The organism is Hymenobacter sp. BT18 (assembly GCF_012273015.1).
GTDB classification, from domain to species: domain Bacteria; phylum Bacteroidota; class Bacteroidia; order Cytophagales; family Hymenobacteraceae; genus Hymenobacter; species Hymenobacter lutimineralis.
Map to the genome: position 1 here is coordinate 3,062,066 of NZ_CP050954.1, position 57,671 is coordinate 3,119,736.

General features: G+C 58.3%; 46 protein-coding genes, 3 tRNA genes, 3 rRNA genes and 1 pseudogene (2 of these 53 running past the window's edge). 34 read left to right on the forward strand and 19 right to left on the reverse strand.

Features of this window, described 5'->3' with window-relative positions:
- Together HER32_RS13150 and HER32_RS13155 are read right to left on the reverse strand one after the other, a co-directional pair.
- Window positions 1-147: pseudogene (locus tag HER32_RS13150) on the reverse strand (DUF4256 domain-containing protein); it reaches 416 nt to the left of the window's first position.
- Between the two features lie 640 nt (window positions 148-787).
- Window positions 788-1,603, reverse strand: coding sequence for an RDD family protein (locus HER32_RS13155; protein WP_317169638.1), 816 nt, complete (start codon window positions 1,601-1,603; stop codon window positions 788-790).
- Between HER32_RS13155 and uvrA the strand changes: the two genes are divergently transcribed.
- From uvrA to HER32_RS13175, 4 genes are all read left to right on the forward strand, one after another.
- Entirely contained in the window at window positions 1,502-4,336 is a 2,835-nt protein-coding gene (gene uvrA / locus HER32_RS13160) for an excinuclease ABC subunit UvrA (protein WP_168682194.1), read from the forward strand. The genes HER32_RS13155 and uvrA overlap by 102 nt on opposite strands.
- A gap of 134 nt (window positions 4,337-4,470) precedes the next feature.
- On the forward strand, window positions 4,471-5,259 hold the full coding sequence (locus HER32_RS13165; RefSeq protein ID WP_168682195.1) for a tryptophan-rich sensory protein: 789 nt from the start codon (window positions 4,471-4,473) through the stop codon (window positions 5,257-5,259).
- Between the two features lie 82 nt (window positions 5,260-5,341).
- Window positions 5,342-6,106 carry a triose-phosphate isomerase gene (gene tpiA / locus HER32_RS13170; RefSeq protein ID WP_168682196.1) on the forward strand — a complete coding sequence of 255 codons (765 nt, stop codon included), beginning with the start codon at window positions 5,342-5,344 and terminating at the stop codon, window positions 6,104-6,106.
- 109 nt (window positions 6,107-6,215) lie between these two features.
- Complete coding sequence (locus tag HER32_RS13175; protein ID WP_168682197.1) at window positions 6,216-6,596, forward strand: DUF6150 family protein; 381 nt, start codon at window positions 6,216-6,218, stop codon at window positions 6,594-6,596.
- Between the two features lie 81 nt (window positions 6,597-6,677).
- Here the strand turns inward: HER32_RS13175 and HER32_RS13180 are convergent, their stop codons facing one another.
- Window positions 6,678-7,004 carry an OmpA family protein gene (locus tag HER32_RS13180; RefSeq protein WP_168683279.1) on the reverse strand — a complete coding sequence of 109 codons (327 nt, stop codon included), beginning with the start codon at window positions 7,002-7,004 and terminating at the stop codon, window positions 6,678-6,680.
- A 14-nt stretch (window positions 7,005-7,018) separates the two neighbouring features.
- Window positions 7,019-7,723 (reverse strand): hypothetical protein, encoded by a 705-nt coding sequence (locus HER32_RS13185; RefSeq protein WP_168682198.1) that lies wholly within the window; start codon window positions 7,721-7,723, stop codon window positions 7,019-7,021.
- Between the two features lie 172 nt (window positions 7,724-7,895).
- Here HER32_RS13185 and prmA point away from each other — a divergent pair, with 172 nt between their 5' ends.
- The 4 genes from prmA (at window position 7,896) to HER32_RS13205 (ending at window position 16,579) form a co-directional block, all read left to right on the forward strand.
- Window positions 7,896-8,726, forward strand: a complete 831-nt coding sequence (gene prmA, locus HER32_RS13190) for a 50S ribosomal protein L11 methyltransferase (RefSeq protein ID WP_168682199.1) — start codon at window positions 7,896-7,898, stop codon at window positions 8,724-8,726.
- A gap of 212 nt (window positions 8,727-8,938) precedes the next feature.
- Window positions 8,939-14,227: a hypothetical protein gene (locus HER32_RS13195; RefSeq protein ID WP_168682200.1), complete on the forward strand. Its 5,289-nt coding sequence runs from the start codon at window positions 8,939-8,941 to the stop codon at window positions 14,225-14,227.
- Between the two features lie 135 nt (window positions 14,228-14,362).
- A complete protein-coding gene (gene plsY / locus HER32_RS13200) occupies window positions 14,363-15,004 on the forward strand; it encodes a glycerol-3-phosphate 1-O-acyltransferase PlsY (protein ID WP_168682201.1) in 642 nt (213 codons plus the stop codon).
- Window positions 15,005-15,211: 207 nt separating this feature from the next.
- Window positions 15,212-16,579: a dipeptidase gene (locus HER32_RS13205; protein WP_168682202.1), complete on the forward strand. Its 1,368-nt coding sequence runs from the start codon at window positions 15,212-15,214 to the stop codon at window positions 16,577-16,579.
- A gap of 134 nt (window positions 16,580-16,713) precedes the next feature.
- Here the strand turns inward: HER32_RS13205 and HER32_RS13210 are convergent, their stop codons facing one another.
- The 4 genes from HER32_RS13210 to HER32_RS13225 form a co-directional block, all read right to left on the reverse strand.
- Entirely contained in the window at window positions 16,714-17,310 is a 597-nt protein-coding gene (locus tag HER32_RS13210) for a porin family protein (protein ID WP_168682203.1), read from the reverse strand.
- 135 nt (window positions 17,311-17,445) lie between these two features.
- Window positions 17,446-18,114 (reverse strand): porin family protein, encoded by a 669-nt coding sequence (locus HER32_RS13215; RefSeq protein WP_168682204.1) that lies wholly within the window; start codon window positions 18,112-18,114, stop codon window positions 17,446-17,448.
- 198 nt (window positions 18,115-18,312) lie between these two features.
- Window positions 18,313-18,993, reverse strand: coding sequence for a porin family protein (locus HER32_RS13220; protein WP_168682205.1), 681 nt, complete (start codon window positions 18,991-18,993; stop codon window positions 18,313-18,315).
- Between the two features lie 157 nt (window positions 18,994-19,150).
- Window positions 19,151-19,897 (reverse strand): porin family protein, encoded by a 747-nt coding sequence (locus HER32_RS13225; RefSeq protein ID WP_168682206.1) that lies wholly within the window; start codon window positions 19,895-19,897, stop codon window positions 19,151-19,153.
- 180 nt (window positions 19,898-20,077) lie between these two features.
- Here HER32_RS13225 and HER32_RS13230 point away from each other — a divergent pair, with 180 nt between their 5' ends.
- Together HER32_RS13230 and HER32_RS13235 are read left to right on the forward strand one after the other, a co-directional pair.
- The gene (locus HER32_RS13230) at window positions 20,078-21,187 is read left to right on the forward strand and encodes an acyloxyacyl hydrolase (protein ID WP_168682207.1); all 1,110 of its coding nucleotides are present in this window, start codon (window positions 20,078-20,080) and stop codon (window positions 21,185-21,187) included.
- 149 nt (window positions 21,188-21,336) lie between these two features.
- Window positions 21,337-21,987, forward strand: coding sequence for a hypothetical protein (locus HER32_RS13235; protein ID WP_149072087.1), 651 nt, complete (start codon window positions 21,337-21,339; stop codon window positions 21,985-21,987).
- Between the two features lie 72 nt (window positions 21,988-22,059).
- Here the strand turns inward: HER32_RS13235 and HER32_RS13240 are convergent, their stop codons facing one another.
- Window positions 22,060-23,094 (reverse strand): quinone-dependent dihydroorotate dehydrogenase, encoded by a 1,035-nt coding sequence (locus tag HER32_RS13240; RefSeq protein WP_168682208.1) that lies wholly within the window; start codon window positions 23,092-23,094, stop codon window positions 22,060-22,062.
- 271 nt (window positions 23,095-23,365) lie between these two features.
- Between HER32_RS13240 and HER32_RS13245 the strand changes: the two genes are divergently transcribed.
- On the forward strand, window positions 23,366-25,327 hold the full coding sequence (locus HER32_RS13245; protein WP_168682209.1) for a right-handed parallel beta-helix repeat-containing protein: 1,962 nt from the start codon (window positions 23,366-23,368) through the stop codon (window positions 25,325-25,327).
- A 76-nt stretch (window positions 25,328-25,403) separates the two neighbouring features.
- Here the strand turns inward: HER32_RS13245 and HER32_RS13250 are convergent, their stop codons facing one another.
- The 4 genes from HER32_RS13250 to HER32_RS13265 form a co-directional block, all read right to left on the reverse strand.
- On the reverse strand, window positions 25,404-26,942 hold the full coding sequence (locus HER32_RS13250; RefSeq protein WP_168682210.1) for a YifB family Mg chelatase-like AAA ATPase: 1,539 nt from the start codon (window positions 26,940-26,942) through the stop codon (window positions 25,404-25,406).
- A gap of 162 nt (window positions 26,943-27,104) precedes the next feature.
- Window positions 27,105-27,692, reverse strand: a complete 588-nt coding sequence (lpcA, locus tag HER32_RS13255) for a D-sedoheptulose 7-phosphate isomerase (RefSeq protein ID WP_168682211.1) — start codon at window positions 27,690-27,692, stop codon at window positions 27,105-27,107.
- A gap of 9 nt (window positions 27,693-27,701) precedes the next feature.
- A complete protein-coding gene (locus tag HER32_RS13260; protein WP_149072092.1) occupies window positions 27,702-28,169 on the reverse strand; it encodes a hypothetical protein in 468 nt (155 codons plus the stop codon).
- Between the two features lie 161 nt (window positions 28,170-28,330).
- The gene (locus HER32_RS13265; protein ID WP_168682212.1) at window positions 28,331-30,175 is read right to left on the reverse strand and encodes an ABC transporter ATP-binding protein; all 1,845 of its coding nucleotides are present in this window, start codon (window positions 30,173-30,175) and stop codon (window positions 28,331-28,333) included.
- A 119-nt stretch (window positions 30,176-30,294) separates the two neighbouring features.
- On the opposite strand from HER32_RS13265, the gene HER32_RS13270 reads away from it, so the two are divergent.
- Window positions 30,295-30,741 (forward strand): ubiquinol-cytochrome c reductase iron-sulfur subunit, encoded by a 447-nt coding sequence (locus tag HER32_RS13270; RefSeq protein WP_168682213.1) that lies wholly within the window; start codon window positions 30,295-30,297, stop codon window positions 30,739-30,741.
- 75 nt (window positions 30,742-30,816) lie between these two features.
- Here HER32_RS13270 and HER32_RS13275 read toward each other — a convergent pair whose 3' ends face one another.
- Together HER32_RS13275 and HER32_RS13280 are read right to left on the reverse strand one after the other, a co-directional pair.
- Window positions 30,817-31,176: an ADP-ribosylation/crystallin J1 gene (locus HER32_RS13275; protein WP_168682214.1), complete on the reverse strand. Its 360-nt coding sequence runs from the start codon at window positions 31,174-31,176 to the stop codon at window positions 30,817-30,819.
- 12 nt (window positions 31,177-31,188) lie between these two features.
- Window positions 31,189-33,084, reverse strand: coding sequence for a capsule assembly Wzi family protein (locus HER32_RS13280; protein WP_168682215.1), 1,896 nt, complete (start codon window positions 33,082-33,084; stop codon window positions 31,189-31,191).
- 107 nt (window positions 33,085-33,191) lie between these two features.
- Between HER32_RS13280 and HER32_RS13285 the strand changes: the two genes are divergently transcribed.
- The 3 genes from HER32_RS13285 (at window position 33,192) to HER32_RS13295 (ending at window position 35,387) form a co-directional block, all read left to right on the forward strand.
- Window positions 33,192-34,163: a GNAT family N-acetyltransferase gene (locus HER32_RS13285; protein ID WP_168682216.1), complete on the forward strand. Its 972-nt coding sequence runs from the start codon at window positions 33,192-33,194 to the stop codon at window positions 34,161-34,163.
- On the forward strand, window positions 34,151-34,825 hold the full coding sequence (upp, locus tag HER32_RS13290; RefSeq protein ID WP_149072098.1) for a uracil phosphoribosyltransferase: 675 nt from the start codon (window positions 34,151-34,153) through the stop codon (window positions 34,823-34,825). Before HER32_RS13285 ends, upp begins: the two co-directional genes overlap by 13 nt.
- Window positions 34,826-34,934: 109 nt before the next feature.
- The gene (locus HER32_RS13295; RefSeq protein ID WP_232066254.1) at window positions 34,935-35,387 is read left to right on the forward strand and encodes a hypothetical protein; all 453 of its coding nucleotides are present in this window, start codon (window positions 34,935-34,937) and stop codon (window positions 35,385-35,387) included.
- 259 nt (window positions 35,388-35,646) lie between these two features.
- On the opposite strand, the gene HER32_RS13300 is transcribed toward HER32_RS13295, so the two are convergent.
- Window positions 35,647-37,077, reverse strand: a complete 1,431-nt coding sequence (locus tag HER32_RS13300; RefSeq protein WP_168682217.1) for a DEAD/DEAH box helicase — start codon at window positions 37,075-37,077, stop codon at window positions 35,647-35,649.
- A 179-nt stretch (window positions 37,078-37,256) separates the two neighbouring features.
- Between HER32_RS13300 and HER32_RS13305 the strand changes: the two genes are divergently transcribed.
- The 3 genes from HER32_RS13305 (at window position 37,257) to HER32_RS13315 (ending at window position 38,774) form a co-directional block, all read left to right on the forward strand.
- Window positions 37,257-37,332, forward strand: a tRNA-His gene (locus HER32_RS13305).
- Window positions 37,333-37,487: 155 nt separating this feature from the next.
- Complete coding sequence (locus tag HER32_RS13310) at window positions 37,488-38,411, forward strand: PfkB family carbohydrate kinase (RefSeq protein WP_168682218.1); 924 nt, start codon at window positions 37,488-37,490, stop codon at window positions 38,409-38,411.
- A 63-nt stretch (window positions 38,412-38,474) separates the two neighbouring features.
- Entirely contained in the window at window positions 38,475-38,774 is a 300-nt protein-coding gene (locus HER32_RS13315) for a hypothetical protein (RefSeq protein ID WP_168682219.1), read from the forward strand.
- A gap of 52 nt (window positions 38,775-38,826) precedes the next feature.
- Here HER32_RS13315 and HER32_RS13320 read toward each other — a convergent pair whose 3' ends face one another.
- Window positions 38,827-39,636: a hypothetical protein gene (locus HER32_RS13320; RefSeq protein ID WP_168682220.1), complete on the reverse strand. Its 810-nt coding sequence runs from the start codon at window positions 39,634-39,636 to the stop codon at window positions 38,827-38,829.
- Between the two features lie 25 nt (window positions 39,637-39,661).
- Window positions 39,662-41,398, reverse strand: a complete 1,737-nt coding sequence (locus HER32_RS13325; protein ID WP_168682221.1) for a M61 family metallopeptidase — start codon at window positions 41,396-41,398, stop codon at window positions 39,662-39,664.
- Window positions 41,399-41,638: 240 nt separating this feature from the next.
- Between HER32_RS13325 and rpmH the strand changes: the two genes are divergently transcribed.
- From rpmH to rrf, 16 genes are all read left to right on the forward strand, one after another.
- Complete coding sequence (rpmH, locus tag HER32_RS13330) at window positions 41,639-41,797, forward strand: 50S ribosomal protein L34 (protein ID WP_084444044.1); 159 nt, start codon at window positions 41,639-41,641, stop codon at window positions 41,795-41,797.
- Window positions 41,798-41,831: 34 nt separating this feature from the next.
- The gene (locus tag HER32_RS13335) at window positions 41,832-42,269 is read left to right on the forward strand and encodes a ribonuclease P protein component (protein WP_149072104.1); all 438 of its coding nucleotides are present in this window, start codon (window positions 41,832-41,834) and stop codon (window positions 42,267-42,269) included.
- 81 nt (window positions 42,270-42,350) lie between these two features.
- On the forward strand, window positions 42,351-44,045 hold the full coding sequence (locus HER32_RS13340; protein ID WP_168682222.1) for a S41 family peptidase: 1,695 nt from the start codon (window positions 42,351-42,353) through the stop codon (window positions 44,043-44,045).
- A gap of 58 nt (window positions 44,046-44,103) precedes the next feature.
- Window positions 44,104-44,448 carry a hypothetical protein gene (locus tag HER32_RS13345; protein ID WP_168682223.1) on the forward strand — a complete coding sequence of 115 codons (345 nt, stop codon included), beginning with the start codon at window positions 44,104-44,106 and terminating at the stop codon, window positions 44,446-44,448.
- 32 nt (window positions 44,449-44,480) lie between these two features.
- A complete protein-coding gene (locus HER32_RS13350; RefSeq protein ID WP_168682224.1) occupies window positions 44,481-44,657 on the forward strand; it encodes a DUF433 domain-containing protein in 177 nt (58 codons plus the stop codon).
- A gap of 12 nt (window positions 44,658-44,669) precedes the next feature.
- Complete coding sequence (gene tsaB / locus HER32_RS13355; protein WP_168682225.1) at window positions 44,670-45,377, forward strand: tRNA (adenosine(37)-N6)-threonylcarbamoyltransferase complex dimerization subunit type 1 TsaB; 708 nt, start codon at window positions 44,670-44,672, stop codon at window positions 45,375-45,377.
- A gap of 86 nt (window positions 45,378-45,463) precedes the next feature.
- Window positions 45,464-45,976 (forward strand): DUF2480 family protein, encoded by a 513-nt coding sequence (locus HER32_RS13360; RefSeq protein ID WP_168682226.1) that lies wholly within the window; start codon window positions 45,464-45,466, stop codon window positions 45,974-45,976.
- A 287-nt stretch (window positions 45,977-46,263) separates the two neighbouring features.
- The gene (locus HER32_RS13365; protein ID WP_168682227.1) at window positions 46,264-47,592 is read left to right on the forward strand and encodes an APC family permease; all 1,329 of its coding nucleotides are present in this window, start codon (window positions 46,264-46,266) and stop codon (window positions 47,590-47,592) included.
- A gap of 3 nt (window positions 47,593-47,595) precedes the next feature.
- The gene (locus HER32_RS13370; RefSeq protein WP_149072110.1) at window positions 47,596-48,432 is read left to right on the forward strand and encodes an ion transporter; all 837 of its coding nucleotides are present in this window, start codon (window positions 47,596-47,598) and stop codon (window positions 48,430-48,432) included.
- Window positions 48,433-48,479: 47 nt separating this feature from the next.
- On the forward strand, window positions 48,480-49,700 hold the full coding sequence (locus HER32_RS13375) for a hypothetical protein (RefSeq protein WP_168682228.1): 1,221 nt from the start codon (window positions 48,480-48,482) through the stop codon (window positions 49,698-49,700).
- 130 nt (window positions 49,701-49,830) lie between these two features.
- The gene (locus HER32_RS13380; RefSeq protein WP_149072112.1) at window positions 49,831-51,156 is read left to right on the forward strand and encodes a serine hydrolase; all 1,326 of its coding nucleotides are present in this window, start codon (window positions 49,831-49,833) and stop codon (window positions 51,154-51,156) included.
- Between the two features lie 746 nt (window positions 51,157-51,902).
- Window positions 51,903-53,417: ribosomal RNA gene (locus tag HER32_RS13385) — 16S ribosomal RNA — on the forward strand.
- Between the two features lie 140 nt (window positions 53,418-53,557).
- Window positions 53,558-53,631 (forward strand) — tRNA-Ile (locus HER32_RS13390).
- 39 nt (window positions 53,632-53,670) lie between these two features.
- A tRNA-Ala gene (locus HER32_RS13395) sits at window positions 53,671-53,747 on the forward strand.
- Between the two features lie 194 nt (window positions 53,748-53,941).
- Window positions 53,942-56,849 (forward strand): 23S ribosomal RNA (locus tag HER32_RS13400).
- An 82-nt stretch (window positions 56,850-56,931) separates the two neighbouring features.
- Window positions 56,932-57,043, forward strand: a 5S ribosomal RNA gene (rrf, locus tag HER32_RS13405).
- Together the 16S, 23S and 5S rRNA genes with 2 tRNA genes alongside form the textbook arrangement of a ribosomal RNA operon.
- Before the next feature lie 463 nt (window positions 57,044-57,506).
- Here rrf and HER32_RS13410 read toward each other — a convergent pair.
- Window positions 57,507-57,671 carry the 3' end of a M16 family metallopeptidase gene (locus HER32_RS13410; protein ID WP_168682229.1) on the reverse strand. 1,119 nt of this gene lie beyond the right edge of the window, so only the last 165 of its 1,284 coding nucleotides appear in the window; its start codon lies off the right edge, out of view — the gene reads right to left on this strand; the stop codon is at window positions 57,507-57,509.

The window sequence follows — 57,671 nt, forward strand, 5'->3', positions numbered from 1 at the left end:
GAGCTTTTCACCCGCTGCTTCCAGCTTTTCCTGAACGTTGCTCCAAGCTAGGGCCGGATGGCGCGCCATGTTCTTTTCGAAACGCGCCTGTAGCAGGCTAAGCAACTCCTGGCGTTGCTCTGACGGCAACTCCTGTCTGTTTTTCATGACGTGGGGATTCTATAGACCGGGCTAGCAGACTCAATCGTAAACATGCGGGCGGTAGAACGGCTGGGGTGTTTTCGTGTAAGCCGCGAGCCGGGCCTAGCAGCACGAGTCTTGGAGCCTTGTTGTAAAGGACCTTCTCTGGAGCTTCATGCTGAGCTTGTCGAAGCATCGCTGCCGTTCCGCCTGAATACCATGTCAACGAAGCGGGAGAAATGCTTCGACAAGCTCAGTATGACTTAAAAACAAAATCCTAAACACAGTCTTCCTGCGTCAGGCCCTCACCAATTAAAAGTTATCTACCGCCAATTTGATGACTTGTTATGTGAGTGCTGGTGCTTGTTTTGTAAACATATTTGGCCTGGCCGTTAAATGTTTCTCTGGGATATTTTGAATACAATATTTCATTTGCTCTACTTTTAATTAGCTCATATCTCTCATCATCACTCAAGTAATCATTTTTAAGTGTGTGAATTATTGAAATGTATTTACCGTTATTATTTACCGTTTTATCAAATATTTTCACGCTTGCTGATACATTATCGCCGAGGCTATCGGTAAGAATGTTTTCCAGGAGCTTGCTTTCAGACTCATTATAGCTGCTCTCGATATACTTATTAGCTGAGAAATCTGGCTTCAGAAGTTAAATAGGGAGGGAAATTAGCAGCATCAACCCATAGGCTACGACAATAGGCGGTAGCGCTTTGGTCAAATCAAAATTTGGCCCGCTGGTCTTGCTAGAAGTAAAAGGTACAATTCGGGTGCCTGCCAGCAGGTCGCCGAGCCGCCTGCCTGGGTTGATAAGCGTCATTAGTACTTCTAGCGGCCATATCACGCAAAATACATTTCGCAGTAAGCACTTCATGGGTGAGGCAACCAGCCCCGTATTATTGTCAACTACTTGTACCTTGGTAATCCTTTTGCCAATACTTTGCCCGTTAATAATGTCTTTGCAGAAATATAAGGCAAAACCCAAAAGCGCAACATACAAAAAGGGGCCACCGAAATCCATTTCGTTCTGCTCATGCGAAATGGTAAATGCTTCCGAAAAAATGCTGATCATCATGGGTATAGCAAAAAGCATAGCTACCATGGTCATGATGAAGTGGTCAAGTATCATGGAGGTAAGCCTCGCTCCGACTTCTACCGTATCTACCGTATTCTGCCTGGTCATATGGGGGCGTTGAGGATATATATTTTGCAGAAAGGTAGCTACATCAGCCGGCTGGTCGCTACGGGCAATAGATTTTTCAGGCGCACCGCTGCGCAACCAACCCAGCTGCCCCCGCCGTACCTTCGCCTGACTTAAGCCGTGCTTGGGGAAACCAAACCCCCGGGCGCAGTTGTTTACCGACCTATGGCCTCCACTACCGATCTGCAAGTAGCCGCCCCCGCGGCCGACCCCATCGACCAGCTCGACCCGCGCGAGTTTATCCTGATCAAAAACGCCCGGGTGCATAACCTGAAGAATCTGAGCGTGGCCCTGCCGCGCAACAAGTTCATCGTCGTCACGGGCCTCTCGGGCTCGGGCAAGTCGTCGTTGGCGTTTGATACGCTTTACGCCGAGGGCCAGCGCATGTACGTGGAAAGCCTGAGCTCCTACGCCCGTCAGTTCCTGGGCCGCATGGACAAGCCCGACGTGGACTACATCCGGGGCATTTCGCCGGCCATTGCCATCGAGCAGAAGGTCAGCATCAAGAACAACCGCTCCACCGTGGGCACCAGCACCGAAATCTACGACTACCTCAAGCTGCTGTTTGCACGCGTAGGCCGCACCTACTCGCCCGTGAGCGGGGAGCAGGTGAAAAAGGATAACGTGGCCGACGTGGTGGACTACCTCATGCAGCTGCCGGAGGGCACCCGCGTGACGCTGCTCTCCCCATTGCTGCCCTCCGAAGATGGCCGCCCAATGAGCAAGGAGCTGGATTTGCTGCTTCAGAAAGGCTACAGCCGCGTGGTGGTGAACGGCGAAACGGCCTTTATTGAAGAGCTGATTGCCGAAGGCCAGCCCGAAGTGCAGGGCGACGTGTTCATCATGATTGACCGCACCGCCATCCAGCCGGGCGATGAAGACCTGATGTTCCGCCTCGCCGACTCGGTGCAGACCGCCTTCTTCGAGGGCCACGGCACCTGCATCGTGAAGATGGACGAGGAAACCCGCACTTTCTCCGACCGGTTTGAGCTGGACGGGCTGGTGTTTGAGGAGCCGAGCGTCAACTTCTTCTCCTTCAACAACCCTTACGGCGCCTGCCAGACCTGTGAAGGGTTCGGCTCGGTGCTGGGTATTGACGAGGACCTCGTTATTCCCGATAAGAGCCTGACAGTGTATGAGGGCGCCATTGCCCCTTGGCGTACCGACAAGCAGAGCGAGTGGCTGAAGCCCCTGCTCAAAAATGGCATCCGCTTCGATTTCCCCATTCACCGGCCCTACAACGAGTTGAGTGAGGCTGAGCGGAACTTGCTGTGGAAAGGCAACAAGTACTTCGACGGGCTGGATAAATACTTCAAGTGGGTATCGGAGCAGACGCACAAAATTCAGTACCGCGTGCTGCAAAGCCGCTACCGGGGCCGCACCACCTGCCCCGACTGCCGCGGTACCCGTCTGCGCAAAGACGCCCAGTACGTGAAAATTCAGGGTCAGAGCATTACCGACCTGGTATTGCTGCCGGTAAGCCGGGCCCTGGAGTTTTTCCAGAACCTCGACTTGCCCACGCACGAAGCCAAAGTGGCCGAGCGCCTCGTGACGGAAGTCACGAACCGCTTGGAGTACCTGAACCGCGTGGGCCTGGGCTACCTCACGCTCAACCGCCTCAGCAGCACGCTCTCGGGCGGGGAAAGCCAGCGGATTTCCTTGGCTACGTCTCTGGGTTCGGCGCTGGTGGGCTCCATGTACATCCTCGATGAGCCTTCCATTGGCCTGCACCCGAAGGATGCCGAGCAGCTGATTGGGGTGCTGCGCTCCTTGCAGCAGCTCGGCAACACCGTGATTGTAGTAGAGCACGAGGATAAGATGATGGAGCAGGCCGACCAGATCATCGACATCGGGCCCGAGGCCGGCAGCGGGGGCGGTATCCTGCAATTCCAGGGCACCTACGCTGAAGTGCTGGCCTCCGATACCTATACAGGGCAGTACCTGAGTGGCCGCATGCAGGTGGCCGTGCCCAAAACGCGCCGCCCCTGGCGCAACGCCCTGGAGCTAACCGGCGCCCGCGAAAACAACCTCAAAAACGTGTCGGTGAAGTTTCCGCTGAATGTGATGACGGTGGTAACGGGCGTATCCGGCTCCGGTAAATCCACGCTCATTCGGCGGATTCTGGCTCCGGCCCTGCTCAAGCAGCTCGGCGGAGGCGCGGGCGAAGCCACCGGCAAGTTCGACCGGCTGCTCGGGGTAAACGGGCAGGTAACCCACGTGGAGTTCGTGGACCAGAACCCCATCGGCAAGAGCAGCCGCTCCAACCCCGTGACGTACGTGAAGGCCTACGACGCCATCCGCAGCCTGTTTGCCGATCAGCAGCTAGCCAAGGCCCGGGGCTTCAAACCTTCGCACTTCTCCTTCAACATCGACGGGGGCCGCTGCGAGGTGTGCCAGGGAGAAGGCCAGGTGAAGATTGAAATGCAGTTCATGGCCGATATCTACCTGACCTGCGAGGCCTGCGAGGGCCGCAAGTTCAAGCAGGATGTGCTGGACGTGCAGTACAAGGAGAAAAGCATCAACGAGGTGCTCGAAATGACCATTGAGGACAGCATCGAGTTCTTCAAGGATCAGCCCAAGATTGTGGAGCGCCTCAAGCCGCTGGACGATGTAGGCTTGGGGTATATCCGCCTGGGGCAGTCGGCCAATACGCTGTCGGGCGGGGAGGCCCAGCGCGTGAAGCTGGCGTCGTTCCTGACCAAGGGCAACACCCTGCAGAACGATAAAATCCTGTTCATCTTCGATGAGCCCAGCACCGGCCTGCACTTCCACGACATCAACAAGCTGATGACGGCCCTGAACGCGCTGGTGGAGCAGGGTAACTCCGTGCTCATCATCGAGCACAACATGGACATCATCAAGTGTGCCGACTGGGTGATTGACCTGGGCCCCGAGGGCGGCATCAACGGCGGCCACCTGCTGTTTGAAGGCACGCCCGAGGAGATGGTGAAGCTCAAAGACACCAACCACACGGCCCGCTTCCTGGCTGATAAGCTGTAGTTATTAGGGTACACAGCACAAGCAAAACCGTCATTCCGAGTAAAGCAAGGAGTCTGAGGTATCCGTAAGCGGCTGGCCCAGATTCCTCGCTTTACTCGGAATGACGGTTTTAGCGGCATATTCGCCTCATGAACATGACCTCTTCTACTGCCCCTGGTGCCGCTGCCAATGCTACCCAGCCCGAAAGCCGTTTGTGGCGCTGGCTGGTGCTGGGCTCCGTGCTCGGCAACCTGTTGTGCAACTACGTGGCGCAGCGCTACCCGTTTAATGGGCAAACCAACGCGGTGGTTTCCGGCAAGTACTACACCTTGCTCACGCCGGCGGGCTACGCGTTTAGCATCTGGGGGCTGATTTTTCTGGGCATTCTGGTCTACGCCATCTGGCAGCTGCTGCCCGCTCAGCGGCGCAACCCCTTGCCTGATGCTGTGGCCGAGCCTTTTATTCTGGCCAATGTAGCTACAGCCGCCTGGCTGGTGGCTTTTGCCTACGAGCAGCTGGCCCTGAGCGTGCTCATCATGTTCGTGATTCTGGCGTCCCTGGCGGTGGCGTATGGCCGTGCCCGGCGTCTGATCCGTAGCGGGCAAGCCGGGTGGGCGAGCAGCGTGCCCCTGGGGTTATACTTCGGCTGGATTACGGTGGCCACGGTGCTCAACGTGTCGTTGTGGCTGAGCACGGTTTGGCAGCCTTCGGCCAGCACCGCTACCACGGTGGCCATGTTGCTGCTCAATGTGGTGCTGGTGCTGGGCGTGGTCGTCACGCATCAATTCCGGGAGCTGGCCTACCCGCTCACGCTGGCCTGGGGCCTGGTTGGCATCGGGCTGGCCCGGAGCGGCAACGCGCCGGGGCTAGCGGGCGTGGCCATCAGTGCCGCCCTCACGCTGGTGGTAGCCGCGGCCTGGCTGGTGTGGCAGAAACGCCGGTAAGGCAGGCTAGGGCATTCAACGGCGTAGCGCTTACCTTGCGGCCGCAATTAAGTCTCCTTCAGTATCAAACTCTCCCTTCGCTATGCGTAAGAACATTGTGGCCGGCAACTGGAAAATGAACACCACGTTGCAGGACGGCCAGGCCCTGATTTCCGAAATTGTCAACATGGTGCAGGACGAGGCGACCGGCTCGGCTGTGGAAGTGGTGGTGTGCCCGCCGTTTCCGTTTCTGTCGGCCATCGGCCGTCAGCTGCCCCAGGGTGGCCGCTTCCACTTAGGCGCGCAGAACTGCCATCAGAAGGAAACCGGCGCGTTTACTGGCGAAGTATCGGCTAAAATGCTGCAGTCGGTAGGAGCGGAGTACGTGATTCTGGGCCACTCGGAGCGGCGTCAGTATTTTGGGGAGGACGACGAGTTGCTCAGCCAGAAGCTGAAAGCCGCCCTGGCCGCCGGTCTGAAGCCGATTTTCTGCGTGGGCGAGTCGCTGGAAACCCGCGAGGCCGACGAAACCTTCAACTTCATCAGCAAGCAGCTGAAGGACGGCCTGTTTCACCTCAGCAACGAGGAGTTCGACCAGGTAGTTATTGCCTATGAGCCCATTTGGGCCATTGGGACCGGCAAAACGGCTACCAGCCAGCAGGCTCAGGAAGTACACGCCTTCATTCGGGAGCAGATTGCCCGCGCCTACGACGCCGAGGCGGCCTTAAACACGAGCATCCTGTACGGCGGCTCGGCCAACGCCCAGAACGCCCGGGAGCTGTTTTCGCAGCCCGACGTAGACGGTGGCCTTATCGGCGGCGCTTCCCTCAAGTCCCGCGACTTCACCGAGATTATCAAGTCGTTCTAGGGGTAGATCTGAGAACTAAGAATCTAGAACTGAGAGATAGTCGGCTACATTTTTGCTCCTCACCTCTCAGTTCTAAATTCTTAGTTCTTCATTCTATCATCCAGTTGCCATGCTTGCTACGCTGCTTCTGTCCGGGTTACTCACGCTGAATCCGTTTCAGCCAATACCAGCCGTGCCGTTTGCGGCTTTGGCCGTGTCGTCGGTGGAGCCTTGCCAGATTTACGGCTCCATTTTCCTGGAAAAAGACCCGCGCCGCCGCAGCCAGTGCTTCGCTACGGTGTACGTAGAGCCCGAAGAAGCCTTTGCCGATGTACTGGTGTACCAAGAAAACAACAAGCTCTTCGCCGATAAAGCCGGCTTCTGGTACTTCACCGGGGCCCGCGACTTCGCCGATTACGCGCTGTTCGTAACCGACAACCGTTCCCTGGCCGATTTCAGTATTCAGTACACCAAGATTCGCTCCTACGCCGGCTGCCGCAACGGGAAGTAGTAGTGCTGATTTCCATTACACAAGAAGGGCCGCATCCGGGTATGGATGCGGCCCTTCTCCTTTGATGGAAAGTTCACTCAATTACAGCTTCACCAGTTCTACCCGGCGGTTTTGGGCCTTGCCGGCTTCCGTGGTGTTGTCAGCCAGCGGCTTGCTTTGTCCAAAGCCCGCCGACTGCAGCCGCGAGGACGAGATGCCGGCCTGCGTGAGGGTGGTCACGACAGCGGCCGCGCGGGCTTCGGAAAGCTGCTGGTTGTGCGGGGCCGTGCCGCTGTTGTCGGTGTGGCCTTGCACGGCCAGGCGCAATGCGGGGTTCTGCTGCAGCAGCCGAAGCACTTCCGCTACGGTTGCCGCCGACTCGGGCCGGATAGTGGCTTTATCCGTGTCGAAGTTGATGTACAGGGCAATACGCCCGTCCGTATCTAGTTTTTTTTTAACTCCTGGGCGGGTATCACCGCGGCTTGCTGGGGCATAGCAGCCCGCTCAGTTACAGTGAGGTTATAGTTGGCATCGGTAGCGCCCAGGGCCGTTACTTGCACCCACACCTCCTTGTCTTTCTGCCGAATAACGTAGGTGTCGGTTTCGTGGTCGTTGCCAATGCTCCATTTGCCGTGCTTGTACGCTTCGTCCGAGCCTAGTTTGTCGATGACTTCCTGGGGGACTTTGCCCGCAAAGACTTTCACGCCGCCCAGGCCGGTAACCAGCGTTTCGTAATTGCGGCGAATCATCAGTTCCGAGGCTTTCTTTTCCCCGTTCTTGGGGTTGAAGAGGCGTTGCGACACTTTACCTTCTACAGGTACCAGGTTTTTGCCGTCATACACGTAGGCCCGCTCAAAGTCGTATTCTTCGCTGTTGCTGGTATTCTCTTCGTAGGTAGTCAGGCCGGCAAAGTAGGGGAACTGGCCCAGGTTTTCCGCGGAAACAGGCACCGTACTGAGGTCGAAAGTAGCCGCTGGGGCTGCCGGGGTAGTAGTCGCCTCGGGCGCTTCGGCGGGGGCCGTTGCGGCGGCGGGGGCTTCGGTCGTTGTACTCGTCGTGGCTGTCTCAGCCTGGTCCTTGCTGCCGCAGGCAGAAAGTGTGGTGGCCAGCAGGCCAGTCAGGGAAAGATAGCGCAGCGTGTTTTTCATGCGAAGGGGAATAAGTTGAGAATCGAAAGGTCAAATAAAGGTATATTTATATTGAAATATTATTATCAAAATAGAACATCAGGATGTAAGTGGTAAGCAAGCAGGTTTTTTGCCCGAACTTTGTCTGGCCCGGTGCAGCCGGCTTCCCGATCTTACCTTTCCCCATTTGCTCATGGATTTCATTGAACTGCGCGTAAAAGCTCCCGGCGAGTTGTCGGATATTTTGGTGGCCGAGCTGGCCGAAGTTGGCTTCGACACCTTTGAAGACAACGATGAAGGCTTCTGCGCCTATACTACCGAAGACGTATTCAACCCCGATGATGTGGCCGAAATCATGAGCCGCTACGAGGGCCTGGGCGAGCTGGAGCACAGCCACCGCACCATCACGCGCCAGAACTGGAACGCCGAGTGGGAAAAGAACTTCCAGCCCCTGGTTATTGCCGATCAGGTTTCGGTGCGGGCCCCTTTCCACCCGGCCCGGCCCGATCTGCAGCACGAAATCGTGATTATGCCGCGCATGTCCTTCGGCACGGGCCACCACGATACCACGGCACTGATGATTGAAAACCAGCTCACTATCGACCACCAGGGCAAGCGGGTGCTGGACATGGGCTGTGGCACGGGTATTCTGGCCGTTATGGCTGTGCAGCTCGGCGCTACTTCAGTGCTGGCCGTGGATGTAGAGCCCTGGACGGCCGAAAACGCAGCCGATAATGCCGCCGAAAACAACGTGCAGGACCGCGTAGAAGCCCGCCTCGGCGACATTTCGGCCCTGGAAGGGGAGGCCCCGTTCGATATTATTCTGGCCAACATCAACCGCAACGTGCTGCTGGAAGATATGGCCGCCTACGGGCAGTATCTGAAGCCGGGCGGCCCTATCCTGTTTTCCGGCTTTTATGAGGAGGACCTGCCACTGATTCGCACGGCGGCTGAGCAGGCAGGCTTCACCTACGAATCGATGCGCACCCGCAACCACTGGGTATCGGCCATTTTCCGGAAATAGGCCCACACGCCGCCGCCGACGGCCCCCAGCCCGATAGTACAAAACCGGGGGCAACAACGGGCACTATTGCGCGTCTGGTTAGCGTTAGGCAGCGCAAGAACCTGTTTGCCACGGTGCTAGTGCCCTTAAGCAACTCTCAATCAGGTTACGCGTGAATGCGGTGAATTTTAGCGAAATTGGAGACGAATAAGTCTGTTCTGACGGTATTGAGTATGAAGCAAGTAGTAATTGGTTGGCTATGGGCAGCGCTGCTGCTCGTTTCGGTGGAAGCTTGGGCACAGCAGCCGGCCGCTCCGGCCGCAGCTCCGGCAGCCCCACGCACCCAGCCCGGCAAGCTGTCCACCGACCCGGCCCAGTACATCATTGATGTGCAGGCCATGATGGCCTCAACCAAAAACCCGGCCGCCATTGCCAGCGGCGTTTCCCTGCAAACCCTCTGGGCCAGCAACAAGCTCACGGCCTCCCAGCAGCGGCTTATCGTGGATATTTCGCAGCGGCTGCTGGCCAAACGCTTCAAGCCCCGGCCGCACTTTGAAACGTTTTTCAACGCCATTCTGGCCGGCGCCACCAAGCAGAACCTAAGCGACCAGCAAATGGATGGCCTGCTGACGACCATCAGCACCACGCTCGACCGGGAGCAGGTACGCGACACGGAAAAGTTTCTGAATGCCGTGACGCTGTTTCTGCAAACCAACCGCCTCTACTACTCGCGCTACAACCGCGTGCAGCTGGTGCGCGGCGGGTTTTCCTTCGCCTATAACCAAACCGACCAGTCGTTGGAGCCGGCCGTAGCGCCGGAGCCCACGCCCACGGTTTCGGAGCCCGTGCGCACCGGCGCTGCCATCAAAACCACCAAACCCGCCGCCAAGCCCGCCAAAAAGAAAAGCACCGATGGCTGGGACACCGTAGCCGACTGGGGCAGTAACGACGGCTGGGGCTCCTCCAGCAACGATGGGTGGGGGGCACCCGCCAAGAAGGCCCCGGCCAAACCAGCCCCCAAAACCGCTGGGGCTAAGCCGGCCGCCGCCCCTGTGAAAGAACCCGAGCCCGAGCCTACCCCGGCCGCGCCCATGTATTTCGACGACTACATGGCCCCACCAACCCGCGGCCCAGTGATTGTGCTGAAGGACGTGGACCTGCTGGTAGGCAGCTTCGGCGCCGACTCGGCCCTGATTACCAAAACCACGGGCTTTGCCGTGCCGCTCACCAACCGCTTCGTGGGCTACGGCGGGCAGTATGCTTGGCAGGTAAAGGAAAACCCCGTAACGGCCGACCTCACCCACTTCGACATGGACATGGGCAAGCCCGAGTTTAAGGCCGAACCCGTGACGATGACGTACGCTGCTGTGCTGGAAAGCCCGGTGAAAGGGGCGCTGTCGTTTAAGAGCCTCAAGAAAAAGCCCGGCAGCACCGATTCGTCGTACCCGCGCTTTATCTCGCTCACCAACGATGCCCGCGTCAAGAACATCGGCGACAACATCAAGTACGTGGGAGGCTTTGCCCTCAACGGGCAGCGGGCCTTCAGCGCCAGCCTCGACGGCTCGTTGTCGACCATCAGCGTGCAGGCTAATGGCGTAACCAAGTTCCGGGCCTCGGCCCGTGCCTACGAGCTGGGCGACACGCTGCTCTCCTCGAGCCGGGCGGCCGTGTCTATCTACGAAGACAAGGTGGACTCTGTGTATCACCCCGGCGTGAAGCTCAAGTTCTCCAAAGCCCGGCAGGTGCTGCAGCTGGCCCGCGAAGAAGGCCTCTACAAAACCACGCCGTACTACGACTCCTACCATCAGATGGAGATTACGACGGAGCTGCTGACGTGGCCCATCAACTCGCCCCTGATGAACTTCTCCATGCTGACGGCCAAAAACCAGGTGGCCGCCACGTTTGAGTCGCGCGAGTTCTACACCAACACCCGCTACCAGCAGATCAAGGGCATCAACCGGATGCACCCGCTGCAAATGGTAGTGGGCTACAGCACGGCCCACGAAAACGTGAAGACGTTTTCCATCGGCGACCTGGTGCAGGAGTTCAAGCTCAGTGAGCCCAACGTGCGCTCGGCTATGGCCGGGCTGGCGCGGGATGGGTACGTGCGCCTGAACCCTGACGGCAACACCGTGTCGCTGCTGCCCAAGGCTTCGCACTACGTCAGCTCGGCCCGGGGCAAAAAAGACTACGACCACATTGCCATCAAGTCGGTGGCGCCGGGCGGGCGCAATGCCGTGCTCAACCTCGACAACAAGGTGCTGACGGTGCGTGGGGTAGACCGTTTCAACTTCTCCGACGACTCCGTAGCGGTGTTTGTGCAGCCCGACAGCAGCGTGGTACGCATCCTCAAAAACCGCAACATCGAGTTCAACGGTACCCTGGTGGCCTCGGCTTTCGTGTTCAAAGGCAAAGAATTCCGCTTCGATTACGACGGGTTCTACGTGGATCTGGTGAAGATTGACTCCATCATTGTGAAGGGGAAAAACTCGAAGGGCTCAGTGATGAAGGCGCGCAAAGACGTGGACTGGACCCTGACCAACAAGAGCAAGAACTCGGCGGGTAAGCTCTACATCAACCACCCCAAGAACAAGTCGGGCCGCAAGAAAATCGGCTCCTACCCATCGTTTGACGCTACCACCGGAGCTTACGTGTTCTTCGACAAGCCCGAGGTACTGGGCGGCGCCTACGACACCACCATCTACTTCGACATACCGCCGTTCCGCATCGACTCGCTGAACAACAAAAACCGCTCGGCGGTGGGCTTCAAGGGCAAGTTCGTAACCGGCGGCATCATGCCGGCCTTCGAAACCAAGCTCTCGATGCAGGACGATGGTTCCCTGGGCTTCGTGTACCAGCTGCCCAAGGAAGGCTTCCCGCTCTACGGGGGCAAGGGCAAGCTGTTCAATACCGTGAAGATGAGCAACCGCGGTATTCAGGGTATTGGCGAAATCAAGTACCTGGCTGCCACGCTCCAAAGCAAGCAGTTCATCTTCTACAAAGACTCCGTGGTGACGGTGGGTACCACAGCCTCGCTGGCCGAGGGGCCCTACCAGGGAGCCGAGTATCCGAAAGTGGACCTGCTGCCCGGCTACCAGATGAAGTGGGCCGTGCGCAAGGACTCTATGTACTGGAGCACCGCCAAATCGGGGCAGGACATGCGCTTCTACGGTGGGGCCTTTAGCTACCGGGGCGAAGCCGTGCTGACGCCGACTGGCCTCTACGGCAATGGCCGCATCGAAGGGCCGCAGTCCTTGGTTCGCTCGCGCAACTTCACCTTCCTGCAGCACCACTACAAAGGCACGGGCGCCACGCTCAGCATCAAGTCGAGTGAGGAAAACAAGCCGGCCGTGAAAGCCACCGACGTGGCCATCGACTACGACATCAAGCAGGGCTTTGCCGACTTCTCTCCGGAAAAAGCCGGGGTAGCCAACGTGGAGCTGCCTTATACGCAGTACCGCACTTCGCTGAGTGGGGGTAAGTGGGACTTCAAGAAGAAAACCATTGTCTTCCGGGTGACCCCAGGCGCCGACTCCACCCGCTCGTACTTCTACTCCACCAAGCCCGACCAACACGGCCTGAAGTTCCAGGCCTCGAGCGGGGTGTATGACCTGCGGAAGTACCAGCTGATGGCCGGTGGGGTGCCCCGCATTTCCTCGGCCGATGCCTGGATTGAGCCCGACTCCAACAAGGTGTACGTGGCCGCCAACGCCGATATGCGCGCTTTCCGCAACGCCCGCGTAACGATGGATACCCTCCAGAAGTACCACCAACTCTACCAGGGCGAAGTAGACATTCAGTCGCGACTGGCTTTCACCGGCAATGCCCTTTACAGCTACAAAAACGCCGCTGCCGACTCTTTCGCCCTGAAGTTTGCCAACTTCCGCATCGACTCCTCACAGGCGCTGTCGGGGCTGACAGCCAGCACGGGCAAAGGCATTGGTGCCCGCCTCCTGGGGCGCGGCGGCGACGGGCCTAAGATTGGACCGTCTACGCTGGCTACGGTTTCCATTAAAGCTGAAGACAAATTTCATCTGGCACCGCGCATTGCGTACCGGGGCAGTGCCATCATGAACTCGAAGAAGAAGCGGTTTGCTTTTGATGGTCAGTCGAAGCTGGAGTTTGTGAAGAATGCCACGGCCTCCACTTGGTTTGCTGTGCAGGATTCTATCGACCCCAAGCGGATCCAGCTGCGCGTGCAGGACCCCAAGGCCGAAGATGGTACTCCCTTGTTTACGGGGCTGTTCCTGTCGGAAACGAACCGTGTGTACCCGCTTTTTGTGGGCCAGAAAGCCAGCGTAACCGACCAGAACATCTTCCAGGTGGATGGTACACTGAGCTTTGACGCGGCCAAGCGCACCTTCCGGATGGGCCGTCAGGAAGAAAACCCCGACGTGTACGAAGGCAGCGTGCTAACCTTCAACGACTCGACTACTGCCATGGGCTTCCGGGGCAAAGTAGAGCTGATTACCTCCAACAAGGACTATACGCTGGAGGCTGCGGCCATTGGCAAAGGCAAGCCCGACAGCAGCCGCTACGAGTTGGACACGTTTATGGCGCTGGACATCAACCTGCCGGAAAAAGCCATTATTGCCATGGCCGAAGACATGGGCCGCTACGCCAAGGGCTTGCCCGAGGCTATGACTGGCACCCGGGAAGAATACCTGAAGCTGGGGGAATTTGTGGGCAGCAAATCCGTGCAGCAGTACCAGAACCGTAAAGGCGGCTATTCGCCCCTGCAGAAACTCTCGCCCAAGCTGCTGCGCACCATCGTGCTCAACCGCGTAAAGCTGGTGTGGTCTGACAAGCAGCGGGCCTGGTACTCGACCGGCAAGATTGGCCTGATTAGTATCTACAAAAAGGACATCAACGCCGAAATTGACGGCTTCATTGAAATCAAGAAGGAGTCGACGGGCGACGTGGTGGAAATGTACCTGGAAGCCGAGCCGCAGACCTGGTACTACATCAAGTACGCCAACAACACGGTGCTCACCAAAGCCCAGCACGGCTCCTACGACGAGATTGTGGGCTTTAAGGCCAAGGGCGACTACAACACGGCCACGGAGTACGGCTTCTTCCTCGGCGACGACCAGGAAGTGCAGTCCTTCCTGACGCGCTTCCGCAAAACCTACCTGGGCCTCACGGGCAAGGACGCGGCCAAGAAGATTGTGACCACCCAGCCCGAGCCGGACCCCGAAGCCACCGAGGAAACCGACAAGAAGAAAAAGAAGAAGAAAGGCACGGAGTTCGACGTTTCTACGGAACCCGCCGCCGATGCCCCCATCGACGATGCCCCGGTAGACCGCAAAAAGAAAAAGAAGAAAGACGAAGCCACCGAGGAGCCGGCCGCTACACCTACTGAGGCCGCACCAGCGGAGGACACCGGCAAAAAGAAAAAGAAGAAGGACGAGCCCGTGGTGACCGAGCCCACCGTGGACACGCCCACGGCCCCGGCCGAGGATACCAGCAAGAAGAAAAAGAAGAAGAAAGAATCTGCCGACGACCCCTTCGGCGAGCAATAGTCTTCTAGTTCACAAAAGCCCCCGTTGGATGTTCCGGCGGGGGCTTTTTTTAAGTAGTAAGGCAAGCTAGTGCCTGGCTCCGCCATTCCACCGGCCAACCTCTATCTTTGGCCTCTCCCACCTCACTCCCTGCGTATGCACCTGATTCTACTCCTGGGCGCCCTGCTGGCGGCTTACCTTATCGGCTCCATTCCCACGGCCCTTTGGGTGGGGCGGCGCTTTTTCGGGCTGGATATCCGGGAGCATGGCTCGGGCAACGCCGGTGCTACCAACACCTTTCGGGTGCTGGGCAAGCGGCCTGGCTCGGTGGTCATGGCCATTGACGTGCTGAAAGGCTGGCTAGCCACCTCCCTGGCCGGGCTGCTGGTGACCCAGGGCGCTTTAGCCCCCGAGAACCTGCTGTACGCCCAGCTGGGTTGCGGAGCCTTGGCCGTGGTCGGGCACATTTACCCCATCTGGGCGGGCTTCCGGGGCGGCAAAGGCGTAGCAACCGTGCTGGGCATGATGCTGGCCATAGCTCCGGCTACGGTGGGCGTGTGCATCCTGGTGTTCATCACCGTGCTGCTGGTGTCGCGCTACGTATCCCTGAGCAGCATGACGGCGGGCGTGGCGTTTGCGCTGCTGCAGCTGCTGCCCGCATTCCAGCCCCAACACCCGCTGCTGCTGTGGTTTGGCTTTGTGCTGGCGGCGCTGCTGATCTACACTCACCGGGCCAACATCGGCCGCCTGCGCGCCGGCACCGAAAGCCGGGTGCCCATGCCCTGGGATAAAAAGTAAGGTTAGGATAGAAGCCCTGCCAGAAAATCTCCTCGGACCGACGGGCAGAAGAGAATTATCCTTCAATCAGGCGGTAGGCAGGTGGAAAGGAGAACTTCAACGGATGGGCTTCGTTCTGGGAGGCAACCAACGCCGGATACCTGTATCCCGGAGTGCTGGCATCCGTAGGCAATCTGCTACTTTTGCGCCCGTCCAAACCCTCCCACTATGTCCACCTACCTCGAAGAAAATAAAGACCGTTTCCTGAGTGAGCTGCTCGACTGGCTGCGCATTCCCAGCGTATCTGCCGACCCCAAATTCCACGGCGACGTGCTGCGAGCCGCCGAATACCTGAAACAGCGCTTCGAAGAGCTGGGCGTAGAGAACGTGGAGCTGTGCCAGACGGCCGGCAACCCCATCGTGTACGGCGAGAAGCTCATCGACCCCAGCCTGCCCACCGTGCTCGTGTACGGCCACTACGACGTGCAGCCCGCCGACCCCTACGAACTCTGGGATTCGCCCCCGTTCGAGCCCGTTATCAAAGACGAAAAAATCTACGCCCGCGGGGCCTGCGACGACAAAGGCCAGGTGTACATGCACGTGAAGGCGTTTGAGCTCATGCAGCGCAGCCAGGGCGGCGTGCCCTGCAACGTGAAGTTCATGATTGAGGGCGAGGAGGAAATCGGCTCCAACAACCTCGCGCTGTTCGTGCGGGCCAACAAGGAAAAGCTTAAAGCCGATGTTATCCTGATTTCCGACACCGGCATCCTCAGTAACGACCAGCCCAGCATTGAAGTAGGCCTGCGTGGCCTGAGCTACCATGAGGTGGAAGTAACCGGCCCCAACCGCGACCTGCACTCCGGCCTTTACGGTGGCGCCGTGCCCAACCCCATCAACATTCTGTGCAAGATGATTGCCTCTTTGCACGATGAGAACAACGACATTACCATTCCCGGCTTCTACGATAACGTAGCCGTGCTTTCGGCCGAAGAACGCGCCGAGCTGAACCGGGTGCCACATTCCGATGAGGAGTTCAAGCAAAGCATTGGCCTGAAAGATATTTACGGCGAGAAAGGCTACACGACCGTGGAGCGCATCGGCATCCGGCCCACGCTGGACGTAAACGGCATCTGGGGCGGCTACACGGGCGAGGGTGCCAAGACGGTTATTCCGTCCAAGGCCTTTGCCAAGATTTCCATGCGCCTGGTGCCGCACCAGACCTCCGAGGAAATCACCCAGCTTTTCCAGTCACACTTCGAGCGGATTGCTCCCGCTGGCGTGCACGTGCAGGTGCGCCCCCACCACGGCGGGGAGCCGGTGGTTACGCCCACTGATTCGGTGGCTTACCAAGCTGCTGCCAAAGCCCTGGAAACCACGTTCGGCAAGAAGCCCATCCCAACGCGCGGCGGCGGCTCCATTCCCATTGTAGCCATGTTTAAAACGGAGTTGGGCCTCGACTCGGTGCTGCTCGGCTTCGGCCTCGATTCGGATGCTATTCACTCCCCCAACGAGCACTACGGGGTCTTCAACTTCCTGAAGGGCATCGAAACCATCCCGCACTTCTTCCAGAACTACGTGGCGGCTAGCCGGAGTTAAGAAACCAGTAATCCTGCGCAAGAACGCCCCGTTAGCCAAATGGCCGGCGGGGCGTTCCTGTTTTAGGTGGTTACAAGCTAAGGATGCAAGGAGCCTGAGGAGGTGAAATGGTACAGAGAGAGTGTCGCAGCCTGTTACCGAACCTGCAGCAAATACCCCAGATAAAACTCTACCGCATTATGATGAATACGCACTTGCTCTGTGGAAACCGAAAAATCCACAGCTTTATATGTCGGGGTAATGGATGCGCTGTATCGCCATCCAATTGTAATGCCTGTGGCATCTTGGTAGCCAAAGCCTAAGGCGTAACCATAATCGTATGGTCTGAATATTCGTTTGCCCAGCGGCGTTATTTCTTCCGTATTGGAGTGAGCGAAAAGGAGCCGGCTGGCGGTGGGTCCTGCCTCAAAAAAGAGGTCATCCCAATGATATTGAGCCAGCAATGGGACTTGTATATAGTCGAGTCGATATCCTATGCTGGGGCCATACGTCAGGGTTCGGTCGCCTCGTTGTGTATAAAGTAGCTCAGTTTGCAGTTTCCAGTGCTTTCCTATTCCGGCCCGCGTCAGCAAACCGCCGTGGCCTCCCAAGCGAAACGCGCCATTACTCGCATCGGTGCCGGAGGCAAAAGCCAATACTCCACCTCCTTTGGCGCCTACTTGCAGGCGTTGCGCCATAACTGGCTGGTATACCCATAATACAATGCTTATGATAACAGCTAAAATGCGCATAGAATAAATAGTAGATGACTAAAGTATAGACAAAGATAGATGGCTATGTAGCATTGAGTAGCTTTACTTACTGGCAGAGCCACAAAAGCCCGATTTCCTGACCGGAAATCGGGCTTTTGTGGCTCTGCGCTCTGCTTATTTGCTGGGAATAAGGTAGCCTACTGAGGCCTGAAACACGGAGTTGCGGGCGTTGCGCACATCGGCGTCGCCGGTGTAGCCATCTTTGGCGAAATCGGTAAGGGAGCCATTATAGCGGACACCTATCAGGAAGCCCGCCGTGGACTGGTAGCCAAGCCCGGCCGCGTAGCCTATTTCGTTGCGGTTTACCTTATCGAGGTCTTCGGTGCCGGAATACTCCGCGTAGGTAGTGCCACCGTTGAAGCTACGCTTGGTGTCGTCTTTCACCTTCAGTAGGTAGCTATACTGGGGGCCAGCCTCGAAGAAGAAGCCATCGGCGTTGATTTTCAGCAGCACCGGCACATCAATGTAATTGTAGGTGCGAGTACCCTGGTACTTTACTAGACCGAACAGCTCACTTTCATCGAACTTGAAGCCTTTCTGCGAGTACAGCACCTCGGGCTGCACTGAGAAGAACCCGTCGTCAGTGAAGCTTATGTTAGCCATGACGCCACCGTGGCCGCCCCACTTGTTCTGAAAGCGGTTTTCATCGACTAAATCGCCAGAGAGGTTGGAGTAGTTGGCGCCGCCTTTAAATCCCAGGCGGATACTCTGAGCTTGCGCGGAAGAAGAAGCCAGGGCGCCGGCCACAAGAGCAGCGGCTACAAGCAAAGAAGTGTTTTTCATGGGTGCAACGGAGTTAGGTTAGAGAATTGATTGCACGATGCCGCCGCTAAAACGAAAAGCGTGCCAGCCTATTGCCGGGCTATCAGGAAGCGGCTGCTGAGGGGCGAAAGCGCCTGAGTGCCGGTTAGCAGGGACAGCAGAACGCAAGAGGCCGGCTCCTCTGCAAGAAAAGCCGGCCCTTACCAATGCTGTTGACGCTTATTTGCCGCCGAACAGGTAGCCCACTGAGGCCTGGAATACGGAGTTGCGAGCGTCCCGGAGCTCGCCGTTGGAGTACTTCTCATCGCCAAACTTGGTGAAAGCCCCGTTGTAGCGGATGCCGGCCATCCAACCGGCCTCCGACTGGTAGCCCAGCCCGGCGGCATAGCCAACCTCGAAACGCTTAGCGTTGTCGATGTTCAGGTCTCTGTTGATGTCGGTGACTGGCTGGCCGGTTGTTTTATTCTTGACTTCGATGTTATTCTTGGCGCTCAGCAGGTAGCCTACCTGTGGGCCGCCCTCGAAGTAGAACCCATCGGCGTTTATTTTCAGCAGCACCGGCACATCGAGGTAATTATAGTTGATATTACCTTCAGTCTTGTAGGTGTTGCCGTTCTGGTCGGTCGATTCCTTATCGGCGTACTGGAAGCCTTTCTGCGAGAAGAGCAGCTCGGGCTGCACCGACAGGAAGCCGTCGTCGGTCAGGGGGGCATTCAGCATCACCCCGCCATGGAAGCCCAGCTTGTATTCGTAGTTGTCTTTGCCGGTTAGGTCGCCGGCCAGGTTCGAGTAGTTAGCGCCGGCTTTTACACCCAGGCGTACGCCCTGAGCGTGGGCAGAAGTAGCAGAGAAAGCGGCAGCCGACAGCAGGGCAACGGCGAGGAGGGGAGTCTTTTTCATGGTGCAACAAAGGGGTTAGTGAAACATTGCACGAACTGCTCCAACAGGAGCGGTTTTTGGGCCTTAAACGGGCTATTCAGGAAAAGTGACGTACTCCGGCCAAAAAAAAGAGCAGGCCGCCGGACCTGCTCCATATGCAACCAAGATAACTGGCTGGCTACTTGCCTAGTTGCAGCAGATAGCCCACTTGCACCACAATGGCGTCGTTGTTGGTGATGGGCTTCCCTGGCAGGGCGTCCCGCTCAATCACGGTTTTAAAGCCCCGACTGTAGCGCAACCCCATCGTCAGCCCGCTGCGGTGCTGAAAACCCATGCCCCCAATGGCGCCAAAATCGAAGGCCTGCACGTCGCTCGTCGACGAAGCCGTAGAGTTTGTGGTGGTAGCCTCCCGGCCGTCGGCGAAGGTGCGGGTTGTTTCGGTTTCGGTTTGGCTGCCGATCAGGTAGCTCACTTGGGGCCCCAGCTCAAAATATAGCCCGCCGTTGGTGTTCACGCGGAAGGCCAAAGGCAGCTCCAGGTAATTCAGACGCCGCTTCATCAGCAACACGCGCTGCGACTCGCCTGCTTCCAGGCCCGTGGTGGTTAGAGACGTGTTGGTCATGCGGTAGCCTTTCCGGCTGAAGCTTAGCTCGGGCGCCACGGTAAACACGCCCGTGCTGCTTAAGGGAATGGTGCTGGCCAGGCTCACAAAGAAGTCGGGGCGCCGTCCATCGGTGCGGGTGCGGTAGTTTTCGCCGCCCAGCTGGTCCACATCGTTGCCGGTAAGACGGCTGAGCATCAGTCCGGTTTTCAGCCCCAGGCGGGGGCGGCCAGCATTCTGGGCCGAAGCCGTAAAGGAAAGCAGGAGCAGGGCGGCCGCCGCCGAGCCTTTGGCTGCTAAACGAAACAAGTCGGAAATCAACATACTATAGAAAAACAGGCGCTCCGGTAACCAGCCCGGTCGGGGTGGCCGCGCCATTCGGCTACAATGTTACGCCAAAGGTGGGAGTTGCGCGGCGGCATGATCTGCTTGAGGGAGCAATTTTGGCTTGGAGAGGTTGCACTAAGCGCGGTAACTAACGAAACCCGCAGTATTTTGGCGGCTATGATGCGTGTGACGTTGCGCCGGTACGCGGGGGTAGGATTGATGATGGGGGCCCTGGCGCCACAAGTGGCGGCGGGGCAACAGCCCGCGCGGGCAGTGGTGGTGGGGGCCTATGCCCAGGGCGCTTTCATCATCGCGCACAGTCCCCGAGTAAAGCACCTGGTGCGGGCACACCCCACCGGCTTCGAGCTGAACCTGCAGCATCAGACGCGGGGTGAGCAGCCCTGGCATGCCTGGCACCGCTACCCGCGCGTGGGCCTAGCCCTGCTGTACTATGATTACCACACCACCACGCTGGGCCGCAGCTACGGGGCGGGCGTGTACCTGAGCAAATCCCTGTGGCGCACGGCCCGTCAGGAAGTAAACTTTCGGCTGGGCGGGGGCCTAGGGTGGTTCAGTCAGGCCTTCGACCAAAGCGCCAACCACAAAAATACCTTCGTTAGCTCCCGGCTGAACGCCTTGATCCTGACCCGCGTGGAGTATGACGTGGCCCTGACCAACCGGCTGGGGCTGCTGGCCGGGCTGGGGCTAAACCACTATTCCAACGGCGCCACCACCAAGCCCAACCTGGGCATCAACATGCCTACGCTGGTGCTGGGCCTGAATTTGCACTCCCAGCGCCCTTTCCGGCCCCTGGACCAGCCGCCCGCGCCCGCGCCCGCCGAGCTAGGTAAGCTCTTCCTGAACCTGAGCACCAGCGTTGGGTACAAGCAGCGCAACGAAACCGACACCCGCAAATACCTGGTGAACTCCGTGACGGTGGCCGGAGGCAAGCGGCTGAACCGGAAAAGCAACCTCCTGGTAGGGGTAGAAGGCTTTTACGACCGGTCGTTGCGGGCGGAGCTGCGCGACACGGCCCGCTTGGACCGGCCGCTGCCCGATGTGAAAAAAGCTGGTGTATTTCTTGGGCACGAGCTGCTGTTCGGGCAACTGGCCTTCAGCACCCACCTGGGGTTTTACCTGTATAATCCGTACAAATCCAACAAGTTCTACTACGAGCGAATCGGTCTGAAATATGCCTTTACGAACCATCTGTTCGGGGCCCTCGACTTGAAAGTGCACCGCGGTGCCGCCGACGTGCTGGAGTTCCGACTTGGGGCAAAGCTGTAAGACATCGGCGGGCAGGTTTCGCCTGAATAAGCTGCTAAGAGAGTTGAGGCGGCAGAACTGACGCTTCGGTAAGAAACGCCGGGTAGCCTGGGTAACACGGGCTTTCTTCGGGCCCTACTTCTTCAAACGCTTAGCCGACGGCTCCCTTCATGGAAACACTGCTACTGCTCAACCGCTGGCTACACATTGCCGCGGGTTTTACCGGTTTTTTTGTGGCCCCCGTTGCCTTGCTGGTGCGCAAGGGTGGGGCCGCCCACCGGCTTTGGGGCCGGGTGTTTTTCTGGGCTATGGTGGTGGCCGGGAGTACGGCTATCCTATCGGCCAGCCTCCAGGGGCTAACCTTTTTGCTGCTCACGGGCGTGTTTAGCTTGTATTTGGCGCAGTTTGGCTACCGCTCCCTCTACCACAAGCGCATGGGGGCCGGGCAGCTCCCCACGCGCTACGACTGGCTGAGCGTGCTCGTGGGGCTGCTGATCTTCCTGGGCACCATCGGCTACGGTTTGCTGAGCCGCCCGTTCAACCCGGTGGCGCTGGTGTTCGGGGGCATCGGGCTGTTCACGACGGTGCGCCAGCTCCGAGGCTTCCGGCGAGAGGGAGCGTGGCCGGCGGGTCAGTGGCTGCGCAACCACATTTCGGGGTTTGTGGGCTCCTACATTGCCGCTGTTTCGGCATTTTCCGTCACCAGCCTTTCCTTCATCCCGTTTCCGCTCAACTTCCTCTGGCCTACGCTGGTGCTGGTGCCCCTCATGATCTGGCTGCAGCGCCGCTACGCGCCGGAAGGTAAAGCGGTGAAGTTGTGAGATGGTGAGTTCCTCGTAGATCAGTTCGAGTAGTTCACTAAGAACGTCCTGCTTCGCTACACTCTGCCTGGTTTACTGCTGCACTAGCGCCTGGTTGATGCGCTTGATCAGGCTGGGGCCTTCGTAAATAAAGCCCGTGTACAGCTGCACGAGCGAAGCGCCCGCCGTCAGCTTTTCCAGCGCATCCTGGGGGGAGTGAATGCCGCCTACGCCGATAATAGGCAGCTTGCCCCTGCTGTGGTGGCTGAGGTAACGAATAACGTTGGTAGCGCGCTGCTGCAACGGCCTGCCACTCAAGCCGCCCGCACCCAGCCGCTCGACGTGCGAACGAGCAGTGCGCAGGCCTTCCCGGCTGATGGTCGTATTGGTGGCTACCAAGCCGGCCAGCTGCGTTTCGCGGGCAATGAGCAGGATGTCGTCGAGCTGTCCGTCGGTCAGATCGGGGGCAATTTTGAGCAGCAGGGGACGGGGCTGGGGCAGGGCTTGGTTGCGGGTCTGCACCTGCTGGAGCAAATCGATAAGGGGCTCCCGCTCCTGCAGCTGGCGCAGGTTCGGCGTGTTCGGCGACGAAACGTTCACCACAAAATAGTCAACTTCGGCGTGCAGGGCCTCCACGCAGGCAATGTAGTCCTGGGCTGCCTGTTCGTTGGGCGTGTCCTTGTTCTTGCCGATGTTGCCCCCGATGATGAGTCCCCGGTCGCGCCGCAGGTGGAGGCGGGCGGCGGCGGCGGCGGCACCTTCGTTATTGAACCCCATCCGGTTGATGAGGCCTTCGTCCTCGGGCAGCCGAAACAGGCGCGGGGTAGGGTTGCCGGGCTGGGGCCGCGGCGTAACGGTGCCAATTTCCACGAATCCGAAGCCCAGGGCGCCCAGCTCATCGGTCAGCACCGCGTTCTTGTCGAAGCCGGCAGCCAGGCCCACAGGGTTGCGGAACGGCAGGCCGAATACCTCACGCGCCAGCGCAGGGTGCTCAAAGTCGTAGAGCCGGCGCAGCAGGGCAGGGGTGCCCGGCAGGCGGTAGCCCCGCTTCAGGTTGTCGAACACCAGGTGGTGCGCCTTCTCGGCGTCGAAGCGGAACAGCAGGGGCTTAAGCAGAGTGTGGTACATGGCATGGCGCAACGGGCCGGGCAAAAGTCTGAATAAAAATCCTGATGCAGGTAGCCGAGGTGCCGGGGCCTCAATTCAGGTAGCTACATATAATATTATTATTTTAAGATATTAAAAGGATTTTCCTAGATTTCAGCCCTTCGAATTCCTTACGCGGCTGCGCTGCCTATGGAAGCTGCGGTGCATTACCGCTCCACCTTAGCTAACCAGTCGGGGCCGCCGAAGGAGCTTGCCACTTCCATACTTTTCTTCACTCCAACCTCTTTCCGCTATGAAAAGAAACCTTTTCCTTCTCCTGATCTTCCTCACAAGCCTGACAACGGCCTCGGCCCGGGGGCTGTACTTTGCGCCCTGGGGCAACAACGCCAATGCCGGCACGAAAGCCGCTCCGTGGGCCAATTTCACCACCACCAACGACTGGAAAATTCGCCAGGGCGGCTACGATACCCTCTACTTCCTGGGCGGCACCTACGCCGCGCGGTTTGCGGGCTCTATTTCCCGCGCCGATGGGCAGCCCATGCGCCTGTGTGCCTATCCCGGTCAGGTACCCGTGCTGGATGGCACCACCTTGGGTCTGGGCCTGCAAACAGGCTTGCTCGATCTGTACGGGCCCACCAATATCAGCATCAGTGGGCTGCGGCTGCAAAACAGTGGCGGGCGGGGCATTGCCCTGCTAGATGCCCGCAACATCACCATCGATAACTGCACGGTGCGGGAAGTGCGCGAGCGGGCCATTGGCGGCAGCGGCGACGACGTACGCATCCTTAACTGCCAGGTAGACCGTGCCTGCCTGATGAACGAAAACCAGCTTAACCCCGATGGCTCCATTCGTACGGGGGGCTGGCCCGTGGCGGTGGCGCCCTGGCGCTGGTCTGATGGTCGCCCCTCGGCCCGGTGGACAGTGCGTGGCACTACCATTGCCAACAGCTGGGGCGAGGGCCTGAGCGTGCAGGATACGGACGGCTCCGTAGTGGAAGGCAACGTGATTCGGAACGTGTTCAGCGTGGGCCTCTATGCAAACAACTGCCAGAACGCCCGCTTCGTGGGCAACCAGATCATCCTTACCGATACCCTGTACCGCCGCCGCGACACCCACCGCCTGCCCAACGGCATTGCCGTGGCTGTGGAGGGCCGTGTCACTAACCAGCCCGCTCGCGACCTGGTGTTTGCCAATAACTTAGTTGTAGGCGGCAGCACCAGCTTCAAGTACTGGCACAGCTACGCCCCCGGCGAAGCCCACAACAACGACCTGCCCTCCAACACCTACCAGAACCTCACCTTGGCCTACAATGTGTTTGTGCGGGCCGAAAACACGGCCGTGGTCATAGATGCCGTGCCAACGGGATTCACCACCCCTGGTGGTAGCCAGTTTCGTAACAATGTGGTGGATGGCCTGGGCACCCAGCCAGGATTGCAGGTGGGCAACGCCGGCGCCTGGGTGTTCAGCCACAACGACTGGGTTGATGGTATTCCCACTACCGGTACCCACGCAGCCAGCCTAGCCGTGGGCCCACAATTTGTAAACCCCACGGGCAGCACGGCCGCCGACTTCCGACTAACAACTACGTCGCCATTGGGGCGGGCCGGCACGCCGCTCGGGGTCATCAATACTGATTTCTGGGGGACACTCCGCTCGGGCACGGCCCCCAGCATTGGCCTGCATGAAGCCTCGGCTGCGGCCGCCCCGGCTTTTGTGCTGGCTCGCTACAGCGCTACCGCCGCTAAGCGCAGCGTGCAGCTCAGCTGGGCCACCAGCTCCGAAACGGGCTCCGCCTACTTTGTGGTGCAGCGCAGCTTCGACGGTGGCGCTACGTTTAGTAAACTGGGGCAGGTAACGGCCGCCGGCACCAGTACCACACTCACCAGCTACGCCTTTACCGACAAAACAACCCGCCAGGATGGCTACTACCGCCTGCAAATGGTGGATGCTGGTGGCAAAAGCACGTTTTCTCCCGTCTGGACGCTGAACGGCTGCCTTTGCCCACCCGACCCTACCCGGCAATTGGCGCAACCATCGGGCGTGTACCCGGTGCCGGTAACGGCGGCCGGCTACCTACACCTGGCAGTGTCCGCCACCGAAGCCTACCTCTACAACGCGCAGGGGCGGGTAATACGGCTGCTCGCTACCCCCGCGGGCTGGCAGTTGCCGACTAGCGTAGCCGAAGGACCCTACTGGCTGCGCGCCCGCACGGCCAGCGGCTGGCAGCGCCATCAAATAGTAGTGGCCCGGTAATTTGACCTGACATACTACCACGCAAAAAGTCCCCTTCTCAGCCTGAGAAAGGGACTTTTTGGTACAGCTAAGTGGCTTAGCCAGCCCAGCCTTCCCGGTCAAGGCTGCGGTACTGAATAGCTTCTGCCAAGTGCTGAATCCCGATTTCGGGAGTGCCCGCCAGGTCGGCGATGGTGCGGGCCACTTTCAGGATCCGGTCGTAGGCCCGGGCCGATAGGCCGAGGCGCTCCATGGCCGTTTTCAGCAGCGTGAGCCCCGCTTGGTCGATGCGGCATACGTCCTTTACCATCTGTGAAGGCATCATGGCGTTGGAGTGGATATCCGGAAACGCCTGAAACCGCTCAGCTTGCCGCTGCCGGGCTTCCGTCACGCGCTGCTGAATGGTGCGACTATCTTCGGAGCGGCGCGTTTCCGTCATCTGGTCAAACGTCACGGGCGTCACTTCCACGTGCAGGTCAATGCGGTCCAGCAGCGGGCCGCTCACCTTGTTGAGGTAGCGCTGCACCACGCCCGGGCCGCACACGCACTCCTTCTCTGGGTGGTTGTAGTAGCCGCAGGGGCATGGGTTCATGCTGGCAATGAGCATGAAGTTAGCCGGGAAATCAATGCTGACCTTGGCCCGGGAAATGGTTACGCGGCGCTCTTCCAGGGGCTGGCGCATTACCTCCAGCACCGTACGCTTGAACTCGGGCAGCTCATCCAGAAACAGCACCCCGTTGTGCGCCAGGGAGATTTCGCCGGGCTGGGGGTTGCCGCCCCCGCCTACCAGGGCCACGTCGGAAATGGTGTGGTGGGGGCTGCGGAAAGGGCGCGTGTTCAGCAGGGAAGCGTTGGCGCCCAGCTTGCCGGCTACGGAATGTATCTTGGTAGTTTCCAGAGCCTCCTGCATGTTCAGCGGGGGCAGGATGCTGGGCAGGCGCTTGGCCAGCATGGTCTTGCCCGCGCCGGGTGGCCCAATCATAATCACGTTGTGTCCGCCCGCCGCCGCTATTTCCAGGGCCCGCTTGATGTTTTCCTGGCCCTGCACATCGGCAAAGTCGGCGGCGTACTGATTGGCCGTGTGCTGAAACACGTCCCGCGTATCAACCACCACCGGCTCAATAGCCTGGCGGCCTTCCAGGAAATCAACGGCTTCCTGCATGGAGCTTACCGGAATAATATCCAGGTTGTTGACGATGGCCGCCTCCTGGGCATTTTCCCGCGGCAGAATAAAGCCCTTAAAGCCTTCCTTGCGCGCCTGAATGGCAATGGGCAGCACGCCTTTAATGGGCCGTAGCTCCCCATCCAGGGCCAGCTCCCCCATGATGATGTACTCCGAAAGCCGCTCGGTGGTAAGCTGCTGGGAAGCATGCAGAATACCCAGTGCAATGGGCAGATCATACGAAGACCCTTCCTTGCGAATGTCGGCGGGGGCCATGTTTACGACCACCTTCGTGCGGGGCATGCGGTAGCCCCGAAACTTGAGGGCGGCCTCTACCCGCTGCTGACTTTCTTTAATAGCATTATCGGGCAGGCCCACCACGAAAAAGCTGGTGCCCTGCGAAACGACTACTTCAATGGTAATGGTATAGGCGTTAACTCCTTGCACGGCCGAGCCGAAGGTTTTGGTAAGCATAGGAAAGAGTATAAATGAGGCGCAGGGAAGATACGTAACGGCCTAAATAAAATGGTAACCCAGAGCAGTGCGAAGGCCCTGCACCCGAAAGATATTGGACGCGCTAACGGCGTTTTCTTTCGGGTGCAGGGCCTTCGCGCTACGTGGTATACCAGGGAGAAGCTACGCCTCTACCAGTTGCTCAATGAGCATAATCAGGATGTGGATAGCCTTGATATGGATTTCCTGGATCCGGTCGGCGTAGCCCGCGTGTGGGGCGCGAATTTCCACGTCGCTGATACCGGCCAGCTGGCCGCCGTCCTTGCCCGTGAGGCTCACTACGCGCATACCGGCTTCGCGGGCGGCCTGGGCGGCCAGCAAAACATTGGGGGAGTTGCCGCTGGTGCTGATGGCCAGCAGTACGTCGCCGGGGCGGCCCAGGGCTTCTACAAAGCGGCTGAACACGTGGTCGTAGCCAAAGTCGTTGGCCACGCAGCTCATGTGGGAAGCCTCGGTGAGGGCAATGGCGGCCAGGGCGCGGCGGTTCTGGCGGTAGCGGCCGGTGAGCTCTTCGGCAAAGTGCTGGGCGTCGCAGAGGGAGCCGCCATTGCCGCAGGTCAGAATTTTGCCGCCCGCGGAGAGGGCCGCCGCCATCAGGCGGGCAGCCTGCTCAATGGCCGCCAGGCTGGCGGGATCTTGCACAAAACGGTCGAGGACGGCTTGCGCCTCCGTCAGCTCGGCGCGGATAAGGGTAGTTAGCGAGGTAGTCACGCCGCAAAGTTACCGCAACGGCGGTTGTGGTGAGCCAGGCTTGTTGGGCGGAATAATGGAGTTAGGCTGGTCGATGGGAGCATTCGACAAACTGGGGTCCGACTGCGGGAAAACGGGCCGGCTGGGCTCAGGGGTCGGGTCGGGGTAGGTAGTCGTGCCGGGCACGGTGCCGGGGCGCTGCTGAAACTCCCGCTCCCGCAGCTCCATTTGCTGGTCGTAGAGGCGGGCCTTCAGCTCGTTGATCTTGCCCTCGTGCAGGCTGATGTTGCGGCGCAGCAGGGTGCTGTCCAGGTTTTCGGTAATAAGCTGCAGGGCCAGCAATACCACGGCCGTAACCAGCAGCCCGAAGTACAGAGATTCGTAGGAGCCGGCCATGCTGGCGAAGCTGCTGCGCACCGAGGGTACGAGCAAGACCAGCAGCGCCAGCAGCACAAATACCATTACCAGAATGGTCACCAAACGTTTCAGAGCAAGCATGGGAGAGGTCAGGCTGAGATGAAAAAATTAGCCGTAGTACGTGCCAGGCTACGGTAGAGGCTAAATATAGAGAAGATTAGATGAGCAGGAGGCTATACGGCAAATTGCCACCGACGATTGTACTATGCCGCAACCAACCAGGCGCGCTGCCTTCCGTCGCCTTACTGTAGAGGGTTGGGGCTGGTTTGCAGCAAACTCAGACGTTTGTACAGGCCGTTTTCGTTGCGCAGCAGCTCCTCGTGCGTGCCCCGCTCCACAATGCGGCCGTGCTGCAGCACCACAATCTCGTCGGCGTGCTGCACGGTGCTCAGGCGGTGAGCAATAACCAACGAGGTCCGGCTTTGCATCAAGCGCATCAGGGCTTCCTGCACCAGCTTTTCGCTTTCCGTGTCGAGGGCCGAGGTGGCTTCGTCGAGAATAAGAATGGGCGGGTTGCGCAGCACAGCCCGGGCAATGCTCAGGCGCTGGCGCTGCCCGCCGGAAAGGCGGGCCCCCCGGTCGCCAATCAGGGTTTGGTAGCCCTCGGGCGTGGCCGTGATGAAGTCGTGGGCATTGGCAATCTGGGCCGCCCGCACCACTTCTTCCTCCGTGGCATCGGTCTGGTTAAAGCGGATGTTGTTGAATATCGTGTCGTTGAACAGAATGCTTTCCTGGGTTACAATGCCCATCTGGTCGCGCACGGAGTGGATAGTGGCCCCACGCAGGTCGTGGCCATCGATGAGAATCTGGCCGGCGGTAGGGTCGTAGAAGCGCGGCACCAGGTCGGCCAAGGTGCTTTTGCCGCCCCCGCTGGGGCCCACCAGCGCCACCGTTTTGCCTTTTTCGATGGTCAGGTTGATATCGTGCAGCACCACGTTGTCGCCGTAGCTGAACTGCAGGTTGCGCAGCTCAATCTGGTGCTGAAAGGGTGGCAATACCTGCGCGTCGGGCGTGTCGCGCACGGTGGGCTCTACGTCGATAATGCTCAGCACCCGCTCGCCGGCTACCAGTCCGCGCTGGATATTGCCGAAGGATGCCGACAGGGACTTGGCAGGCGTGAGCACCTGCGAGAACATGATGATATAGGCAATGAAGGAGGCCGCCTGCAGGTCGGAGTTTCCCCCCAGGATAAGGGTGCCCCCGAAGTACAGCAGCCCGGCCACTACCAGTACCCCGGCAAACTCAGAAAAAGGGGAGGCCAGGTCCCGGATGTTATCAATACGCCGGGAGGCCTGGGCATACTGGTCGTTTTGCTGCTCAAACTTCCCCTTGATGTATTCCTGGGCATTGAAGGCCTTAATTACCCGCATGCCGCCCAGCGTCTCATCAATCACGGAGAGCATGGAGCCCAGGGTGCTTTGGCTGGTTTTGGCCTGGTTGCGCAGGCGTTTGGCCAGGCCCGCAATTATGCCGCCCGACAGCGGCAGCAAAATCAGCGTAAACAGCGTGAGCTTCACCGACATGTAGAACAGTACCACGAAGTAGCCTACAATGGTCAGCGGGTCGCGCACCACGGCCTGCAATGTATTCACCACCGAAATTTCCACTTCCTGCACGTCGTTGGTGAAGCGTGACATCAGGTCGCCCTTGCGCTCGGTGGCAAAGAAGCCCAGCTGGAGCTGAATGACGCGGTTGTAAAGCGTCCGGCGCATGTTGCGGATAACCCGGGCGCGCACCCGGGCGGCTATACGCAAACTCAGGTAGCGGAACACATTGCTGAAAAACACCGAGGTAATCAGCACCAGGCACACAAACAGCAAAGCGCCGAGCTTGCCGTGCTGGGCAATGATCTGGGCAAAGAAGTAGTTGAAGGTGCCCGTAACGTAGTCGAGGGTGGGGGCAAAAGCGGGGAGGTGCTCCGGTACCGCCAGCTTGCTGGTGGTTTCAAACAGCACATTCAGCATGGGAATCACCAGGGCCAGGTTGCCGATGCCGAAGAAGATGCCCAGAATGGTATACAGCAGGTACAGCGGCAGAAAATCGGCCCAGGGGCGGGCAAACTGCAGAATGCGGAGGTAAGTCTTCATAAGGAAGCAGCAAAGGTACCGGCATTTGCCGGGAAGGCAGGCAACCAATTCGACTCCGAAGCCGAGAAGGTAACAGAAGCCCGTTACCCGGGTACACGCCTTTCTCCTCCCTATACTGTATGGAACGCAAAGAATTTATTCAGCTTTTCGGCCTGGGCGCCGTGGCGCTGCTGAGTGGGGGCTGCCTGGGCGGCTGCTCCAGCGACAAAGAAGAGGTGAAGCCCGGGCCAGGTACCACTCCGGGCCCCACCAAAATCGACTTCACCCTGGACCTCAGCGCGGCCGCCAACGCGGCCTTGCAGGATCCCGCCATCGGGTACGTGTACGGGGCCGATGGGCAGGTGATTGTGGCCAAAACCACCGCCGACACCTACCTGGCGGTGCAGGCACCCTGCACCCATCAGGGTACGCCCGTAGCATTTTTCCCGGCCCAGAATTTATTTATCTGCCCCAACCACGGCTCGGCCTTCAAGCCCGACGGCACCGTTTCGAACGGACCAGCGGCCCGGGCCCTGACCAAGTATACCGTGACCCAAACGGGCAACACCCTGCGTGTGACCAGCTAGGCCCCCGTGAGCTAAAGAGGCCCCGACTGCTATAGCCGGGGCCTCTTTTTGGTAGTAAGTCAGCCTTGACGCGGGCTATTCCGGCTTGAAAATGCTGACGATTTCGATGCGGCCCTGGATATGCTGGTTGAACTCGACCAACTCCTCCGCAGGCACCCACAACTCGTCGTGTTGCCGGTCGCCCACGTTTTGGACGGGGAACAGGGCCGCGTAATCAGCATCAAGAGCAAAGCGCAGCACGTAGCCTACGCCGTAGTACGGCACGTTCCAGTCGCGGGCAATCTGCGCGGCGTACGCTTCATTCAGCACCGGGTAGAAGATGGGCTGCTCGGGCAAGCGCGGCGGAAACTCCAGCCAGCCGGAGGCCGCAATCAGGTCCAGCTCCTGCTGGTTGACGGGGCGGTACAGCAAAATGGTGGCTGGGTCGTGGCGCACGGGAGCAGTGGCTTAAAACTCATGAACGCGCTGCGCGATGTTCCAGCGCAAGCTCAGGGCCGAGTAGGCTTCGTTGCCTTCGAGGGCGGTGGGCTGGGCAGAGGAGCGGTTGCGCACAATCTGGGTTACATCCAGCCAGAGGTTGTGGCGTACCTGGTAGGTGGCCGTCAGGTCGCCATGAAACAGGCGGGAACGGTTGCCGCTGCCCACCGAAAAGCCGTACTCACCGGGGCGGGTGAGGTAGGAGTTCAGCACATTGCCGCCGTAGTTGATGTACCCGGTGTAAGGCGGAAAATCCAGGTTCACCTGCCGGTCGAGGCCCTGCTCGGAGTAGAAGGCCTTGCCTACGATGTTCAGGCGCGGCAGGGGCTGGTAGCTCACTACGCCCAATATTTCCCAGAGGTTGGCCCCCATGGGGTGGGCCAGGGGCTGGTCGTAGTGCTGGTAGTTGCGGAACTTGTCGTCGTGCTGGTAGGTGAAGGGCCGGATGTAGTTGAACTCAGCCTGTAGATCGAGGTTGCGGATACCGGCCGCGTCAATGTATTTGGCTCCTAACTGGAAGGCCTGCTTGTTGCCCCACCAGCCTTTACCGGCACGTATTTCACTGATCTTGAATTCATCCAGCATCACCTGCCCATAGAGCTGGGCCGTGTGGAAGAGGTTCCACTTGAAGTCGAGGCCCAGCAGGGCGTTGTCGTTGGAGCCCAGTTGCTGCTCCACGCTACGGTAGAAGATAATTGGGTTCAGGTACTGGAGCTCGAAGCGCCCCTTGCCCCGCGAAAACACCACCGACTCAAACACGCCAATGTTGAAGTTAGGCGTCACGTCGAGGCTCAGGTGGTGAAGGGCGAAGTACTTCTTCTGGTAAATGGTGTCGGCATTGGCCTTATCAGCCGTCATTTCCGCAAACAGGTTCTGGTAGTTGAACTTCCAGATGCGGGTGTTCAGCTTCAGGTAGAAATACGGAGCCGCGTAGTCCGACAAAATCAGGGAGCGGTAGCCGTTACCGATGAAGTTCCGGTCGTGGCCCAACTGTACGTTGATGTGCTTGGAAGCGGCGTAGGTTACGTAGCCCCGCGCCGAGAGGAAATCGTACTGTCCGGGCTTATCCTTAAAGCGTTTCCAGTAGCCTTCATGCGGCACAATATTGTCGCGCAAAATGCGCTGGCGCACGTATTCCGGCACGGCCATCTGGTTGTCGGCCAGGAACGTGTAAAAGCCCAGCTTCTCGTCGATGGTACCTTCTACCTGCACACCGCGGGTATTGATGTAGCGTAGCCCATCGATGTCAGTATCCCGGCCAGCCTGCAACCCCAGCACGGGGTTTATGCGCAGGGTGAAATCGGGTGTTTCTACGGCCAGCAGATCAGAGGGCCGTTTGTAGAAGTGTTTGAGAATAGGCTGACGGCTTTCGTTCAGGCCGGAATCCTGGCGGGTATAGGCCCAGTTGTCGCGAAGCAGGTAGCGCAGGTTAAACCGGTCGGCGCGGGAAAGGCCCGCGGCGCTGTCGCGCAGCATCCGCTCGGCCAGGCGGGCCACCACGGCGCGCGGGTAGGGGCGCACAGCCGTGTGCGGGTCGTGCAGGGAGTCGGCCCCGAGCTTAAGGGAGTAGCGGTCAATGAGCCGATATACATCGGCATCGAGTGGCACGTAGGTGGAGCCCTGGCGGCCGTCATAGCCGGCAGCGGGCGTCAGCCCCGGCCCGGTCTCGTGGGTAGTAGACCGGGTAGCGGCCCGCTCCGTTCGGCGGTCGGGCGCAGGCGGGTCGGAGTATATTTTCCAGGGCGAAGCCGCCGGCGCGGTGCCCGATGCGGGGGTGCCGGGAGCCGTGCTGGTCGAGTCGGTCTGAGCCGTGCCCGGCCGAGCGAGCAGGGTTCCAAGCGCGAGAAGGAGGAGCGGTTTTTTCATAGGTAGCAGAGCCCCTTACGCAAAACGGGCGAACAGGTCGGTAAACCTACGTACTTGGCGCGAATACCGGCGTACCCGGTGTGCCCCGGAGCCAGTACCTTTGCCGGGTGCCGCGCCTGCTTCGCTACCGAGAACTGGATTTAACCGCCTGGGATGCCTGCGTGGCCTCGGCCCGGGAAGGGCTGCCCTATGCCTGCTCCTGGTGGCTGCACGCCACGGCTGGCCGCTGGGATGCGCTGGTGGAAGTAGAGGCCAGCACCGGTCGTTACCTGGCCGTGTGGCCCTTGCCGGTGAAGTGGCGCCTCGGGGGCTGGGAAGTATATCAGCCGTTGTTTACTCAACAGCTGGGTGCTTACAGCCGCGCGGAAGAGGCCGGGCAGTTGTCTAGCCTATCGATGTTGAACATGGATAGGTTAATTCCCCGGTATACCCGGTTCTACGCCCAGCTCAACGACGCCAACAAATACCCGACGCAGCTGCTGCTAGGCCACGTGGGAAAGCCTTCTTTGCTGGTTCAGCGCCGCCAGACGTATCATCTGCCGCTGGAAGCGCCCTACGACGTGCTGCGCGCCACCTATGCCGCCGACTACCGCCGCCGCCTGCGCCAGCACGAAAATGCCAGTGCGCCATTAGCAATAGCCGACACGGCCGACGCGGAGGCGCTGCTGCAGCTTTTTCAGCAAACCAAAGGGCCGGAAGCCGGCCTGAAACCCCGCCACTACCGGACGTTGCGGCGGCTTATCATTGCCCTACGGCAGCGCAACCTGCTGGAAGTGTACGAGGCGCGCCAGCCAGGCACGGGCGCGTTGCTGGCCGGGGCGTTGTTTGTACGCTACCGCCAGCGGCTGATTTATTTATTTGCGGCCGCTTCTCCGGAAGGTAAAAAGGCTGCGGCTCCGTTAGTATTACTGGACGCCGCCATCCGACGGCACGCGGGTACGCCCGGGCTCATCCTCGATTTTGAGGGCAGTATGATACCGTCAATTGCTCGTTTTTTCGCCAATTTCGGGGCCACGCCCGTATGCTACGCGGCCCTTTCTTTCACTCAACGTCCCTGGTATCTGCAATGGATGCGCTAACGCCCCCCGCTATTTCCGAACGTGTACACGTGGTATGCGCCGAGCCCTCCGTGGCGAATCACTTTCTGGCGGAGCTGCGCGACGTAGAAAAGCAGCGCGACTCCCTGCGGTTCCGGCGCAACCTGCAGCGCCTGGGCGAAATTATTGCCTACCGCATTAGCTCCCAGCTCAGCTATACGCACCAGACGGTGGCTACCCCGCTGGGGCAGTCTACGGGCATGCTGCTGCAGGATTTTCCGGTGCTGGCTACCATTCTGCGGGCTGGCCTGCCGTTTCATCAGGGCTTTCTGAATTATTTCGACCAGTCGCCCTCAGCCTTTGCCGCTGCCTACCGCATTGAGGGCACGGCCCAGGTGCAGGTCCAAGTCGATTACCTGTCGGCCCCGAGCCTGGATGAGCGGGTACTGATTCTGGCCGACCCCATGCTGGCCTCGGGCAAGTCCCTGGTGCAAACGTACCGGGCCATGCTGCGCTTTGGTACGCCCCGGCAGGTGCACATAGCCGCCGTCATTGCCAGCCCGGAAGGGGTGGCCTACATCACCCGCGAAATTCCGGAAGCCACGCTTTGGGTAGCCGCCATCGATGAAGGCCTGAATGCCCAGGCATACATTGTGCCCGGCCTGGGTGATGCCGGCGACTTATCCTACGGCAGCAAGCTGTAGGCGCGCCTGCCAGCCACGCCTGATACTTTGCCCTACGCTAGCCGACCCCGTTGTCGAATCTGCTTGCCTGCTAACACCTCCTGCTTCATTTCTATTCGCTGCCTACGCTGTGCTGCCCGAGCTGCTTAAATACATTTCTGTTTTCGTTATCAGCATGTTCAAGTTCGTGGCTGGGCCAGTGGCGGGCGTAGCGGCGGGCGTGCCGGCGGGGCTTACGTGGGGCCTCACGGTGGCCGGCATGATGACGACGGTCCTGCTGATTTCGGGCGTGGGAAAGGCCTGGGCGCTGCACCTGCGGCGCAAGCGGGAGGAGAAAGGCAAGCCGTTGTTTAGCCGCCGCAGCCGCCGCATCGTGGGCATTTACCGCCGTTTCGGGATGGTGGGCATTGCCTTTCTCACGCCCATCCTGTTTAGCCCCATCGGCGGAACTGTTATTGCCACGCAGCTCCACGTACCCCGCTGGCGCATTTTGGTGCATATGCTATGGAGTGCCGCTTTATGGGGAGGCGCTATAACGCTGCTAGCCGTGCGCTTCAGCCACCTACCCATCTTTCAGCACTGAACCACGGATTCGGACGGATTTTTCGGATTGCACGGATTGCGTGGATGGGTGTCGTTCAGCAAGGAAGCCGCTTACCATGTGCATCTTCTTGTTCTATGTCATCCTGAGCACAGCGAAGGACCTTATTACGTTGGAATAGCTCCGTTCAGGATGAAAGCTCCTGAAACAAAAACGCCCCGCTACATGCGAGGCGTTTTTGCTGATAAGCGAATCGTCTACGAAATCCGTGCAATCCGAAAAATCCGCGCGAATCCGTGGGTTACTTTTTGCGGCGGTGCTCGGCCCGGCCGTGGGCGGCCCGGGCCGCTTTGGCGGCGGGGGATGACGATTTGCCCTTGGAGGGGTTGACCTTGCTGCCTTTCTGGCTGCGGTTGGGTCGGGCTTCGTAGGTGCGGCCGGTGCGTTTGTCGATGGTTTCGCCGGGTTTCACCCACTCTTTGCGGTCGTGGAAAGCGCCCTGGTAATTGGGGTCCTCGCGCTTACGCCGGTCGTCCATCTCGCGGTTCATGGTTTGCTGCTCCTCGAAGGGGGTTTCCACTACCTGTACTTCCGGCGGCAGCGGCAGCAGTGGAATGGGCTGCCGAATCAATTCCTCAATGCGCTTGATGTGGTGCATCTCGGCCTCGTTGGCAAAGGTGATGGCCGCGCCCGTGTGCTGAGCCCGGCCCGTGCGCCCAATGCGGTGCACGTAGTCGTCGTACACCAAGGGTACATCGAAGTTGATGACGTGACTTACCTGGGGCACATCGATGCCTCGGGCGGCTACGTCGGTAGCTACCAAAAAGCGTACTTCCCCTTCCTTAAAGGCCTCCATGGCGTTGATGCGCACGTTCTGGCCTTTGTTGCCGTGAATAGCCCGCACCTCGCCGTGGGCTTTGCGCTTGAGGAAGCTGGCCACATTTTCGGCGTTTTCCTTGGTGCGCGTAAAAATCATGACGCGGTGAAAGGTGTCCCAGTCCAGGAACAAGTATTCCAGCAGATTAATCTTGGTGACGAGGTTAGGCACCTCATATAGCTCCTGGCTCACGTTCTGGGCCGAGGTAGCGGCGGGCGTCACCTCCACCCGAATCGGGAATTCCAGGAACTCCCCGCTCAGCTCCGTGACCTTATCCGGCATGGTGGCTGAAAACAGCACGTTCTGGCGCTTACGCGGAATAACTTCCAGAATGCGCCGGATCTGGGGCATAAAGCCCATGTCCATCATCTTATCGGCCTCATCCAGCACGAGGGTTTTCAGCTCTTTCAGCACCAAGTCGCCTTTGAGGTACAGCTCCATGAGGCGGCCGGGCGTGGCAATGAGAATATCTACGCCCTTGGCAATGGTTTCAATCTGCGTCTTGGGCCCCAGACCGCCGTAGATAGCAAAAATGCGCAGGTCGGTATAGGTAGCCAGGCGCTGCAGGTGGTTTTCCAGCTGCATAGCCAGCTCCCGGGTGGGGGCCAGAATGAGGGCGCGGGGGTGCGTGCCCTGAGCATACTTCACCTTCATCAGCAGGGGCAGGCCAAAAGCTGCCGTTTTGCCCGTGCCGGTTTGGGCAATGCCCAGCACGTCGTGGCCCGCCAGCAGCAGCGGAATAGTTTGCGCCTGCACGGGGGTGGGCTCGGTAAAACCGGCTTCGGCCACGGCCGTCAGCAGCTGTTTGTTCAGCTTGAAATCGGCAAAGGTGGCGGTGGGCGTGGGCTCAGACATGGTACTCGGCAGCTTGATGAAAGGACAAAGGTACGGGGAATACGGGCGGTACCGCGCATTTCGGGCTTCGTGGCGGCACTCAGGTGGTCAGCGACTTGCTGCTAAGTCTGAAAAAAAATGGCGCGTTTTTTTGCATATCGATGCAGGGGCGCTACTTTTGTGACTCCAATACCCAACACGGTAGATATAGCTCAGCTGGTTAGAGCGTCGGATTGTGATTCCGAAGGTCGTGGGTTCGAGCCCCATTATTTACCCACCAAAAAAGGCCTCGCCACTCCGGTAGAGGCTTTTTTTATTGCGTTCCGGGCTAGCGCGCAGGGCTTTTATCCGGCCGGAAGGAAGGATTTGCGCCTGGGCCATGTTAGCGCGACAGTAGTACTTTTGCACGCCTCACCTTTTTTCTTTTCTCTATGAGTCTGGTTGTTATCGGCACCGTCGCCTTCGACGCCCTGGAAACGCCTTTCGGCAAAACCGACAAAATCATTGGTGGCGCCGCTACCTACATTGGGCTGTCGGCCTCGTACTCCCTTAAGCCAGTGAAGCTGGTGGCGGTAGTGGGCGACGATTTTCCGCAGTCAGATATTCTGCTGCTTCAGGAGCACGGCGTCGATACCGAAGGACTTCAGATCAAGGAAGGGGAGAAGTCGTTCTTCTGGTCGGGCAAGTATGCCAACGACTTGAACTCGCGCGAAACCCTGGTTACGGAGCTCAACGTGCTGGCCGACTTCGACCCAGTGCTGCCCGACTCGTACCAGGATTGCAAGTACCTGATGCTGGGCAACCTCACGCCCCAGATTCAGCGCCTCGTGATTCAGCGCCTCGTCAACCGCCCCAAGCTCATCGTAATGGACACCATGAACTTCTGGATGGACATTGCCCTGGATGAGCTGCTAACCACCATCGAAATGGTGGACGTACTCAGCATCAACGACGAAGAAGCCCGGCAGCTGTCCGGGGAATATTCGTTGGTGAAGGCCGCCAAGAAAATTCTGGCCATGGGTCCCAAGTTCCTCATCATCAAGAAAGGGGAGCACGGCGCCTTGCTGTTCCACAAAAATCAGATCTTCTTCGCCCCGGCCCTGCCCCTGGAAGAAGTCTTCGACCCCACCGGCGCTGGCGACACCTTCGCGGGCGGCTTTATCGGCCACCTCGCCGCCACCGACGACATCAGCTTCGAGAACATGAAGCGGGCCGTTATTCATGGCTCGGCTATGGCCTCGTTCTGCGTGGAGAAGTTCGGGACGGAGCGCCTGCTCAACCTCACCAAAGAAGAAATTGCGGCCCGCGAAAAGCAATTTGGGGAGCTGGTGCGCGTAGAAGAAACGCCGGCTTAGACAACCTTCGGCGGGCGGTTGGGGTAAAAGAACGTATTCGTTTACACCCTAAACGCCTTCGCCATGTCTAAGCATAAAGAAGATAAAAAGGATTCCGCTCTGGGCCCCGATGCTATCCGGCCGGAAAGCAACGCGGTAGACCCCGAAACCCGTAATCACTCGGGCAGCGGCGGCAACCAAACCCAGAACCTCAATCAGAACTTTATTACCCAGGCTGGTAATCAAGTCAAGAATAATACGCCCGGGGGCAATGCTTATGAGCAGCGCCACTCGCCTACCAATAAGCCCCGCAACAATCCGCAGGGCAACTGGCCAATGTCGGTTGATAAAAGCCAGAAAGGCCCCGGCCGTAAAGCTGATTAACGCTATTGATTTCCATAAAAAAAGCCCGTTGGTCGAGACCAGCGGGCTTTTTTTATGGAACCACGGCCAGGCGCATCACGCGAGTATCTACGTCGCCCTTGTCAAAGTAGTCTTGGTTGAACAGGATAGTGCGGTTGTCGAGCCAGCGGGGCTGGCTGAGGCCCCATTCCGTTTGCCGCTGCCAGAGCAGGCGCAGGGAAGTGCCTTCCACTTCCCACACCTGCAGGCCGCTGGGCTCGTAGCGGGCCAGCACATCGGAGTTGCCGCACACGAAATGCCGCCCATCGGGGGCTACGGCGGGCGGGCTCCACACCCGCGTGCGTCGTCCCGTTTGCTGGTTGACGAGCATATAATAGCCGCCCTCGTACAAGTGCACCGACACCAGCCACTGCTTGATGTTGGGCAATGCTGCGACGTACTCGTAAGCTATGTTGACTTCGTAGTCTTCCGCAGGATTATCCACCAAGCGCAGAGGTACGCCTTTAGCGGGCTGCAGCAGCAGCGTCCGGCCCGAGCGGCGTACCCGGGGGCCTGCACCCTGCAGGCGGCGCCGTTCCTCCGCCACCACATCCAGGTCCGCCTCCTCCGCCTCGGCGGTGGCGGCCGTGGGCAGCCATTCCGGGGCTGGCAGCCGCTCATACACCGAGGGCGGAGCGGGGTAAAGCTGAAGAACCCGGCCGCCTTCCAGCACCAGCGTGTCGAGGTGGGCCCAGCGGTACACGGGGCGGGGGGTGGCCTTTTTGAGGGGTGGCTGGGTAGGGTCTGGTTTGGGCACCTCCTTGGGCTGCATGCGCAAGGAGCAGGCCGCCAGCGGAACCAGCGCCAACTGCCAGGGAAAAGAGAAAGAGCGCCCGGTAAGCATGGGAGTACTGGTTTTCGCCACGGGCTTAGAACTCCTGCTTAAGCCACTGCCGAAAACTCTCCTGCTGCGCCGCAGTGGCCGTGGGCAGCTTGGCAACGGTGAGCTTTTGCCAGTACCGCTGATTGGGCTGGCCTTCTAGTACCACCGTCAGCAGCCGGTTCTGGCGGAACACGCTCACCTCGTAGCGCAGGTCGTCGTTAGCCGACAACAAGGACTGTAGGTTCATATCCACGCGGCGCCCGTTCACAGCCACTATTTCGTCATCCACCGTCAGGGTGGTAGTGGCCGGGGAGTCGGGCAGAATATCCGTTACCTCCGTCCGCTCGTTCTTTACCACCGTGCGGAAGCCAAAGTAGCTTTCGGAGGTGGAAGTGGTTTCTTCGATGCGCAGGGTGCAGCCCACCCAGCTCAAGGCTTTATCGAGGGGTTCTTCCAGCGGCGCGGTGCCGTACACAAACTTGTCGAAGTAAGCGCGCATGTCGCGGCCGGCAGTTTCCGTCACCAGACGCATGTAGTCTTCTTCAGTGTAGCCCACGCCTTTCTGCCCAAACTCTTCCCAGAGGCGGCGCATCACGTCGTCGAGGCTGCGCTGGTGGCCGGTAAGGTGGCGCAACGTTAAGTCGAGCAGCAGGGCTACCAACGCTCCTTTATGGTAAACGGACACCTTACGGTCGGGTACGCCGGGCTTGTAGCCATCCAGCCACAAATCCACGCTGGCATCGGCTAAGGAAAGGTTGAAGCGGCCGTAGTCGTCGTAGTGCCTGCGTAGCACCGTGTTCAGCTCCTGAAAATATTGCTCCACGGTCCGCACCCCGCTACGGGCCAGCAGATACTCCCCGTAGTAAGTCGTAACGCCCTCGGCTATGTAGCAGGTGCGGAAGTAGTTTTCGCGGGCGTATTCGTAGGGCTGCATTTCGGCGGGCCGAATGCTCTTGATATTCCAGGTATGAAACAGCTCGTGGCAGCTCACGCCCAGAAATTCCTTGTACAGGCCTTCCGTCATGAGCAGTTCGGCTGGGCCCAGGGTAATTACGGTGGAGTTGCCGTGCTCTACACCGTGGTAGTGCTTGTAAGGCAGAATCTGGTTCAGGTAGTGATAATCGGAAACCGGAAAGCCCCCAAACAACGCCATCTGCTCTTCGGTGAAGGCCGTGAAGTCGCGCAGGATTGTTTCCCAGTCGGGCGTGCACTCCCCCTGTATCCATACCGTGAAGGGCAGGCCCTGTACCTGGTAGGTGCGCTGCTGTAGCGTGGGGCTGGCAATCAGCGGAGAGTCAGCTAGCTGGTCAAAAGAGGCTGCCTGCAGCGTGTTGGGGCCACTTTGGGGCAGGCCGCAGGCTATCTGCCAGCCTTCGGGCAAGTCCAGCAGCAGTTGGCAGGCTTCCACTTGGCGGCCCTCGATGTACATAAAGCACTGCACCCCGTTCAGGTACAGCTGCGTTTCATCCAGCCAGGAGCCGCCGGCGTCCATTTGGTGGGCATAGAAGTTGTAGCGCACCTGCAGGGTGCGGCCCGCCGCGTTCGGCACTTCCCACCGGTCTTTCGTGCGCTTGCGGTAGGGGAGGAGCGACTTCGTGTTGGCGTCGAGTACCTCTACCCGCTGAATTTTCTGGGCGAAGTTCTGCAGCTCGTAGCGCCCGGGGCGCCAGGCGGGCAATTGTAGCTCTACGGCCTCAGCAGTCGTAGCAGGCACTTCAAAGGTCATCTGAACCTGCACGTAGAAGGTCAGCGGGTTCTCAAATGAGACGTGGTAATGAATCATGGCAGCGCCGTGGGGGCGGGGGCAGAAAGTCCTGAGTAAAGGTACAGCTATCCGGTCGAAAAGCGGGGCCTAATGGGCGGTTTCCGCGGGAATGTTTCCCTCAAAAAGGCAGCGCTTTTAGCCCGGGTATTTCCTGGTAGAAACGGTAGTGCTGGGAAAAAGGTGAACTAGGCATTGTCTTTTCCAAACCAACCTGTTACCTTTGCCGGCCTTACCTGCCATTGAGTCACTACATATACCATGAAACGTACTTTTCAGCCTTCGCAGCGCAAGCGCCGCAATAAGCACGGTTTCCGCTCGCGCATGGAAACCGCCAACGGCCGCCGCGTGCTGGCCTCCCGTCGTGCCAAAGGCCGCAAGCGCCTGACCGTATCCGACGAAGGTCGTCATAAGCGCTAAGCTTCTACCGGCTGCGGCCGGTTCGCCCCCGCTCATGAGCACTCCTGCGCCGGGCGCGCGCTCCTATTCGTTTCCGAAGGAAGAACACTTGTGTCGTAAGAAGCTCATTGAAGAGCTTTTCGGCCGGGGTTCTTCTTTTGGTTTATACCCCTTGCGGCTGGTCTGGCTGCCGGCGCTGGCCCCTACGCAAGCTCCCCCGCAAGTCCTAGTTAGTGTCTCCAAGCGCACGTTTAAGCGGGCTGTAGACCGGAATTATCTAAAAAGGCTACTGCGCGAAGCATACCGCCTGAATAAATATCGGCTTGTAGAAGCCCCCAATGGCCATTCTGTGGGCGTATTGGCACTTATTTACAGCGGCAAGGAAAAAAAGCCTTTCGCGCTGGTCGAAAAAAAATTAATTTCAGGGCTAGAGCGTTTGCTGCAGGAAGCCGTACCTGCGCCTGCAACACCCCTTTCTTCGCCGCGTCCTTAACTGGCTGCAGATCCGAAGAGCGTTGCGGCTGTGTCCGGCCTGCGTTTGAGTGAAGGGTTCTTATCTGCTTCCCGCCCGTGTATGCGTAAAAAATCTATTGCCGCCGGCCTGCTCCTGGGAGGAGCCACGCTGCTTGTCTCATTCAAGTCGGTTTCCGACAATGAGCGGTACTTCGAAATTGCTAAGAACCTGGACATCTTCGCCACCTTGTTTAAGGAGGTGAACACCTATTACGTGGATGAGGTGATGCCCGCCAAGCTGGTGAAAACCGGCATCGACGCCATGCTCAAGAGCCTCGACCCGTACACCAACTACATTCCCGAGGACGATATCGAGGATTTCCGCACCCTTACCACCGGGCAGTACGGCGGTATTGGGGCCGTGGTGGTGAAGCGTAGTGGCAAAACCATTGTGCAGGCGGCCTACGAAGGTTACCCCGCTCAAAAAGCAGGTTTGCTGCCTGGCGACGAAATCCTGAACATCAACGGCATTGCGCTGGAGAAGAAAACCAACTCCGACATTAGCAAGCTGCTGAAGGGGCAGGCCAACTCCCTTGTGAAGCTGATGGTGACGCGCTACGGCCAGGATGCGCCAGTGGAAATCAACATCACCCGTGACAAGATTCAGGTAGACAACGTGCCGTACTACGGCATGCTCACCAACGATATTGGCTACTTCCAGCTGGGCGGCTTCACAGTCGATGCCGGCAAGGAAGTGCGCCTGGCCGTGGCCAAGCTCAAGGAAATGGGCGCCAAGAAGATTGTGTTCGACATTCGGGACAACCCCGGCGGCTTGCTCAACGAGGCGGTAAACATTTCCAACCTGTTCGTGGAAAAGGGCCTTGACATTGTGAGCACCAAGGGCAAGGTGACGGAGTGGAACAAAACCTACAAAGCCCTGGACACGCCTCTGGATACCCAGATGCCCATGGCCATTATTACCAGCGGCCGCTCGGCCTCGGCCGCTGAAATTGTGTCGGGGGTGTTGCAGGACTACGACCGGGCCGTGCTGGTAGGGGAGCGGACGTTTGGGAAGGGCCTTGTACAGGCCACCCGGCCGCTGAGCTATAACTCCCAGCTGAAGGTAACCACCGCCAAATACTACATCCCGAGCGGGCGCTGCATTCAGGAAATCGACTACTCACACCGCGCCGATGATGGCACCCTGGGCAAAGTACCCGACTCCCTGCGCACGGCCTTCAAAACGCAGGCCGGCCGCACCGTGTTCGACGGCGGCGGCGTGGCTCCCGACGTGGAAGTGCAGGAGCGCGAAGTAGCCGAAATTACCCGCCTGCTGCTCCAGAAAAACTACTTATTCGACTACGCCACGCGCTACCGGGCCGAGCACGCCACCATTCCGCCGGCCCGCGACTTCAAGCTGTCCGATGTGGAGTACCAGAAGTTTGTGCAGTTTCTGCAGAACAAGGATGTGAGCTATTCCACCGAGGTGGAGAAAAGCCTTTCCGACTTAATTAAAAAGTCCAAGGACGAGAAGCACTACGAGGACGTGAAAACCGAGCTGGAAGCTATTCGCCGCAAGGTTTCCACCAACAAGAGCAACGACCTGACCCGCTTTAAGCCCGAAATCAAGGAGTTGCTGGAGCAGGAAATCGTGTCGCGCTACTACTTCCAGAAAGGCCAGATCGAAGCCTCCTTCGACGATGACCCCAATGTGCTGGCCGCCGTGCAGGTCCTCAACGACCCCAACCGCTACGCTGCCCTGCTGCGCCCCAACGGCCGCGCCGCCAGCGCCAGTAAAAGCGCCGGCACCAAGTAGGCACTAATAAACAAAGAGCAGGCCCTGGAAAGCCTGCTCTTTTTAATTCTATCAGTCTATGTGGAAGAACCTGCTGTATTACGCTTCCTTTAGTGTCATCTATGTGTCGTTATCTGTGTATAGCGCAATAGAGCTATTTGCGTTTGAGCTATTTGGCCCACTGAAGGAGAACTACAGCCTCTGGGAACTACTGGCGTTGCCCTCAGGCTACTGGAAAACCAAGCTAGCATATGTCATCTATTCGTTTCTGGATTTTCCTTTCGGAATTCCCTTGCGGTATATAAAAACCGATACGGTACTCCCATTAGTAGCCATTGTTCTTAACTCGCTCTTCATGGCTTGGCTGCTGCAAAGAGTGTTCAGAAGATTGAAAAGGCAGCGCGTGAATATTGTTCAGGCATAATTGAGGCGCTTATTGGAGTTACCTTTGCTACCGTGCAAAATCTTCGTCAGCGCCTCACTATTAACTCGCGCCAATGCGGCGGGCGTCCCTACATTCGGGTATTGGATATACTGAGTGCCGACCTGTTGAGTGAGCCGGTGCTGGCCAAACTGCCCGATCTGGAGCCACTCGATATTCAGGCCGCTTTGCAGTACGCGGCGAACCGTTAGTTGAAATCAAAGATGCCTGAACCCTCCCTCATCCTCTCGCTCGAAACCTCCTCGCCCGTCTGTTCCGTGGCCTTGCACCGCGTGACCGATGGCTCCCTGGTGGGCCAGACGGAGCTGCGGCTGGAGAAGTCGCACTCCTCGCACCTGAGCGTACTGGTAAGCCAGCTGCTGGAAAACACGGGACACACCCTGCAAGACCTAGCGGCTGTAGCCTTGAGCGACGGACCGGGCTCCTACACCGGGCTGCGCATTGGGGCCGCTGCCGCCAAAGGCTTCTGCTACGCCTTGGATGTACCTCTGCTGGCCGTCGGGACGCTGCAAAGCCTGGCCCACCAGGTAGCTCAGCGTACCGCCCACCCCGAAAACTACCTGTATTGCCCCATGCTCGATGCCCGGCGCATGGAAGTGTATGCGGCCCTTTACCGGCACGATGGCACCGAAGAACTGGCGCCCACACCCTTGGTCCTCGATGCCGATACCCTGGGCGAACAACTAGCCCACCATTCGTTGTTATGCTTTGGTAACGGCGCGGCCAAGTTCCGGCCGCTCGTGGCCGGGCATCCGCACGTAGCGTTCTTAGCGGGTATCGAACCATCTGCCATAGCCGTAGGCGAGCTGGCCCTTGGCGCCTACCAGCGGCAGGAGTTTCGCAGCGTGGCTTACTACGAGCCGTTTTACTTAAAAGAAGTGTACACTACTACGCCGAAGAACAGAACTTAGAAGCCAGAATTAAGAGCCTAGAAGCCGCTCCATAAGCTGTCTGCTAGGTTTTTGACTTTGCGTATCAAGCTCTCAATGATCATATCATGGAAGACATTCTCATCAACCGGGTAGCGCAAAGCGCCCTCACCATGCTCAACCTCGAAGAGTTTATTCATCCGGGCGAGCGGGTGGTGTATGATATCAAGGACAACCTGTTTCATGGGCTGATGCTGCGCGAGAAAGACTTTCGCGAGTTCATTAAAACCCACGACTGGACCCAATACGCGGGCCAGAACGTGGCCATCATCTGCTCGGTCGACGCCATTGTGCCTACCTGGGCCTACATGCTACTGGCCTCTAAGCTGCAGCCGCACGCCCACCGCTACGTATTTGGCAACCTAGAGGCCCTAGAGCAGGAACTGTTTCACGAGGCCATTGCTGGCCTCGATGCCGAGCAATATCGTGACGCCAAAATGGTCATCAAGGGCTGCGGCGAGAAGCCCGTGCCCACCTACGCTTATGTAGCCATCATGCAGAAGCTGCTGCCCGTGGCGGCCAGCATTATGTACGGGGAGCCATGCAGCACCGTGCCGCTCTACAAGCGCCCCAAAGCCTGAGCAGCCCAGCTCTTGCGCACTGAAAAAGCCCTTCTGATGCATCGGAAGGGCTTTTTTGGGCTGCTGCGGAGGCTTACATGCCCATAGAAGCGGCGCAAACCCTCGTCGAAGTGGCGTAAGCCTCCGTAGAAACGGCGTAAGCAAGCTTCGAAAGGGCGTAAAGACCCGTAGAGGTGGCGTAAAGGCTTGTCGAAGTGGCGTAGACGCTCGTAGCAACGGCGTGGAGCCGGCTCGCCGCGCCAAATGCCGGGTACGGTTGCATCTTTGGGGCGCACATCGACCTCCTTATGCCTGAATCTGCTGCTACTCCTTATCAACTTAGTTTGCTCACGGGCGTGGCCATTGTGGTGGCCAGCATGGTAGGCACGGGCGTATTTACCAGCCTGGGGTTTCAGGTGCTGGGTATCCAGAGCGGGTTTGCCTTGCTGATGCTGTGGGCCGTGGGTGGTCTGATTGCCCTGTGCGGGGCCCTGAGCTACGGCGAGCTGGCGGCGGCCATGCCCCGCTCGGGCGGCGAGTATCATTACCTGTCGCAGATTTACCACCCGGCGCTGGGCTTTCTATCGGGGTGGGTGTCGGCCACGGTGGGCTTTGCGGCCCCCACGGCGCTGGCCGCCATGGCCCTGGGGCGCTATGCCCAGAGCGTGTGGCCGGCAGTTTCGGCGCAGTGGCTGTCGGTGGGGGTGGTGCTGGCCCTCACCGTGGTGCATGCTACCAACAAGCGGGCCGGCAGCCGCCTGCAGGTCATCATCACCACGGTGAAAGTGCTGGTGCTGGTGCTGTTTATCGGAGTAGGGCTGGCAGCGGCTACCCCCACTAGCCTGGCCTTTGCGCCCCAGGCCGCCGATTGGCGGGAATTGCTGAATCCGGCTTTTGCTGTGTCGTTGGTGTATGTATCCTACGCTTACTCGGGCTGGAACGCCGCGGCCTACCTCACGGGCGAAATGGCCAACCCCCAGCGCAACCTGCCCCGCATTCTGCTGCTGGGCACGGCGCTGGTGCTGCTGCTTTATGTAGGGCTGAACTTCGTGTTTCTGTACTCGACGCCCATTCCCAAGCTGGCGGGACAAGTGGAAGTGGGCTTTGTGGCCGCCACCGAAATATTTGGGACGGCAGCGGGGCGGCTGATGGGCGGCGTCATTGCAGTGCTACTGGTATCTACGGTTAGCTCCATGATTTTTGCCGGGCCGCGCATTGTGCAGGTGATGGGGGAGGACCTACCCCCACTTCGGGGCTTGGGCAAGGTGAGTGCGGCCGGCATTCCGGTGCGGGCCACGCTGCTGCAAACGGCTCTTACGCTGGTGTTCCTGCTGACGGCCACCTTCGAGCAGGTTCTCCTCTACGCGGGGTTCGTGCTCAGCCTGTTCACCTTTCTCACGGTGCTGGGCCTGTTTGTGCTGCGCTGGCGCCGGCCCGAGCTGCCGCGCCCCTACCGGGCCTGGGGCTACCCGCTTACGCCGCTCATCTTCTTAGCGCTCAATGGCTGGACGCTCTGGTTTATCGTTCAGGACAAGCCCCGCGAGACCAGCTATGGGGTATTTACTCTGTTCGTGGGCTTGCTGGTATACTTTGTAGGGCGGCGTATATCCCGCCGTAGCCAAGTTTTGTTGCCCTGAATCATGAACATTACGCCGCCTGATCCTGGCAGTGCCTCCTGGAAACAGAAGGCCTACCGCATCATCTTTGAATCGGATACCCGCGCCGGCCGCGCCTTCGATGTGCTGTTGCTGGGCGCCATTATGGTGAGTGTGCTGGCCGTGATGTTGGAAAGCGTGCGGCCTATCGATGCCCGCTATGGCCCCCTACTGCGGGCCGTGGAGTGGTTTATGACGGGGCTGTTCATCATCGAATACCTCATGCGGCTGCTGGTTGTACGCCGCCCCCTGGCCTACGCGCTGAGCTGGCTGGGCATCATTGATTTTTTAGCTATTGTGCCCACGCTGGCCAGCCTGCTGTCCGTTGGCAGCCGCAACCTGATTGTTATTCGTACGCTGCGGCTGCTGCGCGTATTCCGCATTTTCAAGCTTGGGAAGTTTGTGGGCGAAGGCGAGTTTATTCTGACCGCGCTTAAAGCCAGCCGCTTCAAAATTCTGGTGTTTCTCACGGCGGTACTCACGCTCGTCGTAGTCATCGGCACATTGATGTACGTGGTGGAAGGCGGTCAGAATGGCTTCACCAGCATTCCCAAGAGTATTTACTGGGCCATTGTGACGCTTACCACGGTGGGCTACGGCGACATTTCCCCGGTAACGGTGCTGGGCCAGACGCTGGCTTCCGTGCTCATGATTCTGGGCTACGCCATCATTGCCGTACCCACGGGCATTGTATCGGCCCAGATGGCCACGCCGGCTTCACCAGCTACCCCAGCTTTCAAACAGGTTATCTGTCATGTGTGCCAGGCTACGGAGCACAAGTCGGAAGCGCAATATTGCTGGCGCTGTGGCGAGAAGCTCTGACGTGTACCTTTGGCCAGCGAGTTTTTCTCCCATTTCTCTTCCACTCTATGCGCTTCTCTATTGCCCGGTTGCTATGGCCGGCTTTCTTCCTGACACTGGCGGCCTGCTCCGACCCCAAAACCTCTACTCCTCAGCAGCAGCCCGCCGCGCCCACGCCAGCGCCTGCCGCTTCCGATACCGTAGCCACCGCCCCGGCTACTCCTCCTGCTCCCGATACCAGCGCCGTGCAGAACGTGGCCGCCTACCTGGCGGGGCAGCGCCTCAGCCAGGGCAGTACCCTGCAGCCGCTGGCCCGGCAAGCCGCCTGGCAAACCTACGCGGCCAATGCCGACAAAAGCTGGGATAAGTACCACGCCGCCCGCACCGCTAAGATTGAGCAGTGGGCGGCTACCGAGCTGGATTCCGTGCGTCGCCAAAGCCCCGTTATCTTCTACCCCTTCAGTGGCCCAGATCTACTGAATGTGGTAACCATGTTCCCAACCAGCCAAACCTATGTGCTGGTCGGCCTGGAGCCGGTGGGGACCGTGCCGCATCAGCGCACCCTCGAAAACCCCAAGCTGTTTACCATGCTGAAAAAGTCCTTGTGGTCGGTATTGGAATTCAGCTTTTTCCGCACCAACGATATGGCGGTGGATTTAAAATCAGTGGAGCTGGACGGGTCTTTGCCGCTGATGATGCTCTTCGCTGCCCGCACCAATCACCAGGTTACCGCCGTGCGCTACGTGCAGCTCGATGCCGAAGGCCAGCTTACCGATGCCGATTCGGCCACGATCAGCCGGCCCGGCCTGAAGGTCATTCCCGGCGTAGAGCTGGCTATGCGGGATAAAGCCGGCCGGGAAAAGAAAGCCTACTATTTCTCCGCCGACCTTAGCGACTGGAAGCTGGGCCAGACAAAAGAAGGGGCCCTCAAGTTTGTGCGCAGTCTTGGCCCCCTGACAACGTACGTAAAGTCGGCCTCATATCTCATGCACAAATCGTATTTCAGCAAGGTGCGCAACTTGGCCTTGGAGCGTAGTCGCTACATTTTGCAGGACGATTCGGGCATTGCCATGAAGTACTTCCAGCCGGTCGCCAACTGGCAGCTCACATACTATGGCACGTATAAGCGGCCCATCAACCTGTTCGCCAAACACTACCAGCCCCAGCTCACCCGCGCCTACACCGATACCCTGCAACGAGTGCGCCCCCTACCTTTTGGCACCGGGTACAACTGGCGGCAAAACGATTCCAACCTGCTGCTGGCTCACCGAACCAAGCCAGTGCAGTAACGTTTGCTAAGCTTAGACTGGTTTGCCTATCGCGCCACTGCCTGCTCGGGAGTGGCGCGTTTTTTTGCGGCTGGCTCGCGCTGGGATGCGTATCTTTTACCAGGGTTGATTTAACTGACGGATATTGCTCATGATGTTGCGCGGGTTGAGAGGAAGTCTTGGGACGTTGCCGCTCTTAGGCTGGCTGTTGCTGAGTTGGCTGGTGCTGCCAATGGGTAGCGAAAAAAAACGGCAGGCAGCTACGACTCTCCCTATCGTCCCGGCCGACAGCCCGCTGCTGGACAGCCTGCTGCATAGCCACCCTGGCCTCCTGCCCGTAGTCAGTCAGGCCGAGCAGTATGAGTTGCAGATCATTTATACCCAGATAAACCGCGATGCGCAGCAACAGCCCCATTTCACGCAGCACTCTTACCACCTGAACGCCCGGCAATATTTCAACCCGGCTAGTATGGTGAAGCTGCCCGTAGCCATGTTGGCTCTGGAAAAGCTGAATCAACTCAATAGGCCTGGGCTTTCCCGCCGCACGCCCATGGCCACTGGTGCTGCTTTCCGTTGCCAGACGCCCGCTCCCTACGTGCCCTCTCCCGATTCCGATCAGGTAAACACCGTAGGGAATTATATTAAGCGCATGTTGCTGGTTAGTGATAATTCGGCTTATAACCGGTTGTATGAGTTTTTAGGCCAGCGCCCGCTCAACGAGCGGCTAGCCAAATTAGGCTACCCTGATGCCCGAATTGTGCGGCGGTTTGCCCCCTGCGATACTGCGGCCAACCGCCATACGAATCCTGTCACCTTTTTAAGGGCATCTAATAAGGAGGTAATATATCATCAGTCGGCCGCGGTCAATACGCAGCCGTTCTCATTCCCCTTGGGGCCGGTGCGGAAGGGCAGTGGCTATTATGCCGGTGGGCGGCTTTTGCAGCGTCCCTACGACTTTACCACCGCCAACTACTTACCCCTGCAGTATATCCACGACCTATTAAAAACCGTGCTGTTTCCCCAGAGTGTGCCCCAAGCTGCGCAACCGGACCTCACCCCCCAGGACTACCAGTTCCTACGTTTCTATCTGCGCAGCACACCCCATGCAGCGAGCTACAGTTCCTATAAAAGCCCGAAGTATTTCGATGCTTATAAGAAGTACCTATACTATGGCCGTAACCCAAGCCGCCAGGCCATTAAAAATCTGCACAGCTATAATATAGTAGGGATGTCACACGGATACCTCGCCGATGTCGCCTACTTCGTCGATACCGAACAGAAAGTAGAGTTCATGCTCAGCGCCGTGCTTTATGTAAACAAAGACGGTATTCTCAACGATGGTACCTACGAGTATACCAACATTGGCCTGCCCTTTCTGGCAGCATTGGGTCAAACGATTCACCGCTATGAGGTAAAGCGCCTAAGGCCATACTACGCAATTCCTGCCGTCTATCTCCAGGAAGAAACTCAACGGTAAGAAAGTTGTGCAGACTTTTTCCTTGTCTATACGGAGTAAGTACCTGAAAGCGAAAAGGTAAGTGCGCTAAGGAGCTCGCACAAGGGAACGGTAAACGAAAAACTTGTTGTATAGGTTTGGAAAAGCAAAAAGGAAGCCCCACTTTTGCACTCCCAAACCGGAACGCGGTAGGGAGGATCTTCCGGCAAACGCAGAAATAGTCCTATATAGGAGCTACTGCTTTCAGGCACTGGGTTTAGCCAGCCGCTGAAAAAAAAAGTTTGCCAACGGGGTTGCAAAAGCGGTTGCGGGTTTCGTACCTTTGTCCTCCCAACGCGAATCGCGCGGCGGAACGAAGTGAGAATAACACAAAAATTTATTTTTGTGGAAACTTGCAAAAGGCGCTAAGGTGTTGCTACCTTTGCAGCCCGCTTCAACCGGAAGGGGGAATTGCTCGTCACAAGTGCTTGTCGAACGAAAAACTTTTTTTCTTCGGGAGCCTTGCAGAAAGCAAAAAGGTTCTTACCTTTGCAGCCCGCTTCAATCGGAAGTGGCACAGTACCCGGGCTAACTAGCCCACCAGGTTCTTCCAACAGGGAAGGACGGACGTTCTTTGAATGACTGGAATTGACAAATTTGGGTGAGGCTGTTGTAGGCGACTACAGCAGCAGCAAGACCAAGCGTAACAGAACGAACAGACACGTCAAACATACGAGTCGGATCAGCACTTGACATCAGCCCTAGTTCGCTAGGGTGTAGAAATTTATACAATGGAGAGTTTGATCCTGGCTCAGGATGAACGCTAGCGGCAGGCCTAATACATGCAAGTCGAACGGACGGTAGCAATACCGTTAGTGGCGCACGGGTGCGTAACGCGTAACCAACCTGCCTGGATCTGGGGGATAGCCCGCCGAAAGGCGGATTAATACCGCATAAGCCACGAGAGCGGCATCGCTTTTTTGGTAAAGATTTATTGGATTCAGATGGGGTTGCGTAGCATTAGCTAGTTGGCGGGGTAACGGCCCACCAAGGCGACGATGCTTAGGGGACCTGAGAGGGTGATCCCCCACACTGGCACTGAGATACGGGCCAGACTCCTACGGGAGGCAGCAGTAGGGAATATTGGGCAATGGGCGAGAGCCTGACCCAGCCATGCCGCGTGCCGGATGAAGGCCTTCTGGGTTGTAAACGGCTTTTCTCAGGGAAGAAAAAGAGGATGCGTCCTAAACTGACGGTACCTGAGGAATAAGCACCGGCTAACTCCGTGCCAGCAGCCGCGGTAATACGGAGGGTGCAAGCGTTGTCCGGATTTATTGGGTTTAAAGGGTGCGTAGGTGGCCCGTTAAGTCCGGGGTGAAAGCCTCTTGCTCAACAAGAGAACTGCCCTGGATACTGGCGGGCTTGAGTCCAGACGAGGTTGGCGGAATAGAAGGTGTAGCGGTGAAATGCATAGATACCTTCTAGAACCCCGATTGCGTAGGCAGCTGACTAGGCTGGTACTGACACTGAGGCACGAAAGCGTGGGGAGCGAACAGGATTAGATACCCTGGTAGTCCACGCCGTAAACGATGGATACTCGCTGGCAGCGATACACTGTTGCTGGCTTAGCGAAAGCGGTAAGTATCCCACCTGGGGAGTACGCTCGCAAGAGTGAAACTCAAAGGAATTGACGGGGGCCCGCACAAGTGGTGGAGCATGTGGTTTAATTCGATGATACGCGAGGAACCTTACCTAGGCTAGAATGCGCGTGACCGGTTCAGAGATGAACCTTTCCTTCGGGACACAAAGCAAGGTGCTGCATGGCCGTCGTCAGCTCGTGCCGTGAGGTGTTGGGTTAAGTCCCGCAACGAGCGCAACCCCTATGTTTAGTTGCCAGCGGATTATGCCGGGGACTCTAGACAGACTGCCTGCGCAAGCAGTGAGGAAGGCGGGGACGACGTCAGGTCATCATGGCCCTTACGCCTAGGGCTACACACGTGCTACAATGGACGGTACAGAGGGTCGCTACACAGTGATGTGATGCCAATCTCACAAAGCCGTTCTCAGTTCGGATCGGAGTCTGCAACTCGACTCCGTGAAGCTGGAATCACTAGTAATCGCGTATCAGCAATGACGCGGTGAATACGTTCCCGGGCCTTGTACACACCGCCCGTCAAGCCATGGAAGTTTGGTAGACCTGAAGCTGGTGCTCGTCACAGAAGCCAGTTAGGGTAGAACAAGTAACTGGGGCTAAGTCGTAACAAGGTAGCCGTACCGGAAGGTGCGGCTGGATCACCTCCTTTCTGGAGCGGTTCGACTCGTTGACGTGGAATGTTCGCTAATAAGTACACTTTGGTTTTGTAACCTGGATTTGTCAATCCCTTCATTCAAGATATTGATTCGGATTCGAGGCACTACCGTTGGCGGTGTCACTCGAAGACCCGGGCTTGTAGCTCAGGTGGTTAGAGCGCTACACTGATAATGTAGAGGTCCCTGGTTCGAGTCCAGGCAGGCCCACTGGTCACAGCGGGGTTGCCGTGTGGACTAGAGCAGAACGGGGGATTAGCTCAGCTGGCTAGAGCACCTGCCTTGCACGCAGGGGGTCAACGGTTCGAATCCGTTATTCTCCACCATTCACAAACTGGCCAATCGGGTCGTTTGGGTGAGAATACATAGTATAAGGAATGTGAAGCTCATCCTTCACATTCCGCATTGTCTTCAACAGGAAGACAAATGTTCTTTGACGTAGTGTAACGAGTAAGAAAGAAAACAAAGAGTGATACACCTTGTGTATCACCCGAGCCCTCCAGCCTTCGGGTTGGAGCTACAAGAAGTAAGCAAGGGCACACGGGGGATGCCTAGGCTCTCAGAGGCGATGAAGGACGTGATAAGCTGCGATAAGGCCAGGGGATTAGCACATATAAGGTGATCCTGGCATTTCCGAATGGGGCAACCCCTCTACTTGAAGAGTAGAGACTTCGTAGCATTTGCTACCAAGGGCAAACCCGGGGAACTGAAACATCTAAGTACCCGGAGGAACAGAAAATAACATATGATTCCCCAAGTAGTGGCGAGCGAACGGGGAGGAGCCCAAACCGGGTTGGTTACGGCCAGTCCGGGGTTGTAGGACCTCAACATCTGATTGATTTACATTAGCTGAATGGCATGGGAAAGCCAACCACAGACGGTGAGAGTCCGGTAAGCGACCTTGTAGATCACGGTAGAGGATTCCTGAGTAGGGCGGGGCCGGAGAAACCCCGTCTGAATCCAGCGGCACCATCCGCTAAGGCTACATACTCCTGAGAGACCGATAGTGAACTAGTACCGTGAGGGAAAGGTGAAAAGAACCGGGAATACCGGAGTGAAAAGAACCTGAAACCGTGTGCTTACAAGCAGTTAGAGGGGTTTTGTGCCCTGATAGCGTGCCTTTTGCATAATGAGCCTACGAGTTACTCCTCTCTGGCAAGGTTAAGTGTATAGATGCACGGAGCCGCAGCGAAAGCGAGTCTGAATAGGGCGCAGAGTCAGAGGGGGTAGACGCGAAACTTTGTGATCTACCCTTGAGCAGGTTGAAGGTTGGGTAACACCAACTGGAGGACCGAACCAGTTTCCGTTGAAAAGGATTTGGATGACTTGAGGGTAGGGGTGAAAGGCCAATCAAACTGAGAAATAGCTCGTACTCCCCGAAATGTATTTAGGTACAGCGTCGGCGTGGAGTCAGCGGGAGGTAGAGCTACCGATAGGACTAGGGGGTGTCACAGCCTACCGAATCCTGACGAACTCCGAATGCCCGTTGATATAGCCGGCAGTGAGGCTTGGGGTGCTAAGGTCCCAGGCCGAGAGGGAAAGAACCCAGACCATCCGCTAAGGTCCCTAAATTCGGACTAAGTTGAACAAAGGAGGTCCAGTTGCCTTGACAGCCAGGATGTTGGCTTGGAAGCAGCCATGCATTTAAAGAGTGCGTAACAGCTCACTGGTCGAGCGACAGGGCATCGATAATACGCGGGCATCAAGTCCGGTACCGAAGCGATGGATTTGCACTATGTGCAAGTGGTAGGGGAGCATTCCAGCAGCGGTGAAGGTATCCTGTCAGGGGTGCTGGAGCGGCTGGAAAAGCAAATGTAGGCATGAGTAACGATAAGGCAGGTGAGAAACCTGCCCGCCGATAGACTAAGGTTTCCTGCTCAACGCTAATCGGAGCAGGGTTAGTCGGGACCTAAGGGGCAGCCGAAGGGCGCGACCCGATGGACAGCTGGTTGATATTCCAGCACTTATTCAGTGGAGTGATGCAGTGACGCAGAAGTGAAAGATGCGCGGGCGGACGGAAGTGCCCGTTAAAGTGCGTAGGTATAGGAAGGGTAGTTAAGTACGCCCATCTTGCCGAACCACGATAGTACCCTACGGCTTCGGCCACGGGGATAGTCATCCTAATCAGACTGCCAAGAAAACCTGCTAAGCGTTTACTGCTGAATAACCCGTACCGCAAACCGACACAGGTAGTCAAGGAGAGTATCCTGAGGCGCTCGAGTGAATCACGGCCAAGGAACTCGGCAAAATGGTCCTGTAACTTCGGGAGAAGGGACGCTTCCTTGCAGCAATGCAAGAAGCCGCAGTGAAAAGGCCCAGGCGACTGTTTAACAAAAACACATGGCTTTGCAAACGCGCAAGCGGACGTATAAGGCCTGACACCTGCCCGGTGCCGGAAGGTTAAGAGGGGAACTTAGTCGCAAGGCGAAGGTTTGAATCGAAGCCCCGGTAAACGGCGGCCGTAACTATAACGGTCCTAAGGTAGCGAAATTCCTTGTCGGGTAAGTTCCGACCTGCACGAATGGTGTAACGATCTGGGCGCTGTCTCAGCCGTGAGCTCGGTGAAATTGTAGTCTCGGTGAAGATGCCGAGTACCCGCCACGGGACGGAAAGACCCCGTGCACCTTTACTATAGCTTGACATTGACGCTGGGTAACACATGTGTAGGATAGGTGGGAGACTATGAAGCGGTGCCGCCAGGTATCGTGGAGTCAACGTTGAAATACCACCCTTGTGTTGCTTGGCGCCTAATCCGGAAACGGAGACCGTGTCTGGTGGGTAGTTTGACTGGGGTGGTCGCCTCCAAAAAAGTATCGGAGGCTTTCAAAGGTCCGCTCAGTACGCTTGGTAACCGTACGCAGAGCGCAATAGCAGAAGCGGGCTTGACTGTGAGGCCTACAAGCCGAGCAGGGTCGAAAGACGGATATAGTGATCCGGTGGTTCCGCATGGAAGGGCCATCGCTCAAAGGATAAAAGGTACGCCGGGGATAACAGGCTGATCTCCCCCAAGAGCTCATATCGACGGGGAGGTTTGGCGCCTCGATGTCGGCTCGTCACGTCCTGGGGCTGGAGAAGGTCCCAAGGGTTCGGCTGTTCGCCGATTAAAGTGGCACGCGAGCTGGGTTCAGAACGTCGTGAGACAGTTCGGTCCCTATCTGTGGTGGGCGTTGGATATTTGACAGGACCTGACTTTAGTACGAGAGGACCGAGTTGGACCAGCCGCTCGTGCACCGGTTGTGACGCCAGTTGCAGCGCCGGGTAGCGACGCTGGGATGAGATAAGCGCTGAAAGCATCTAAGTGCGAAACTCACCTGAAGATGAGATATCCGTTTAATAAGAGTCGTGGAAGATGACCACGTTGATAGGCACTAGGTGTAGAGGTCGAAATACCACAGCCGAGGTGTACTAATGACTCGAACGCTTCTGTCGATGAAGCTCACCGTTTTCCCTTTCTTACCCGTTCACTGCGTCAACGTTATCGCCAGGACTGTGCTAGTCCTGCGCACCTGAAATGGTGGCTTTAGCACGGGTGTTCACCTCTTCCCATTCCGAACAGAGTCGTTAAGCCCCGTTGCGCCCATGGTACTGCCTTCACCGGCGGGAGAGTAGGTCGCCGCCAACCTTCTGGTTTTTTCGAGCAACACCCCCCGCGTGCGGACACCCACCTGATCGTCAGGTGGCCCGCCCCGCGGGGGGTGTCGCCGTTTAAAGCTCCCGCGCTTCCCCGCGCCACCTAGGGAGCCCTAGGCCTGCTTCGATTCCTTGCAGCCGTAGTATCACTTTGTCTCCCTTTGGAGGCATATACCTGTTATAATTTACGCCCACTATATTCTTCAGTAGATCTTAGGAAGCTTTCTTATAGGCAACATATTTAGAGTTACCCGATAGGAGCCTTAGGTGAATTCGCCGGAGTAAACAGGGGGGCTAAGCCTTCTGAGCGTTGTGCCTATACATAGGCGCTAATACAGGCTAGAGTCATGGCTACCCTAATGCCGTGCAAATAAGGAGCCCTCAACAATCGTATATAACAGTTTTGTTACATACGATTGTTGAGGGCTCTGCAATGCGGGCAGTACTGTTGAAGACTATATCTGGCCCGGTCCGGCAATTACTTGCAGCATACCATCCAGCTGGAAGTATTGCTGCGCTAATTGCTGCAATTCTGGCGCAGTAGCCGTTTGTATTTGCGCAAGGAAGTCTGCGTAATAATAGGCTGGTAACCCCAGAAACACTGTGCTTTTGTATTTGTC

Bases quoted from the DNA above. Each gene is read 5' to 3' on its own strand.
- uvrA (WP_168682194.1), top strand. From the start codon at position 1,502: ATGGCCTCCACTACCGATCTGCAAGTAGCCGCCCCCGCGGCCGACCCC.
- HER32_RS13155 (WP_317169638.1), bottom strand. From the start codon at position 1,603: ATGCACCCGGGCGTTTTTGATCAGGATAAACTCGCGCGGGTCGAGCTG.
- HER32_RS13165 (WP_168682195.1), top strand. From the start codon at position 4,471: ATGACCTCTTCTACTGCCCCTGGTGCCGCTGCCAATGCTACCCAGCCC.
- tpiA (WP_168682196.1), top strand. From the start codon at position 5,342: ATGCGTAAGAACATTGTGGCCGGCAACTGGAAAATGAACACCACGTTG.
- HER32_RS13175 (WP_168682197.1), top strand. From the start codon at position 6,216: ATGCTTGCTACGCTGCTTCTGTCCGGGTTACTCACGCTGAATCCGTTT.
- HER32_RS13185 (WP_168682198.1), bottom strand. From the start codon at position 7,723: ATGAAAAACACGCTGCGCTATCTTTCCCTGACTGGCCTGCTGGCCACC.
- prmA (WP_168682199.1), top strand. From the start codon at position 7,896: ATGGATTTCATTGAACTGCGCGTAAAAGCTCCCGGCGAGTTGTCGGAT.
- HER32_RS13195 (WP_168682200.1), top strand. From the start codon at position 8,939: ATGAAGCAAGTAGTAATTGGTTGGCTATGGGCAGCGCTGCTGCTCGTT.
- plsY (WP_168682201.1), top strand. From the start codon at position 14,363: ATGCACCTGATTCTACTCCTGGGCGCCCTGCTGGCGGCTTACCTTATC.
- HER32_RS13205 (WP_168682202.1), top strand. From the start codon at position 15,212: ATGTCCACCTACCTCGAAGAAAATAAAGACCGTTTCCTGAGTGAGCTG.
- HER32_RS13210 (WP_168682203.1), bottom strand. From the start codon at position 17,310: ATGCGCATTTTAGCTGTTATCATAAGCATTGTATTATGGGTATACCAG.
- HER32_RS13215 (WP_168682204.1), bottom strand. From the start codon at position 18,114: ATGAAAAACACTTCTTTGCTTGTAGCCGCTGCTCTTGTGGCCGGCGCC.
- HER32_RS13220 (WP_168682205.1), bottom strand. From the start codon at position 18,993: ATGAAAAAGACTCCCCTCCTCGCCGTTGCCCTGCTGTCGGCTGCCGCT.
- HER32_RS13225 (WP_168682206.1), bottom strand. From the start codon at position 19,897: ATGTTGATTTCCGACTTGTTTCGTTTAGCAGCCAAAGGCTCGGCGGCG.
- HER32_RS13230 (WP_168682207.1), top strand. From the start codon at position 20,078: ATGATGCGTGTGACGTTGCGCCGGTACGCGGGGGTAGGATTGATGATG.
- HER32_RS13235 (WP_149072087.1), top strand. From the start codon at position 21,337: ATGGAAACACTGCTACTGCTCAACCGCTGGCTACACATTGCCGCGGGT.
- HER32_RS13240 (WP_168682208.1), bottom strand. From the start codon at position 23,094: ATGTACCACACTCTGCTTAAGCCCCTGCTGTTCCGCTTCGACGCCGAG.
- HER32_RS13245 (WP_168682209.1), top strand. From the start codon at position 23,366: ATGAAAAGAAACCTTTTCCTTCTCCTGATCTTCCTCACAAGCCTGACA.
- HER32_RS13250 (WP_168682210.1), bottom strand. From the start codon at position 26,942: ATGCTTACCAAAACCTTCGGCTCGGCCGTGCAAGGAGTTAACGCCTAT.
- HER32_RS13260 (WP_149072092.1), bottom strand. From the start codon at position 28,169: ATGCTTGCTCTGAAACGTTTGGTGACCATTCTGGTAATGGTATTTGTG.
- HER32_RS13265 (WP_168682212.1), bottom strand. From the start codon at position 30,175: ATGAAGACTTACCTCCGCATTCTGCAGTTTGCCCGCCCCTGGGCCGAT.
- HER32_RS13270 (WP_168682213.1), top strand. From the start codon at position 30,295: ATGGAACGCAAAGAATTTATTCAGCTTTTCGGCCTGGGCGCCGTGGCG.
- HER32_RS13280 (WP_168682215.1), bottom strand. From the start codon at position 33,084: ATGAAAAAACCGCTCCTCCTTCTCGCGCTTGGAACCCTGCTCGCTCGG.
- upp (WP_149072098.1), top strand. From the start codon at position 34,151: ATGGATGCGCTAACGCCCCCCGCTATTTCCGAACGTGTACACGTGGTA.
- HER32_RS13300 (WP_168682217.1), bottom strand. From the start codon at position 37,077: ATGTCTGAGCCCACGCCCACCGCCACCTTTGCCGATTTCAAGCTGAAC.
- HER32_RS13310 (WP_168682218.1), top strand. From the start codon at position 37,488: ATGAGTCTGGTTGTTATCGGCACCGTCGCCTTCGACGCCCTGGAAACG.
- HER32_RS13315 (WP_168682219.1), top strand. From the start codon at position 38,475: ATGTCTAAGCATAAAGAAGATAAAAAGGATTCCGCTCTGGGCCCCGAT.
- HER32_RS13320 (WP_168682220.1), bottom strand. From the start codon at position 39,636: ATGCTTACCGGGCGCTCTTTCTCTTTTCCCTGGCAGTTGGCGCTGGTT.
- HER32_RS13325 (WP_168682221.1), bottom strand. From the start codon at position 41,398: ATGATTCATTACCACGTCTCATTTGAGAACCCGCTGACCTTCTACGTG.
- rpmH (WP_084444044.1), top strand. From the start codon at position 41,639: ATGAAACGTACTTTTCAGCCTTCGCAGCGCAAGCGCCGCAATAAGCAC.
- HER32_RS13335 (WP_149072104.1), top strand. From the start codon at position 41,832: ATGAGCACTCCTGCGCCGGGCGCGCGCTCCTATTCGTTTCCGAAGGAA.
- HER32_RS13340 (WP_168682222.1), top strand. From the start codon at position 42,351: ATGCGTAAAAAATCTATTGCCGCCGGCCTGCTCCTGGGAGGAGCCACG.
- HER32_RS13345 (WP_168682223.1), top strand. From the start codon at position 44,104: ATGTGGAAGAACCTGCTGTATTACGCTTCCTTTAGTGTCATCTATGTG.
- tsaB (WP_168682225.1), top strand. From the start codon at position 44,670: ATGCCTGAACCCTCCCTCATCCTCTCGCTCGAAACCTCCTCGCCCGTC.
- HER32_RS13360 (WP_168682226.1), top strand. From the start codon at position 45,464: ATGGAAGACATTCTCATCAACCGGGTAGCGCAAAGCGCCCTCACCATG.
- HER32_RS13365 (WP_168682227.1), top strand. From the start codon at position 46,264: ATGCCTGAATCTGCTGCTACTCCTTATCAACTTAGTTTGCTCACGGGC.
- HER32_RS13370 (WP_149072110.1), top strand. From the start codon at position 47,596: ATGAACATTACGCCGCCTGATCCTGGCAGTGCCTCCTGGAAACAGAAG.
- HER32_RS13375 (WP_168682228.1), top strand. From the start codon at position 48,480: ATGCGCTTCTCTATTGCCCGGTTGCTATGGCCGGCTTTCTTCCTGACA.
- HER32_RS13380 (WP_149072112.1), top strand. From the start codon at position 49,831: ATGATGTTGCGCGGGTTGAGAGGAAGTCTTGGGACGTTGCCGCTCTTA.